We start from the raw sequence: 57,671 nt of genomic DNA, 5'->3' as shown, positions 1-57,671 counted from the left end.
GCATATGATGTGATCAAAGATTTATCAGATACGTATAGTGAAATTATAAAGCTTTTACCGAAAGCATTCACGGTAAATCTTCCGGACCTGAATTCTTTTTCCAAACACATCATGTTGGGAAAACTGGTTCCGGTTAAGCAGCTGGATTTTTCAAGGCACCAATTTTACAATTCATCCGTTTTGGATGATGAAAAAAACTCTGGGAGAGTACAGTTGCTGATCCGCCGTTTTACACAGCAGGTACAGAATTTCAGAAACTTTACGGTTGCTGATAACGGCAGTGCACAGATTGAAATCACTCCGTCGCAGAAATTAAATCCTCTTAGTAATAAAGCGGTTCCTTTCTACTACACAATCAGTGACGAATTCCTGAAAACCTGGAACTTTGATAAAACAGGCAATCGTTCATATAGAGATAATTTAGCCTTCAATAATTGGTTGTCGCCGGATGTGCATATACAGGAACCTTTACTATTTAATATAGATAAAAATTCATTTTATAATATCGAAGGCCATCAGGGAATGCATTATGAAAAGGCTTTCAGGATGCTTAACGAGATCAGGGATGAAAAACAGTTGGGATTTGATGTCATGATGCTGTCTCTGGAAGAACTTGTTGATAATAAAGACATGTTTAAGGCATATTTTAATGAATATGTAGAAAAACATCCCGGACTGGAGCACAGACGCGGAGTGGAAAAAGGCGGTACTTTTATTATTATGTATGAGTCATCAGAAAACCCGGTGGTTTTTGCAGATTTTTCACTCCCTTACATTTGCTGCACCCCGAAAATTGATGTTAAATTAACACTTCCCGCTACGGTTATTTGTGCTAAAGCTGGCTCAATACCATTTACCGTATATCCTATGAACGGAGATGTAAAAGCGGTTGTCACTTCAGGCCTGGACGGAGGTGTTGAACAATTAGCAGGCGGACAATATGTCTTTAATCCTTCTCGGGTGAGCCCGCAATTATATGGAAAAACCATCGCTTTCACGGTTAACGGAAAACCTACCAGCTGCACGATCAAAGTGAACAAGGAATCTGATGTGCATATTGAGGTGGCTTCAGTTGTTTATCCGTCTGGAGATTCCAACGAAACTAAAGTGAAATTTAAGGTTTCGGGAACAGGGTTTACAACCTATGATTACAATTGGGATTTCCTGCAGAATGATAATTTTGTCAATCTGAAACCTGATGGAGAAGGAAATGTAAACTACACTTATTATGATTTGAATCCGGCTGAAATTCCTGTAATAACAGTGAATGTAAATAGCAACGGCTGTACACAGATTGTTAGGATCAGAAATTGGTACAATGGTCCTGTTACAACCATTAATGATATCTCATTCCCTAAAGGAAATTGCTGCGAAGGCGTAATGCCAACTATAAGAGCTGATGCAGGTGATGTCCAGAGATTCCCTTTATCTAAAAATTCTTTTACTCTCACAGGAAATGGATCCGGAGCGGAAATACTATATTATGCTTGGATACAGACACAGGGTCCTGAAGTAACACTTACGGATGTCAATAAACCTTCATTAATAGTGAAAAACCTCATCATCGGCTCATATGAATTTAAGCTTACGGTTATTGATCCTTATAGTGGTGCTTTTGCTACCGATCTTGTGCAGGTAAGTATATTCGAAGGATAAACAATGATCTGTAATAGATCACCTTACTATTTACTGAAGGTACTATTTAAAGTACAGATTTCTGTATAATTTTTTAAGGAGGTGTTTTAATTATTAAGAGTTTTAAACACCTCTTTTTATACTGATAAATAAAAAATATAAATACAATGGCAACAGCAACATGCAATATTTCATTTAATATAAATTATACCTCTTCCGTTCCGATAACGGGTGCCACTGCGTACTACAAAATAAAGGATTCGGCAGATCCATACACGGTGTTCAATATCATTCCGGTACCATCTAATGGAAGTTTGATAACCCTTCCTGGAATTGTAAAATCCGGGGAATACGAATTGGCAGTAGAGTTAACAGCTTCAGGAGTTGTTACCAGAAAAGTAAGTTCTTTCAAAATTGGTAATTGCGGAACGTCCGTCTGTGAAACTCCGGCTATAAAAAATGTAGAGGTGCGCGAAAACGGACAAATTGTAATGGATTATGCGGTAGACGATGTAAACCTCGATACACCGGAATATCAGATCGCTACGGATCCGGACTTTAATGATGTTATTCACTTCAGGGTAGATTTTGATTATACCCCGCTTGAAAATGTTCATATGGATGGCGGAAATATTCCTGAAAATACATCGCTTTATATAAGGGCCAGAAAACATTGCTTGTCTCCGGCAGGAATTTCAGATTGGTCTAATGTATTTCAGTTTGAATCCAAAAGATGGATCGTTAAAAAAGCACCTTATACTTTTGCGGATGCTTTCTGTGTTTCGGCGAAATTTAAAGAGCCTACCAATAGCAACGAGTCCGGCGCAAGTATTTGCTGGAGCGAAGGTGTTTTGAAGAAAACAATCAATCTTACCACCCCTTTTCCGCAGGAAGGAAGCTATATTTACCTGAGCGATGGTATTACACCGGCAATCCCGGCAAACCTGGGAAGCTTTGATACGGGTGGAGCCAGCAGCGGCTTTAAAGACAGCGGAATCAAATGGGTGAGGTTCGGAAGTTATAACGGAAGTAAAATTTATAATGTAGACCCTTCCAGTGGTTTGATAACCAGCATTTCTACATCATACAATTGTACTACATGATAAGAAGCATGATCTGAGTATATCTTAATAAAATCCTCTGTTATGAGGATTTTATTAAGTCAGATCTTTTATCTTCTGTTATTCTTACGTCTTGTACTGATGATGTTGAACAGTTTGGCAACATCCTGAAGATGGATTTCGAAATCATCATAATATTCATTAAGAGAGTGCAGCGTGATAATACCTTTTTCAACATCATGGTTGATAATTCGTTTTACCAGGATGCCCTTTTCTTTATGAACGATCACAAAATCCCATTTATCATAATGCAGCTTACTCATCCAGTAATCTTGTCTTATACTCCTGCATAAAATGATATCCCCTTCCAGATAGCTTTCGTAGGACCCGTCGTCCATGCTGTCTCCTCTTACTTCAAAACACATGTATTCACCGCGGTGCTCAACATCGTCGGTAAAAGGAATTGTGGGAAGGCTTTCTATATATTCTTCATCTGCAAACCTGCTCAGATAGCCGGCTTGTGCATATTGGTTAGCCAGAGGAACGTTCATTATTTTAAGATCTGAAAAAGCAAGCGGCGAGGCACTGTTTTCATTTTGCTTTTTCTCTTGGTCTAACAGGAGATTGGTAATGAAATAAGCCGTAGTTTCCGGGATTTTCCGTTCGCCTTTTTCCCAGTATTGTACGGCTCTGGTGCCGACTCCTATGGATTTTGCGATCTCGGCCTGCTTCATGTTAAGCTTTTTCCTGATTTCTTTAAATTCTAAATAGTTCATTTTGATGTGTTTATGGTCATTGTGTAAAAAAATTACGAAAAATATTCATAATTATTTTTTTAAAAGCGAACATTGTTCGTATATTTGTTTCACAGTTAAGATGGAACACTGCAAATATACAAAATTATATTGATGATTTAATTTTTATTTGAAGTTTAAAAACTTTATTTGAATTAAATATCTATTTATAATCAATGGTTTAAATGCTTTTTCTGTACTTAAGGACTATTAAAAATTAGATTTTTCTCTTTTTTGTTCTGTCTGGCGCTAAACGAACAAAATAATACTTCTGATTTTTATAAATGCAAAAATTGCGCTTTTTACACTTGTTTTTAATGAGTTTGATGCGTGTGGTAGTATGTGAAAGTGAATAAAATGCGGCTGTATTTTTATTCATTGCGGAGACGAAACGGTATTCTCTACTGTTTCCTTATTGCTAATAACAAAAAGCAAGCCGAAATATAAATATTATAACTGTTAACATATAAAATATCGATTAATTGTAGTTATCAGTAAAAGATTGTTATACATGCTCATAAACGTTGTAAACAAACTTATGATCTATAAGATAGAATGTTGCGCTCTTTAAAAATGAATTACTGTCGGTAAACAAAATGCCCCGGCTATTATAAACATTGATTTATAGCAGCAACGGAAGATTACGATGGTAAGTAATTAGCTGAAAGGCTGGATGCTGTTATCTTAAAATTAAAAATGGCGGATCTGCTTTTCTAAAAAATCAAAAACAATAATGTAATGAACACCTTTCAAAGGCTTTAAACAAGTCTTTAGGTTTTCTTATGGACTTATTTAAACAATAAATAAGAAATGCAGAGTTGTCTTTAAAAAAAACTTTTAACATAAAAACTTTAACCAAACATGAAACGTAGCAAAGAATTAGTAGAAAAAAGAAAAGATTTTGTAATTGATTATGTTAAGCGTAATCAGGATAAACAGATGAAAGTGATTGTAACTGAACTTACAGAGATGCTGTTTTTATCAGAAAGAACAATATATAATATTATTCTTCAGGGATAGATCTGCACACGTTCTTATTCACATTTCTATTAAAAACTGATAATAACCATGAATTTAATTGCATTATAACCTTATAATGTAAAACAGGACTTCTTAACTCAACAACCCTAAACCAAACCAGACTCATAAAAGCGTTGTCCCAAAGTCTTTCATAAATTCATCTTACAGGTAATTACTAAGGTAAAAAGGTTTTTGCTTTTAGTGTGTTGTTTTTAAGCTAAGCAATGAGCTTAAAGCAGGAACCTTATGTCCTTAGAAGAATTATTTACAAATTAAAAATCTGTTCAATTTAAAACTTCAGTACCATGAAAAAGAGAAGAAAAAAAATAAAAAAAAATCGGGAAATAACCAAAAATCCAAGAAAAAACATTGATGATCTTATCGATGAATTAGCCTATATGGACGAAAACAAAAACATGCAGAAAAGCAAAAGGTTTTTGGATGATATGTACATCCTGGACCTGGAATAAATGATGCAGCTGAGAGTTGCGCCAAAATCAAATTTGAATCAATATATATAAGAGAAAAGATGAATTTAGACAGTATAAAAGCCCTTTTAATCGGAACGGCCATTGCATTTTCAGGCGGATTATTAAGGGTCTTAATTTCAATACAGAATAAAGAAAAAAAAAAGCCGTGGGAACACCTGATTACCCTGATGATCGTTATCATCGTAGGATTTACCATGAGTTATCTCATGAACAGGGCCGAACTCCATGACAAATGGTATTCTACGGGGATATTATTTGTTCTGGGTTATGGTTATGATAAATATTTAAAAATGATCACCACCAATCTGCCAAACTGGATCGAAAAAGCAGTGAACCTTTTCATTGAAACCCGCTACGGCATTAGGGCAGAAAGACAGGCTGATAAAGAGGAAAAGTCTGTAATGGAATTTCCTGAAGACCAGATAAAAAAGTAAATATGAACTGCAGGTCTTTAGTAAAAGTGAACGTAATCAAAGCAATTGAATCGTAAAAAATGCATTACTGCAACTACAGAATTCATCGTGCGAAAAGCAAGGTATTTTACCAAAAAAATATGATTTTTGAACCATACAATTAAAAAGCCCAGCAAAAAACAGGAGAAAAAAACTTGGAGTGGCCCAATCATTACCTGTTTCTCATACATAGCCGGATGCCACTTCTGATTACTTGCATTCTTTAAAAAAATCACCCGCTCCGGGTCCGATTTTCACATTCAACAGGTATATAAAACGCAATTATTTTCAATTGCGTTTTGTATGTCTTTAACATTCAATTACGAAATTAAAAAACTAAGTCATGAAAGCACCAAAACCTGTAGAAACAGCCAAAAAAGGTCATCATAACCCAACTATAAAACCAAAACCGAAAAATCCGCTCGCAAAGTTTTTTTCCGGAATGAAAGCTGCTGCGATGCAGTCTCAAAAACCGGGAGTTATGGCCGGTACGCAAGGATTGACAAAAGCTGATAAAAACCCGGTCGCATCAAATGGAAAAGTAACGGCCGTTCATGGTTCGCAGACTATTTACGATCAAGGTTCAGAGTTGATGTACGGAAAACTCAGGAAAAGTCTACACGAAACCGGAAGTATCAATCATCCGGAAACCAGGGATGTGGAGAAAGGATATATGACAACCCTGAACGTCAGTCAGGTACAGGATTATCATCAGCTTAAAACCGGAAATTATACTCCAAAAACATTACAGGAGCAGGCTGTTGTTCATCAGATGCTGAAAAAACCTGAAAATAAAGTAAAAGCAACAGAAGAAAAAGAACCCGTAAAAGCAGCTGATCTCACACCTAAAGTACCAAAACCTGTAGTAGATCAGAAACCCAAAGAAAAGCCGGCTGAAATTAAAAAACCTCAGATTAAACCGGTTTTATCTGAGGTCAATGCCACCAGTTCAAAAAAGACCGCAGATAAAACTGAAAATTTCCAATTGGAAAAAAGAAAAGGAAATGATGAGAAAAGATCCGACAATAAAAAATTAAATACAAAAACCAAAGCGGAAAAAGAAACCAAAATTGTTGTTCCTGATAATATTCAGCCTGTTCTTATGCCGAGAATGGATAAAGCTGTTGACAGTGAGCAGGCGGAAGTAGACCCGGATGCGCAAACTACCATTAATATTCTTGGCCTTGTAGCTGCTGCTCAGGAATTCAGAGACCAGGGAGTGGAAGCAAGGACTCAGGTAAAATCTCAGAATGAGGCAGCAAAAGGATTAAAAAATAAAATCAGGGAAGTTGAAAAATCAATTCATCAATCGGACGATGAACTACAAAAATCGGAAGACGGCATTCAGGCAAAGGAAACTTTGGTAAATGAACTGGAAAGAGGCTGGGAAACTTCAGTGAAAAGGCAGCAGAAAGTAGAACAGGAGGTAGGTACATACAAGGAAGAATACCATAAGAACAAGTCGAAATCGGCCGATTTGCATAAAGAAGCAACTGATTTACTCGGCGGATCGCAAAAACACCAGGATCCGGAAAATGATGATTCCGGAAAGCTTACCCAAAAATTAAGAGCGCTCAACAGCAATGCAGCTACAATAGATCAGGCTGTTTCACAGTCGGGAAATACTGTTCAGAAATTAACTCAGGAAGCCCAACAGGCTAAAGCTAAAAATACGGCAATACATAAAGAAGCCTTATCTTCTAAGGAATCCATTCGAAAGTCGAAAGCAAAACTTGCAGCAGATAACAAACGGAATAATGACGCTAAAAAAGAATTGGCAAAACTTAACCCAAAACTAAAAGCAGCTGAATCGGAAAGCAAAAAATTAAACAAAGAAGCGAATGCGTTATTGCTTGATTCTTATAGTATTGAGAATGAGGTTACGAAAACCCAGAATGCTTACTATAAAAACATGGCTACCGTTGAGGGACGAAACAGTTTAACACAAAAAGAAAAAGATAAAATTCAGCAGGCTCCCAAAGAGCTTGATCCTTCAGAACGTTTATTGATTGATTTTTCACAGCTGAAAACACTGGACGAGCAGGTTGCTTTTGTAAGAGGATTAAATCCAAATGAACAAAACCTTTTAAAAGAAAAATTTGAACAGGTAGCAGCCAATTATGACCATGATCAGTCCGAACAGCAAAACTCCATCAGCGAGAATGTAGAAAGTATCAGAAATGCCCAGATAGAAAACTTTAACAATAAACGAAAAGATGCTTTACAGAAACCAATGAATCTGGTGACCAGAAACCTGAATAGGATTACCGGCTTAAAGAGACTCTGGATGTCTATTACCATTGCTTTTTCCGGCATCTGGAATGATATTACTTCAATAAGCTGGACCGATGTGGGCAAACTCATCAACTCTATTATTAATCCTAAAGAGTGGTATCATGCCATTTCAGGTTCAATACAGGGAATTTGGGATGATCTGACGAATTGGAACGGGTTCTCCCAGGATCCTGTAGGAATGATTCTTCAGAAAGCTGCAGGAATAGCCAATAAAGTACTCGTTATTGCCGGAGTAATTACCGGAATATTAGGGGTTTTAACATTAGCGGCAGCGGTAGGATCCATCTTCACCTTAGGAGGCTTGGCTCCGTTAGCGGCCTGGCTGGGAGGCGCAACCATAACGATGGGTACCATCACCTTCTGGATCGGAGCTATTGCACTGGGACTGAATGTACTCAACGGAATAAAAAATATTTACGATATCCATACGGCAAAAACGGCTGAAGTTTTATTTAAAAATTCCGGCGAGCTGAAAAGTGATATTACCAATTCCGGAATGGCAATTATGGCGATAATCGGTGGAAAAGCCTCGCAAAAAGGAGGCGCTTCCATAAAAGATCTGGCCAAAAGGAACCCGAAAACTTTTGGCAAGCGGATGTTTATTAATGTAAAAAACGGTTTAAAAGCAAAAATTGTTTCTATCCCTCGCAAGATAACATCGTTTTTCAAAAAAGAAACCTGGATGAAAGCAGCACAAAATTTCAAAGCGGCTTATAAAAAAGCACAGGAATCAACTATTGCATATTTTAAAACAGAAAAAACTATTCCGGGTTCGGAAAAGAAAAATTTATCACAAAAAACAAAGCAATCTTATAATCCGGAACAGCATGCTGAATTTATTGATACTCCCCGCAATCTGGGAGATCCTGTTTCACTTGTTCTAACGGATGAACAGATAATAAATTTCAAAAAAGCTTTAGAATCAGCTGATCCGAAAGTTTTAAATGAATTAAATAATCAACGTAAATTAACTAACTTTGCGAAGAGCTATAAAGATAATCCGATAACTTTTGCAGAAAGTGTAAAAAATTATGAAAGTTTCTTTGGAAAATACGGATGGTATACATACTGGGAAAGTTTACCTGATTTTAATAAATCATTAGCTACTATTGACTGGTTAAAAAGCGAAAAGAAATTATTACCCACAGGTGAAGCCACACACCATGAACTAGCCACTTTTCACGCTTTTACTGTGGATGGAGGAATAGTAAACACACCGGCACGTTTTAATACTTCTTTTTGGGGTGAATATAATAAGCGGATTTATAAAGATTTAAAAATCGCATTAGACAAACTTAGAAAAGTAGAAGAACGAAATATGAGAGGGAAAACTGTATTTAGCGGGCGTATGATGTCTTTAGATGACTTTGAATTAACCTTTAAAAATGGAAAAGGCAAAGAGGTGGCTTTTGAACGGGGTATGGTATCATCATCATTAGATAGAGAAGTAGCCGAAGGTTTTATAGAACTTTCAGCCAAAAATGTAACGGCAGGAAAAAAAGTAGCACTTATTAGAATAATAGAAACTGAAGCTGGGGTTTATGTAGATGATTTATCCGATTGGGGGACAAATCTCGGGCCGACAAGGCATGCTAATGCTAAACCTGTTTCTACCATGGTACAGAAGGAAGTTGTTATGAATGAAGGATATTTCCGTCAGATAAGTGATCCAAAACTTATAAAAACCGTTGGCGATATAGAGTATTATGAAATTAAGTTTCTAGAATTAGTAAAACCAATAAAATAAAAAATATGATTTTCGCAACAGATTATTTTAACCATATTGAAGATCAACTACCCGATTTTAATTTAAAACTGCTTTTAAATATAGATGATTTAAATAACGATATCTTTGACGAAGTATTTGATGTACTTAATCCGGCACAGCAAGAACAGTACAAGCTTTTCAAAGGTTCTGAAGAGGCTAAAAAGTACAGACAGGAAAGAAATATGAAGCTCCCCTATATTGACTTTAATAAGTTGCCTGAGAAATTGGATAATGCTTTATTACAAAAAGTTATGTTGTACCAAAAAGACGGAGAAATCAGAAGAGCTATATTTGATGCTTTATCGGAAGACCATAAGACCCAGATAAGTCAACTGGAAAATAAAATATACGAAGAAGAGAAAGAAAAAAAACGAGATTTAATGACGGAGGACGAAAAAAGAAAAGAAAAAGAATGGTGGGATAAATACGATGCAGACCCAACACCACGTTTTATGGGAAATTTACTTGAACCTGCTACCGTATATGAGTATATACTAAAATATGGCATAGACCCAAGAAACGGAAATCCTGAAACGGGAGAAAGTTTCCAAAAAAAATATAAGTATAACGCTAATGGGGAAATTATCCCCAGAGAGAAAGAAGATAACTAGTCCTAAAAATCGATACAGATTTATTAGACAAAAATAATTAATTAAACACCACCATCTATTCACAGAACAACTAAAACAAATTATTTAAAGGTCTGGATTTATAATCCGGACCTTTACTTTTATATTCAGTAAAACAATGGATATTAGATTTTCTACAGAATAATCGCTTTAAAACGCAATGGCTTCCAGCTTCATTCATCCTCATTCAAGCCTCAAAGCATTTCCTTACTTACTGCAACTACAGAATCCGCCGCTTAAAAAACAGCATATTCTCATCAAAAAATAAGATTTTTGAACCAGAGAATTTAAAACTCAAAAAAGCACAGGAGATAAAAAAAGGAATGGCTTCATTATTACCTGTTTCTCATTACAAAATCAAAATGCCATTTCCCATTACTTAAATTCTTCAAAAAAATCATCCGCACCGGATCTGATTTTTCACATTCAACAGGTATATAAAACGCAATTCATCTCAATTGCGTTTTGTATGTCTTTTTACCTATCAATTATGAATAAAAAAACGAAGTCATGAAAGCAGCAAAACCTGTAGAAGTAGACAACAAAGCCCACCAGAATCAAAATAAAAAGCAAAAGCAGAAAGTTCCGGTGGTTGTACCTCAGCAAGAGGTAGAAGTGACTACGATACAAACCCAAAAGTCTGATAATCAGGTCAGCAATCCGGGATCCGCAAATCCTGGCAACAACAAGTCCGGCTTAAGTGGTACGGCGGCAGCCGTTCACGGTTCTCAGAACATTTATGATCAGGGCTCAAAGGTCATGTATGGTAAATATCAGGATAGTTTACAAAAAACCGGAGACCTTAACCATCCTGAAACAAAGGATATGGAAAAAGGCTATATGGCAACCCTGAATATTAATCAGATAGAGGATTACAACAATAATAAATCCGGCAACTATGTTCCAAAAACGTTAGAGCAGCAGGCAGAGGTGCATCAGGAAAGCAAAAAAGTTCAGGAAGGAAAAACTGCAAAGCCGGAAAAAAACGGCAAATCTGAAAATAATGCAGAAGAAAAATCTGCAGCGGAAATCAAAGATAAAGCAGAAGAGCAAAGCACTGAAGCCGCTCCTTCTCCGAATGCTCAAAACAATCCCGAATTTACACAATTAAGCAGTAAAATAGCCGCAACAGCACACTCTCAAAAAAGCCATGAACCGGCACAAAAAGCAAGCGAGGCAGCGCAGGCAGCAGCTCCTTCACCAGCCAATGAACGCGAAAGTATGGCGCAGGCAGGCAAGGTAGATCATATGGATGCGCAAAAACCCGGAACATTCAGCAAAGAAGATTTTAAAGCTTTATTAAAGCAGAAGATTGAAGGAATCAGACTTCCCAAAGATGAAGCTGAAGCCGATGATTTCGAGAACAACAACAACATACAGCAGGTCAATAAAAATGCAGTTGCCGATGTTAAGAATGAAAAAAATGCAGCAACCAATGATATTGCTTCAGCCACCGCGGCAAAACCTGATATTGGAGCGCAACCTGTTCGCGCTGTTGCCAAAATGCCGACCCCTAACACCGGCAAAGCTCCGGGTGTTCCCAATGCCGCGAAAGCAATGCCTAACAAAAGAGATTCTGCCAAAGTGGAAAAACCTCTGCAGGAAGAAACCAATACCATTGACAGCGAGATGAAAGCCCATGGCGTAACCGATCAAATGCTCGCAAAATCCAATGAACCTTCATTTACGGAAGCTTTAGACGAAAAAAATAAAGCCAAAACCGAAAGTGCCGCTGCCACACAGAAATTCAGGAAAACAGAAAATACCGAACTGTCTAAAACCCGGGAACAGGCACAGTCACAGGCTGTTCATCATATCGGAGGAATGCACAATGCACGAAAAGGCGGATTGAATCATGCGCACGGCGAACAAAAGAATACCGCAACCAAAGACAGCCAGAAACGAAAAGAAATAGCCGATCATATCAACAGCATCTACAATACTTCAAAAACAGAAGTTGATAATATTTTAAACAATCTCGATAAAAAAGTTGCGGAGATGTTTGATTACGGTAGTAAAATCGCCAAAAAAGCATTTGAAGATCATGTAGAAAAGGGAATGAGAGATTATAAAAAGAAGCGTTACGGAGATGCGTATGCCAAATATGGTGCATTGGCAACTGCCGGATTATGGCTTTGGGATAAAGCTACCGGACTTCCGGATGAGGTCAATAAATATTTTGTAAGTGGTAAAGCATTATATATTGAAACCATGGATCAGCATATTGACAAAATTGCAACCCATGTTACCGAACAGCTTAATGCTGCCAAGGCCAGAATTGCCAAAGGTAAAAAAGACGTACAGACCTATGTCAACAGCTTATCGCCAAGCCTGCGTAAGATAGGCAAGGAAGCCATTGCTGAAATTCAGAATAAGTTTAATGCGCTGGAAGAAAGCGTAAACAGCAAAAAAGATGCGCTTATTGATGTGCTGGCTAAAAAATATGCTGAAAATGTAGCAAGTATTGATGCCAGAATTGAAGAGCTGAAAGCACAGAACAGCGGATTTATAAATAAAGCACTCAATGCATTGAGCGGTGTATTTGCCTTTATCATTGAAATTAAGAATACGCTTACCAATTTATTATCAGGCATTGCAGATGTTGTCATGGCCATTATTGCGGATCCGATAGGCTTCTTTAAAAATCTTATTGCAGGAGTAGGGCAGGGATTTGCCAATTTCGGAGCCAATATCTGGACTCACCTTAAAACAGGTTTCTTCACATGGCTTACCGGCGCAACAAAAGGCATCAGCCTTACCATGCCGGAAGATATATTTTCCCTCAAAGGAATTTTCTCTATTACCACGCAGGTGCTTGGTTTAACCTGGAACGGAATCCGGGCTATTGGTTCAAGAGTTATTGGTGAGCCGGTAATGAAAGTTTTGGAAACCAGTTTTGAAATGGTACAGATTGTACGCAAAGAAGGTGTTGCCGGACTTTGGGAGCATCTTAAAGACCAGTTTGCCGACCTGAAAGCTACCATCATGGATACCATTATGGACATGATCCAGACCCAGGTCATTCAGGCGGGAATTAAATGGGTGATGGGCTTGCTGACTCCGGTAGGGGCATTTATAAAAGCTGCGATGGCGATTATTGATGTGGTAAAATTCTTCATTCAGCGTGCCGCACAGATTATGGAACTGATAAAAGCCTTCATCGACAGTGTGGCAGCTATTGCCAGCGGAAATGTAAGTGCCGTCGCCAAATCCATAGAAAATGCTTTGGGTAAAGCGGTACCTGTTTTAATTGGCTTTTTGGCCTCACTACTTGGAATTGGCGGATTGGCTGATAAGGTTTTGGGTGTTATCCGAAAAATACGCCAGCGTATTGAAAATGCCATTGTGAAGTTCTGGACTTTTGTGAAAGGGAAGGCAGGAAAGCTGTTGAGTAAAATTGGGGTTGGCAATAAGGATAAGAAAGGCAAAGCTAAAAAGGAGAAAGAAACCCGTACGCAGGAAGAAATGAAAAATGACTTGCATAAAGGAATTACGGAGGGGACAAAACTCCTGAAAGATAAAAGCCTCGACAAAAAACAAATTCAAAAACAATTAGATGTATTAGAAGAAACCTATGAATTGAAGGAACTTAAGATTGTTACAACCAAAGTAGATAAAGAAGGAAAGGAAACTTCTCATATCGAAGGAGAAGTAAACCCAAAAGAAAAAGGAGTTGATGTTACAAGGGATTTGGATGATAAAGAACTGAAATATAGTATTCGAAAAATTGTTTTTGTGGAAAACGAAAAATACGATATAAACAAAGGAGAATATCCTGAGAAATTTAGGCAGGATATGCTTAAATTTATTTCAAAAATACCAGAATTGAACAAACAAAATGATAATAAGTTAAGAAAAGATATGATTTCAGATACGGGGGGTATTCGTAAATGGGAAATCCATCAGGGAGCTATCTATTCTCCATTTGTGGGAGAGTATCAAAAGGCATTACAAGAAATGAATAAGGAAATTAAGGGAGAATATATTATTACTACAGAAACAGGTGGAGCCTTTTTGGGAGACGCTGTAACTAAAGGCACTTCTATCAAAAATGAAAAAATACAAAAAATGCCGAGAGATATTGCGACAGGTAAAAATCATAAAACCCAACAACCTGAAGATATTGTGAAACATATTCACGAAAGTATGAAAAAAAATAAAAATGCTGATGTCTCCTTTACAATTGTAGAACCTATTATTTCTGGTAGTTCAGTTCATGGTATCTTAAATGAAATGATTGCACAAGAAATACTAAACATATACCCAAATATAAAAATAAAACTTGTTACCATACAGGAAACATTAGGTGTTAACAGTGACGGAGTAAAAAGAAGTTTAAATAATAAAGTGTTAAATATGAACAAGATAGCAAAAGCTAATAGGGTTCATATTAATTATGCACAAACTAGTTACATTTTAGGTGAAGATATTCCTAACCAAACAAAGTATGATGGAAAGGAAAATGTCATAATATTCAATGCAATGAATGAAACGATGGTAGCATATCAAATTACTCCTATTGAAAACACTAGTACGAGAGATATTGTCATTGCATTAGGTAAAGGTATATTTAACGGAAAATTGGAGGGTATTTTATAAATAGTATATTTGATATCTTAAAAATAATATTATGGGAAAAATTATTATAGATTTAAACAATCCAAAATCAAAATATTTTATTACTCAGAACAAAGAATTAATTGAAAAATATTTGTCTGGTATTCAAGATTTTAATACAGTCAATGAATTAATAAATAAAGTCATAAACGATGAATTAATATTGTATGTGGAAGAAGAATTTATGTATTTTAATTTGTGTGAAACAAATTATAATATCATATCTCAAAACACTTTTGTAGCATTACAAAACAGTACACTATTACCACAATTTCTTCAATATTCTGATAATATGTATGTAAATTTTGATTATGAAAATGATAAATTTACTAATTCTGAATTAAGAGAAAATTATTTAAAAAATAATATTCCGTGTTTAGTTCATTTAGATAAGAATATTGTAATTTTTTATATTTTAGATGAAGATGATGCATCCTTCATTATACCTCAATAATCATATTGATAATGTTATTGAAAAATAATAACTAAAAATAAAAGCGAAATTTCCAATCGGAAATTTCGCTTTTTTATTTCGGGAAATTCGTCTTATATTGGTATTGACAAAAAATGACAATAAACCAATAATCACCAGATAAAATTATCCATCATGAAAAAAATACTATTCTTTTTTTTAATTCTGCTAAATATTTCCATTATAAACGCTCAAACTATAGAATCGGGAAGCCGCAATACGGCAGGTTATATTAAAAGCGACGGCACCATCGAAGACAGAAGCCATGCGACCGTTGGATACATTAAAAACGACGGAACTATTGAAAACAAAAGCCACGGAACCATTGGTTATATCAAAAGTGATGGAACCATTGAAAACAGGAGCCGTTCAACAATAGGATATGTTAAAAAAGACGGGACAATAGAAAACAGCAGCCGTACGACCATAGGCTATATCAAAGATGACGGAACGGTAGAAAACAGCAGCCACAGCACCCTTGGTTATGCTAAAGGAGTAAAAAAAGAATGGGCAGCAGTCGTTTTTTTCTTCTTTAATCTTGATTAGCAGAAGACATTTATAATAACTGAAAAATAGAAGGCTTGGATTTTAATCTGAGCCTTTTGTTTTGATGGTAGAAGTGAGAAGTGAGAAAGTGAGACGTAAGAAGTAACAATAATCTTTACCGGTGGCGGAGCAGGAGCAAGTATAATTACAGCAGACGTTAATGGCTTTACAAATGCTATTAAAACATATAAAAAATAATAAAGCAGATGATTTAACCATTACTGCCAATACAGGTGTCACTTTAGATGGACAAATTCCGGGGACTACAATTATTAAACCAGGAAAGATTTTGACTATAATGTCTACGGGTGCTAATACTTGGGTTACTTTGTATAGTAATTAAAATTTATATGGTGATGATTTAGCAAAAAATCAGAATCACTGCAACTACAGAATCCACCAGACAAAAAGCTTTCAGCAAAACAAAAAAAACATGAATTTTGAACTGTAAAAATAATCAGTAAAGCAAACTAAAATACATGGAAACAAATGAAATAACCACCAGAGAAAAATTAAAAACCTACTTTGAAACCGGTAAATATCCAACCGAAAGCCAGTTTGCAGAATGGATCGATTCTTACTGGCACAAAGAAGATATCACCTCACAGGAAACTCTGGGAACGGTTGTAAGCAGAGACAACCAGATACCGGAGCAGGGAATTAAATTCGTACAAAGTAAATCAACACCCTCCACTAAAATTGAACTAAGAGTCAATAAAACAACATGGTCGCAATGGTTTGGAAACATGAATCCAGATCATACGGGAATTTACAATAGTTCTTTTGGTTTCGGAGCGTTACAGAATGTTACCACAGGAGATGGAAATGTGGCATTTGGAAGTCACGCATTATGGCAACTCACAACCGGTATCAGAAACACGGTGGTTGGATCAAGCTCAATGATTGCTTTGAAAGAAGGATACTGGAATGTTGTTGTAGGGCAGGCCGCATTATATTATTTTGCTACAGGCCATAATAACACAGCAGTAGGCAGAGTGGCCATGTGTAACTTTATAGGGGGATACGGCAATACGGCTTTGGGAAGCCATTCCGGATTTGTTGATGGAGGCGCTATGCATACCCAGGAATATAATTTTAATACTTTTTTAGGATTCAGATCCGGATATACCACAGACCTTCCCAATAACCTGAAAGGAAATAATAATGTTACTATTGGGGCTAATGCTCCCATTGGCGGCAATACCAGTAATAAACTGGTCATCCACTCCTCAGAAACCGTCCTCAACCACAATGTTACACTCCCCCTGATAGGCGGAGATTTTGTGAAAAGAACGCTGGATTTTGATTCTTCATTAAAAGTTCATCGGCTTCCAAAAGCAGATTCTGGATTCACCCAGAACGTTGTTGCAAAATCTGACGGAACATTCGGAGTAGAAGAAAAAACAAATGGAAACTACTATTTTAAAGAAATATTTACCGGCAACTATTTTCAGATTGATAACGAATATAGAAAACCTCTTTATAGATGTGTGATCATGGAAAATATTTCAGAGGCAGAAATTGAAAAAACAATAGAATTATCATCATTAAATATAGATCACATTTTCGTAAGTGGTACTGCGAGAAAAGGTTCTTACAGCTATCATATCGCAAATGCCGAAAATTTATCGGTTCATTTCATTCATGATGATGCCTACCTCAATTTTAGACAAATGAATGGACAGGAAGCCAGCTGGTCACTTCACATTATTCTTGAATATACAAAAGCCAGCGACATTCCGTTAGCAATATAAACATCAGACCTACGAAAGAATAAGTCACTGCAACTACAGAATCCGCACACCAAAAAACTTTCATAAAAACAAAAAAAATATGAATTTTGACCTGTAAATCACAAGCAGCACAGAATACCAAAATACATGGAAACAAACGAAATAACCACCAGAGAAAAACTAAAAACTTATTTTGAAACAGGTAAATATCCCACAGAAAGTCAGTTTGCAGAATTAATTGATTTTTTCAGCCTTAAAGATGATATCGTCACAAATAAAGAACTCGTTACGCTTGCCAACAACCTGGCTGCCCTTGATAACGGGTATATTCTTTACAATACCAGTAATATTGAAAATGAGAAGTTTCAGATCGTCGTAAATTCTAAAGAAGGCGAAGACCAGACTTTTACAATCGGCAAAACCGAAAATAAAGACCAAAAACGCTATTTTCACGGCAGTGCTCCTTACGCAGTCAGAACAAAAGAGTTTGTGATAGACCCATTAGATGGACACAGGTATTACTACCTGAACAGCCAGATTGATGATGGCCCTACAACGAGCAGGCTCTTCGGAAATAATCTGCCTCCTGTTCCCGGGAATTTTGAACTGGGAACAGTAGAAAATAAAAAGTTTTATATAAAGATAAGCAATGAAGAATTTGATCGTAAAATAAACAATTTACATACACGTCTTACTTTTGTTAATAAAACCGATATACTTATTGAATACGCTTTATACGGAAATTACTGGTCTAATAGGTATATTTCTGAAGATATGGTTACGGATCATTATGATCTTGGAGATTTCCTGGCCTGTTTTTACAGAGCGGATCTCACCGAAACCAGCAAACCTATAGAATGCAGGATTTATGATGCAGATAATGATACTCTTTTGATGACGGCTTCTCTGTTGCCTGGACAGAAAAATACCAATGTCTCTGCAGGAGGTGTTCTGGCAGGCGTAAGAAACGCCAGAATCGAATGCCATTATGAAAGCTAAATAAAAAGCTGCTGCAGCTACAGACAAGACAGGGCAAAAAGCTTTTATATTAATAAAATAAGCCTCAGCTTTGCACTGTCAGAATAAAGATAAATGATTTGATTTCATAAAATTAAGAGAGTTACTGCAACTACCGGCAAAACAAGGCGAAAAGCTTTTATTAAAAGAAAAAAAGTCTCAACTTTGCATTATTAAATAACAAATAAAGCATTCGCTTTTATAAGCAATAAGAGTTACTGCAGCTACAGAAGAGACCATGCAGAAAACTTGTACAACAACAAAAAAAGTTTCAATTTTGAACTTCAGCTCTCAGGCAATACAAGCCTTCCGATTAATATAAATTATTTGGATATCGCAGAGCCAGCTAAATATAAGCAATTACAAAATCAATAATAAAAAATAATCCTCAATCGGGTAAGATCCTCAATCGCAGGAAACCTTTTGCTCTTGGAATATCGGAATTTTCTGGTGTTTATATCAGAATCTCACCGGGAATAAAATAACAGGAACCATCATAGAACCTGTTGTCTTTTCAGGAGTAGATTGATTCTTTAATAAGTAGGAACTCCGTTTATTGGGAGACTTTCACAAGCAGCTGCCTCGGCAGTTGGGTAAGGTTCTCAAATTTGGGCCACTTTCCGGTTGGGGGTTATTTCTAATACATACAATACATTTTACAAAAATTCAGAAAAAAACTTTAATGCTGAAGCATATTCATAAGGAAATCCATCAGCTGAAATGACATCATACGAAGGACATAAGGATAAAAAACATTAAGATATTATGGAAGAAATAAATAAATTCACCCAAAGAGAAGAGCTGAAAACCTATTTTGAAACGGGTAAATATCCAACACAAGGTCAGTTTGGCAGGTTTATAGATAATTATGTCCATCTGAATGAGTTTAATTTCGGAATCGAAGTAAAACCGGCAGGAGAGTATGAGACAAAAAACTATCATTTTTATGTGGCCAAGGATCTCAAAAATTCACACAGAGGACACATCAACCTTGAAGACACGGGCAATCCGCCGCAGGATATTGACGGGTACACTCACGTTTTATCTAGAGGTTTCGGCTACAGATACCTAAACGTGAAATTATCAGGCGAATTGGATATTGATAAACACAAGCCGAAAATCATCATCAAACGTTATAAACAGAAAAAAAGGCTTTACAGCGGTTATTTAAAACCACCCGGCTTTTACAAGGAATGTAATGAAGATGCAATAACCTGGGGCAGACAGTCGGAATATCCTGTAACGTCTACTGAAATGAAACTTGATATTAATCCGGTCAACTATTTCAGACCCGGAGCAGACTACAAGGAGTTTTATCCGGCAGGTACTTTCAACAGGCCCGGTTCTTTCAGATATTCCGTCCACCACAGAAAACCTTATTCTCTGATCCAGATGCTTTTGGAAATTGAGGTAAACGGAACAAAATTCAGATCAAATCCTGTCACGATTAAAATTCTTTTGGGACGTGATGAAAGTGACCTGATTAATTACATTATAAATTAATAATAAAAAAAGGATAGCCTCAATGGGGTAAGATTCTCTTTTCCTGGAAACCTTTTACTTTTGAAATACCGGAATTTTCTGATGCACGTCAGAATCTCGCCGGGATGTAGAATAAAAGCTTGCAAAACCTCTTGTTTTCTTTCAGAAGTAAGATTAATTCTTTAAAAAGTAGGAACTCCTGTGGATGAGAAGCTTTTATAAAAACAATTGCTGCGGCACTTGGGTAAGATTCTCTAATGTGAGACGCTTTCCGGTTGAGGCTCCTTTTTACAACTATTATTATTCTCATTAAGAACACCTACATTCAAAATATAAATAAGGTTGAAAATCAGCTTATCAAAGCATATAAAAAAATTGCAGACTGATGAAAACAAAAATTACATAAAAAGCTAATATAAAAACAATGACCATGAAAACTGAGTATTACAACAATTATTCAGACTCTTTTGTGAGCAGCTTTAAGGCTGAGGTTTGGTAACAGATCAGAGAATAACATGCAGCATCCGAGATGTAATGCATGATATTTTAACAACCCTGGTAAGATGCTCCCTGTCAGGAACCCTTTTTTACCCCTGAAATATTGAAATTTTTTGATAAAGACATCAGAATTTATCCATATGCAAAATAAGACTATCAGATCTTTTATTTTCTTTCCGGGGGCAGATCATATAATATCCGTGAAAACGGAAATTTCATTATCAAAAAGTAGGAATTCCGGTATGAGAAGACTTTCAAAAAAACTGTTAACGCAGTTATGGTAAGACTTTCCTTTATGAGTTTATATGATAGACGGTCATGTTTCTTTAAAATTTTTAACATCATAAAGCTTTACTGATTGCATAAGGCAAATTTATTTGAAAGATAAACAGGTAACGGTTTGGATTTCAAAAATAAAAGACTAAAACCAATGAAGGCAGAACAAATACAGAAACTATTTACGCATTTGGAAGAAGTTATAACCTGGCGTATCAACAATTCTTCAGAAAATTTTAATACGGGAGCACCTGACTTTAAATCCGTTGACTACACAGATTTTCCTTTAGGAAACTATATTTCAGAGAAAAATTTTGCGCATCAGGAAGTTATCATTCTTTTAATGGCTTTATTGCCAAGATTAGATCCGGCACTTCTGAAGCGCATTTATTTGGATTTTCCCAGCAGCCCTTTGTTTGATTTTTGTTCGGTTAATGATAATGGGAGACTTTTTTACCCTACGGTTCAGACGGTTCAGTATATTTTGGGTGGTGAAAATATTTCAGAAAGGTTAACCGCTTTGGATTACTTTGCTTCGGATTCTGTGTTGGTTAAAGAAGAGATCATTACGTTCTCCGGCTCAGGAAAGGATTATGGAGCTGAAAATAGTCAGCTAAACGTTCATCAGGAGGCATTTAATATTATCATTTTCGGATCGGAACTATTACCGAAAATGAGCAACGACTTCCCGGCAGAACAAATACACACCCACCGTTCCTGGACAGACCTTATACTTCCTCAGAATACACTGGATGAACTTCAGAGTATTGAATCCTGGTACAACAGCAGCCGGATTCTTATGGAAGACTGGGACATGCAGAAAAAATTAAAACCCGGTTTCAGAGTTCTTTTTTACGGAGATCCGGGAACAGGGAAGACCTTGGCAGCAAGTCTTTTAGGAAAATATACAAAACGTCCCGTTTTCAGAGTGGATGTTTCTATGCTGGTTTCAAAATATATTGGCGAAACAGAAAAACAATTGTCAAAACTATTTGATAAAGCAGAAAATAAAAACTGGATCTTATTTTTTGATGAGGCGGATGCTATTTTCGGAAAAAGGACGAATGTTCGGGATGCTCATGATAAGTATGCCAATCAGGAAGTTTCTTATTTGCTCCAGCGGATCGAAACATTTTCAGGACTCATCATTCTGGCGTCCAATTTTAAAAATAATATGGACAAAGCTTTTACAAGACGTTTCCAGAGTTGCATAAAATTCAGCAATCCAAAATACGAAGAACGTTTGCGTATCTGGCGGCATAATATGCCGGAACAGCTAAAGCTCGAGGAAATTAAGCTGGAAGAAATTGCCGACCGATATGAACTTACCGGCTCTAACATTATGAACATAATACAGGATGTAAGCTTAAAAACAATCGCATTAATGGATCCTGATTTTAGAGTCAGCCCCGATATGCTGCTGGAAAGCATCAGAAAAGAATATGTAAAAGAAGATAAAATTTTTCCTTAACCACCCTCGGATTAAACTCACGTCGGTTCGAGTGTTTTCGTAACGAAGTGGAGAAAATGTATCGAGAACCCGGTACAACTTTGTCCTCCTGGCTTTAAACCAACCAACAGATCATACAATTAACTACTAAAAATAAAGCTGATGAAAGCAAAAATCCTGCTGCTGATGATATTCAGTGGCGTAATACTCGGCGGCTGCAGAAGCAAACAAAAAATAACAACCGTTTCAAGAGAAAATATCCGGGAAACTGAAACAGTGAAAGTGGATTCCCTGAATTTACAAAATTCAGAAACAATTCAGAGTGAATTGAAAGACCTTGCAGTCAAGGAAAAAATCAATGAAATATCCGGAGATTTTTCAATTACGGGGAAATCAGATCTCTCCAGTCCTTTTGTTTTTCACAATGTTGTTGGGAAAGATACTGTTCAGAGTATTTCCATTATGGGAAATGCAGAATATTCCATCCGCAATCATTATGCAAAAGCATCGAACGAAAAGACTGAAAATATAAAAGAAGCATTCAGCAATATTTCCCGTGAGGCAAATAAGAATACTGTTTCCAAAGAAACTGAAAAAGAAAAAGCTTCGGTAGTTTCCCAGGAAACAAAAAGAATAAAAGTAACAGGCTTTGGAATTGCAGCATGGATTTTCATCACCGTTTTCGGAATCACTGTGATCCTCCTGTTTTTCACCTATAAATATTTTAAAAGATGAAAACATCATTTGAACTATCAAGAAAATATAAAACGCTTCTGGATAAAAAAGGAATAAATACTTCCATTAGGCTTGCCCATTTTTTTGCACAATTGGATCATGAGTCAAATTTACTTCCTAAAAGAGAGAGCCTTTATTATACAACTATTGAAAATGCAAGAGCAGTATTTAGGACTCCATTTAAAAACAAAACGGATGCATTTGTAAGTTCATATTTAAAGAGTTCTGTTAAGATGGCAAATTATGTTTATGCCAATAGAATGGGGAATGGAAATGAAGCAAGCGGTGATGGTTATAAATATAGAGGTGGAGGGTATATGCAACATACAGGGTTTGATGAAATGAAAATTTTAAAAGAAAGGACAGGAATAGATTTCGTTTCAAATCCAGATTTGTTAAAAGAAGAAGTAAACGCCTTTATAGCAGCAATTGATTTTTGGAACCGTAAAGGATTAAGTAGTTTTGCTGATAAAGATGATCTTGATGGAATAAGTGATCTTATCAATATGGGCAGACTTACTGTAAAATATGGAGATTCTAATGGATTTAAGAAACGAAAAGAAAGATTAAACTATTATAAAACTATATTTATATAAATAAACATAATTTAAATATGATATTGTAAATGTTTAAAATATTATATTATAAAGCCTTAAAACGATTTAAATTGTAAGAAAAATTAATATTTCAAAAATTAAAAAAAAGTCATTTTTTGTGAAAACATTGTATTTTTGATAGTAAACTGGTAATCATGAGTAAAACTTCATTTGATGCTTCAACTAGAACGGGAATTTGGAAGGCAAACAAAGCTAAATGTTTTTATTGTTATACTGATATTGAATTTAAAGATTTACACATAGATCACATAATTCCTGAAGGTTTATCAGAAGAAAAACTAAAGGAATTGATTTTAGAATATGGTTTAAACGAGTCTTTTACAATAAATAGCTTTGAAAATCTTGTTCCTACACATAGAATTTGCAACCAAAGGAAAACTGATCTTGTTTTCAACAAAGCGTCAATACTTTATTATCTAGGACTAAATGCAAAAAATGTTGAACTTATAAAAAGAGAAATTAATACACTTAAAAGGAATAATAGTTTTAACCAGTTATATTCAAAAATTGTGTCTGCACTAGATCAGAATCATATAAATTTAGATGATTTGACAAATATAATTAATGAAAAGAAGAGTGTTGATTGGCATGAAAAAGAAATAAAATTACCTATTGCTATTGATTTTGCAAATGATTCTTTTAACAAATTTTCTTTTGATATAAATTTAGATAGTCTTTATGATAAAAAAATGATTTTTGGTGGCGTTTTTGAATCTATTGATCTAAGAAATAATGTCAATGATGAAGTTACTATTTCAAATCTGAGGGAATGGATTGATGCAACTAATAAAGGCTTTTATCCTTTGACAAATACAGATATAAAGCTTTCAGAAAATGTTGATTTTTTGGATAATTTACTAAGGGCAATAAAAAATGCTAAACTGCCAAAGGTTTCTTTTTTAGATGATATTTTGATTACTGATTTAGATTATTTATCCCCAAAAATACTTTTTGATCCTGAAAAAAAATTTCATATTAATATTCGGAATAAAGACTCTGTAGGAGATTTATTTAGGAAGAATCTTGTAAATGTAACTGAAGAAAATTTATATAATATCTCAATCGAATTTGATGGATTTAAAACATCTATTAGTGAACAATTTAGAGCAGATCTGAATGATGATGGAATCGAAGATATCCTTGTTAGAAAGTGGAATAGAGCCATTAATGGAAGTTTAGGTTTTGGAGAAACAATTATTTTAACAAGACAATCAACCAAGTCATTAATAGAACCTATATAAATATTATCATCCATAGAATTATATAAACGGACTTTAGGAGTTCTAATTTTAGTTTTAGTAATTCTCTTATGAAAAAATAGTCAGTAATAAAATTAAAACTGCACTTACACAAAACCAGTTTGATGCGCTGGTATCCTATACCTACAATACGGGAGGATCTGATACCTTATTTTCTTTAATCAATAAAAAAGCAAATCCGGAAGCCATCAGAGAATGGTTTACGTCAAGATATATTACCGCCGGAGGTAAAGTTCTGAACGGACTCATCAGGCGCAGGAAAGCGGAAGCCGATCTGTTTTTTTCGAAATAGGAACTGCGCTTTTCCGTCTTTGTATTCCTAAAAAACGAATGAAAGAAAAGTTGAATTCAACGAGTTTGTAAAATCACTTAAAAAGAAAACTAAAGCCAATGAAAAATGTAGACATGAATATAATTAAAAACAAAAAATTTGTGATCAGAGAAGAACTCAAACTTAATTTCGGATAAACATGGCAGTACCATTAACAACAATATTCAGCTGGTTTGAAAAAGGCGATTCTCCTACAGAATATCAATTTAAACAAACCTTTTCTTCATTCCGTCATACAGATGAAAGAATCAGGATGGATGAAGTCACAGGTTTACAGGAAGCAGTTCAGAATATACTTCCTGTCACAATTTTCAACCATCACCTGGAAGATGAAAACGCACACACTGCAGTACTTGCAAAGCTCAACGCGTCCAATCTTACTGCTGCCGATATCAACGCATGGAAAGAAAAATTACAAATTAATCTGTCAGCCACCATTGATGGTGACGGAGATACCGGAAATGTCTATACGAAAGTACAGACAGAGCAGATTTTGAATATACTCCGCGAAAAGAATGATGATCTCCTTGCACGCATTCAGGAAATTACCGGAAGGCTTTCTTCCGATGATGCAAATCTTGATACACTTTACGAAATCGTACAATATATCAAAGAAAACAGGAGGCAGATAGAATTGCTTAACGATCTTTTTTCAGGAGGCAGTTCGGATGATAAGATCAGCCTTGTGGGGAGTTATTCAAACTGGGGAACCATTAGCTATCAAAGCCAGTTTAACAGTTTAGTGTATGACAAAATCCGGCATATTGAAAATACATGGTCTGAAAAAATCAGACATGAAGAGAAGGTGCAGAATGATTCCAGGATAAAGCATGATCTTAATACGTTAAGTTTTGCAATTGACGCCTACGACACCGTTACCCTGTTTTCAATACCAATTAAGGTAAGGAGAATTGATCCCAATACCATCGATGTACTGTTTGATTCAGTACCGCCCAATATGATTCAGTTAACCATTAAAAAATTATAATTATGGATATTAAATATGCTTATTACCACAGTTCTGTTGGATACAAAATTGTAGGAAAAACAGACAACGACATTTTAACAGCCGGAGGCGGAACGCGCTCCATCAGCTCTTTCTGGCATGACGGAAATTTTACTCCGTCAGATTACGTTCCCAAGACAAGAACGTTAACAATTAACGGAACAAGTTATGATCTTTCGGCAAACAGATCATTTACAACGCCGGACACGATTACCCGTGTAAAAGGGGGTACCTCCGGCTCTTTCGTATCCGGAGATATTACGCTTGCTGCGGGTGCCAATATGTCTGTCAGCCAATCCGGAAATACCATTAAATTAGATTCCACAGATACAACTTATGCTGCAGGTAATGGTTTGACCCTTACAGGAACTACATTCTCTTTACCGGTTACAACTTCAGGAACGGGGAACGTGGTTACGGCAATCACGCAGACCGCCAGCGGAATAACGGTTTCTTTAGGATCTGTACCTACCACAACGGATCTTGCCAATTATATCCCATTATCACAAAAAGGTGCAGCAAACGGTGTTGCAATGCTTGATGGCGCCGGATTGGTTCCTGCATCTCAATTGCCTTCTTATGTAGATGATGTTCTGGAAGGATATTATAAAGTTGCCGACGGAAAGTTCTATAAAGAAGCAGCTTATACCAATCTTATCACCGGTGAAACAGGCAAAATTTATGTGTCTCTTGATACCAATAAAACATATCGGTGGACAGGAACAACATTTGTTTATATTACTTCAGGAGCCGTAGATTCTGTAAATGGCTTAACAGGAGTTGTGGTTTTAAACAAATCTCATGTTGGTTTAAGCAACGTTGATAATACTGCTGATGCTGCGAAAAGTGTTCTTTCTGCTACAAAATGGACGAATTCAAGAACCATCACCCTTTCTGGAGTTACTGCAACGGCACAAACGATTGACGGATCCGGAAACGTTGCCATTCCCGTTACTGCTGTTCCAGCAACATTGTTAACAGGGACTGCATCCATCAATACCAGCGGATCGGCTGCTAAATTAACCACCCCAAGAACAATCGCCGCTTCTGGTGACGCAACTTGGAGTGTTTCATTTGACGGTTCGGCAAATGCCACTTCGGCATTAACACTGGCACCTTCCGGGGTAACTGCAGGAACGTACAGCCGGGTTACCGTAAACGCTAAAGGTTTGGTGACGGCCGGAAGCAATGTTTCAAAAACATACACTGCCAATATTACAGGAACTTCAACTTTAGCTCACAACCTAGACACCCTTAACGTTGAGATTACCATGCGTGATACGGTTACTTCTTACAAGGTGTACGGAAGAATAAAACCAATCGATACAACAAGTGTAGCCATAGAATTTGATTCTACACCTCCTAATCCAATTTCAGTAGTGGTAACCAACTTAGATTTATAGAATGGATATTAATTACGCATATTATACTTCTGCGAAAGGCTATAGAGTAGTCAACGGTACTGCAGCTCAGTTTTTAAAAGCTGATGGCTCTGTAGATAATGCCTCATATATTCCTGCAGGCACAGAAATTAATATGGCTGATAAAAATATTAATTTCACAACAGGAAGTCTTTCACGATTTGAAAATAATACACGGGTTTTTAATAAAGTGTACCAAAGACTTTATGCAGGTGCCCAGACAGGAATTTTAAGTTTTAAATTTCCACAGGCCACCTCGCTTGCAACGATGTTCGATGTAACAATCAAAATATTCGGGTGGAATGCCCGGATATTAGGAACCGTAAGGGTATCATTTTATAAGTTTTCCGCAACTGTGCTTAATAGCAATCATAAGGCTATTATTGAATGTTCTGATAATTTTCCTTCATCAGTAATTAATGTCGGACTTGATGCTTCCGGAAATGTGTGTATTAATATCGGGGAATCGAATACGGTCTGGAATACATATCTGAAAGTAGAGGTTGAAAGAGTTGCAGCTTTTCATCAGGGTGCGAACTTCGACTGGTCGAAAGGGTGGACTCAAACCATTGAAACAGATGTTTCAACATACACTCAGCTTCTGTCAATTGCTACGGAAGTTGTGGCAACCAGAACATGGGTAGATCAGAATAATATCGGTTCAGTTCCTAAATCTGCCGCATTACTTTCTACTGCTGATTTAAATACATTTTTGACACCCGGTTTTTACTATCAGCATGCCAGCTCTAATGCTACTCCAGCAAGGAATTACCCAATTAGCCTGGCCGGGAGTTTAAATATTTATAAAACTTCCAGTACCCGGGTTGTACAGGAATACAGTGATTTACAGTATGGCAGAACCTGGAAGCGTATTTATGATGGGGCAAGTTTTAGTGGCTGGCTGAGAATATGGTCCGAAATAGATTTCAATCAGAGTAATATTACCAATTGGAATAACTCCGTACAGCAATCAGCTTTAAGCAATTACTATACGAAAACCGAGGCTTTGAATCAATTCGTAGGTAAAAATGGGGCTGAAACAATTAATGACACAAAAACATTTACAAATAGCCCCATAATTCCTGCCGGTACATCAGATAATCATGCGGTAAATGTATCTCAGCTTACGAATTTAACAGATGGATTCATAAAACTTAACGAACCATTTCCGGGTTGGGAAATTATGCTGTTAAATCTCAGTACGGCTGAGATCGCAGGTTTATTTGATAAAAAAGCCGATCTCCTTATTGCCGCGAAAGAGAAAGACTATGTAAAAGTTGGCTGTAAAACAGGAGGTTACGATGGTGTTGCTATTAATTTAAATAACGGGCATATCGGTTATGGCGGTGTGGAACCAGCGGATTCTCATAATCATTATTTTAACGGAACGATAAGAATTCCTTTCGGTATTTATTCAGAATCCAGCAATAACAATGATGTATATGGCGGAGACGGAAGTTTGTACTATCTGTCCCACGAAATAGCCCGGGAAGATGAATATATCAGGCTCAGGCCGGATGATAAGGAGTTTGCTGGTACTGCAAATAACTACGCCACCAAAAACCGGATTGTAAAATTGACACTTCTTGACGGAGGAACCATAGTAATGGGAGTTATGCATGAATACCAGGAAATTACTGTCATGAACATTAGCGGAAATCAGGCAAAATTTATAGTAAACAATACCAGCGTGAATTTTACCATACCTCCGAAAAGCAGCGCAAGGTATTACATGAATAGCAACGGAAGAATAATTCAGGAAACGATGAATATAGGAAACTGCGTTGCTTCTTAATATTTCTTAGCAAAACTGTAACGTAAAGTGAATCATTGATTTAAAATATTCATGTTCAGAAATAATTAATCAGCGTGTGTGGATATTCCTGTGCGCTGATTTATTTTTAATGATGGTCTATTGTTCAGATAATTTTTATACAGACAGAAATATACCTGTACAGATATTAAACTCCGGATCCTGAATGGAAACTTTACTGCAGCTACGGACCATAAAGGTCAAAAAACTTTCCCGGGAACTGAAAAAATAGGAAATTTGAAAAGTATACCATACCGGTACCGGTTATCATTATATTCAACGGACAGGTTAATAATTCGGGTTGAATTTCATACAGTTTCTTTTGCCCGGTGCAAAACATAATCTTCCAAAACCAATCAGAATCATTTAATGAAATAAGTGCGTTTTTAAAAATGCTTTAATGCCTCACTTATTCTCAATTATATCATTAATTCAACAATCAAATGAATACACCATTACATACAATTTTCAGCTGGTTTCAAAGCGGAGATTTTCCCACTGAAGCACAGTTTAAAGCAACATTTTCATCTTTTTATCACAAGGATTATCCAATTCCGGTTGAGAATATTGAAGGACTTGAAGATCTTTCTCAATTATTTGCCGGTTCAGAAGCGTTTCAGGAACACCTTAGTGACTCTGATGCTCACTCCGCGCACCTTGCTTTGCTGAATGCGAATAATCTTACTTCAGCTCATGTTAGCAACTGGAAAAATAAACTGGGAATTGTAAATGCAGGTATTATTGACAGTACGGATCAGCCGGGTAATGTGTATACTAAAACACAGACAGATGGTTTTGTTGATGAATTGAAAGAGGCAGATACCAATCTGGAGTCAGAAATAGAAAATATCAAAAAGTTACTCTTATCCAACGATCTTTCTCTTGATGAACTTCAGGAAATAGTTGATTTCATAAAGAAAAACCGTATTGATATTGAAGCCTTAAAAGCGATTTCATTAGAAGGAACAAAAGAAGACAAAGTAAAGCTCTTACTGGATTACAGCTGGCTGAAAAGCCCCAAAAACCAGCAGGAATTTAATCAGCAGATTTACGAAAAGGTCTTGGTCATCTCGGAGACTCCAACAAGCGCCTTGGTACAGATCACGGGAAGCACGGTATTTACTAACCCTGTTGAAACGGAACATGTAATCATCCAGGCACGCGATAGTGTTACCGGTAAAAAAATAAATATCGACGATTATGCAACCAACCAGACCATTGAGATTAATATGCTGGGCGCAATCGTTAACCCAATCAATATTCTCATTTTAAAAGTTAAACCATAAAAAAAATAAAATACCATGAATAAAAACGCAGTAATAAGCAACAACGCAAATCAGGATAATTTTTTTGGAGAGCTCCTACGTACACGTTTCCAGTATTTTGATTCACTTCCTGATACGAGCGGAGTTCCCGCAGGCTGGATCATTGATTATAAAAATGAACTGCATCAATGGAATGGGGCGCAATGGATTAACCTTGCTAATAACTATGTTCATCCGGATTATCCTCTTACCAATAATCCGTTCCAGACAGATCAGACCAGCGGACTTCTTTTGCTAAGTCAGATTCTTACCAACAGTTCCGGACATGTTATCAAAGTAGCAGGAAGAAACCTTACCAATGCAGATATTGTTTCCATTTTCCTGAATGATGCCATTCAGTCGGGAACGTTCACATGGTCGTCAAATAAAATTAAAACATATGTTGAAAACCTTTTAGGACAAAGTCTTACAGGTGCATTGATCTATCAGCCGGGAGGATATGTTCCTTCTGCTGTTGAAGGCTCAATGGCCGCTCCGTCACCCATTACATCAGCCGGCATTAAAGTTGGGATGGTGTGGGTCATTACGGCAAATGGCTGGGTGGGAAATAATCCTGTTTCTGTAGGAGACCACCTTATTGCCAATACGGATGGCGGTTCAAATATACCGGCCAATTATCAGATCATTGAAAAAGGAATTCCGGATATCGTAGATGCTACAGATTCTGTGAAAGGACTTATTCAGATTGCTACGGATGTTGAAGCGCTGGCCGGAAACAATACTACTAAAGCAATGACCCCCAGAGCCACCAAAATAGTTTTGGATGAAAAAATAAAATCAAAGACCTGGCAGATCGGTGATGGTTCCTCCGTTACCTTTGCCATTACTCACGGATGGAATACCTGGGATGTTGACTATGCCTGTTATCGTAATACAGATAACAGAAGAATAAACGTAAGCTTCCTGCCTAAATCTCCACATGATGTACAGATAGATGTTTTGGCACCTCTTACACCGAACGAATACAGAATTACTTTAACTGCAAGATTAGATTAATGATCGCACCGGAATATTTTAACAATCACATCGCTGTAGAAGGCGAAATAATCGTGAATGGCGTTCCGAACGATACAGGTTCTGTATTGGTTTGGAACCCCGTAACGAAAAAGATAAGCACAAGGACACATGCGGAAATAGTTTCTGATTTAAGTGTAATGACAACCAATACTGCACAGGACATTGGCGGCAGGAAAATTTTCTATGTTTCCGGAAATTCCAATCCGGAAGATACCACGTTGTGGACTTATGGAGCCGGTGGCGCAAAAGCCGGCATCGTATTTTACAGTGCCGGAATGGATGCGGGAAAGATTAATTTTGACGGTTTATTTCATTTAAAAAATTTTAATGATACAGGCCATAAAGGTATCGTGGCATCTGAATTCAGAAAAGCAAATTCTGATGATAGTAAAGTTCTGTTGGGAGGTGGAGGGGAAAAATCAATTTCAGATTTCTCTGCAAATAGCCACACTCATGATTATCTATTTAAAGACGGGGCATATCTGGCAGATGTTCACGGTTTATTTGAAAATAATAAGTTTAAGTTTATTACACGGGTTGATCAAAGTTCGGCAAATTTATTTCCCAGTAAGCTCAATTCAAACTCAATACTCAGTATCGCATCGCATGATGGAGACTATGGAAACTTGTTAGGGTTTAATAGTGAAAACCAGATGTTTGTAAAGTCGATTAGTGGCGGAAACTGGAGCGGTTGGGAGCAAATAGCGTATAAAAGCTGGGTAGCATCACAATTAAATAATTTAACAGGTAATTATGTGCCTTTTAATGGGGCTTCACAAAATGTTGATCTTAATTCTAAAAATCTCTCAAATGTAGGACACTTTCAAAACTCCGGGTCAATAATTAGCAATAATATCGCTTTATCCGCATTTGCAGGTTGTTATGGAGGATACCAGTCGAATCCTTTAATTAAAATTGGAGCACGGCCCGGAAATATGGTAACTTTTACCGTAAAACTGTATAATTATCCATATTTTTTCTATGAGTTTCAGGTTAATATTTATAATTATTTAGGAGATGTTTATGAGCCTACAATTACCTGGAAAGCAGGTGATTCTGCACACATAGATAGAGTGGAGTTTTATAAAGATCCCGCTACGGGAGTTTTCTATATAAGACCCATTATTGAGGTTGCTTATTCCAGAATAGCAATTACAGATGTACAGGCATATGGCGGAGACGACACATTTTTGTCTTCCAGCTGGGATGTTGTTTGGGGAGGCGATGTTACCCCGCTGCTTCTGCAATATACGATACTAAGTACTAATTTTAATGGAGATTCGAGAGTCGTAAATACTCATAAACAACAGCTTATTAATGCAAGAAAGGACTTTAACGGAGCTACCGGAAATGACTATCTGGGAGCTGCGCTGCAGCTGAGAGGTAATGGTCCCGCAAATACCATATTCCCAACCATTGCTTTTCATCAATATGGTTTGTATGCCGGAACTGTTAGTTACAGAGGTGATGCCCAGGGATTTTATTTTACGGATGTTAATGGCAGCGGATTTGAAAACATTACGGCAAGAGGATTCTATAAATATGGGTCTGATAACGGTAAGGTTCTTTTAGGAGGCGGAGATCATAAGCCTTTATCAGATTTCTGGACTCCGAATAATTTTAATCCTAATAGCTATATCCCAACCTCACATCCTGTTTACGGAATCAGTTCCGGTGAAATCAATGAGTGGAGACACTTTGGAGGCTATTGGGATAACAGGAATATTCAGCCGGCACATCTGGGAACTCAAAGATTACAGATGGGCTTTACAAACTGGTTTAATAACGGTGATCAAGCCAGTCATTATGCAGACTACCTTCATTTCGGGGGATATCAGGATTCTTCGGGTGGCAGCCAAAACCTAATTATGTTTAGCAAAGCAGGACCTGGAATCAGACAATTTCAGGGAAGTCCGCAGGGAGTTTCTCCATATAAGTCATATGTTGATTACTGGCATACCGGAAATTTTACACAATCAGAAATTGACAGATGGAACAGTGTAGCGGCAAATTCCAGCAATTTTGTCAGTCTTCATACAGAACAGACCATAATTTCCAAGAAAACTTTTGCCGGAGGCGATGGTAATGGCTATTCAGGTGCTCCTTTAATGGTGAACGGAAACGGCAATACCGATTTGGTTTATCCAACAATATCATTTCATCAGCCCGGATTGTATGCCGCAACAGTAAGCTACAGAGGTAATGGTTTTTACTTTATGGACATCAATGGAAATAATTTTGATTATGTAAGGGCTGCAGGATATATAAAAGACGGATCTGATAATAATTATGTGCTCCTTGGCGGAGGCGGCCACAAAGCGGTTTCAGATTTTTTAACCTCATCCAGCTTAAATGATTATTTACCAAGGGCTGGCGGTACAATGACCGGCATGATCAATTTTGGAAACAATGTTGGCGGAATTATGGGACAGGTTGGTGATAATGATTATTGGCGGGTGTATGGCAATACTGCAGGATCAAATCAGGGCTATCTGGAAATAGCAACGGGTGATGATGGTAACGAACCGATTTATATACGTCAGTACGGTGGCCTTTTTACAAGTCTCATAAGAACAGCTACCCTTCTTGATGAAAGCGGAAATACAAATTTTCCGGGTACTGTTTATTCTCAAGGATTTATAAAAGCCCATTCCGATAATTCATTAATCTTGTTGGGAGGAGGAGGCCATAAGGCTATTTCGGATTTTGCACTGTCTTCTCAGTTAGGAAGTTATGTTACGTCCAATACTACCCAAACCATTGATGCCACCAAAACGATAGGTTTTCAGAATACCATCTATTCGGGATGGGACAGATCATCGGTAGCCAATCCGCAGATGGGGCCTTTTTCCTTGCTTAATCTTGCATTGCAGGGAGCTTATCCATTATATGGAGATGAAGAATTCAGATATGGAGTAAATGGAATAGGAGTTTATAATAATTATGGCAACGGTACAGTCTCCATGACCAGGGAAGCCGCATCTGATCTGCCAAACAGGTCAGGAATACAGCTGAGATTTAATTATAATGGGAATGGAGCTACGCCGGGGTTGGGTGGATTTATATTAGGGTTTAATGCCAGAGCCAATGCTGTGTTTATCCAGAAGTTTATGGCTAAGCTGCCTATAGGCTATTCATTTAACAATGCCGAAAACTATATGGGCGATCATGCTTCAATTAGCTGGCTGACTCCAAGATCCGGAACGGGAAAATGGGAAACCTATGTAAGAGCTGTTATATGTGGTACAGGAAACAGTTTTGGAAACGGAGGTCATGTATATGTTGATGGCCCGGATACGGCAATGGAATTTACTTTGGCTTTTGCTGAAGTGTATGAAATAAACAGTTCTGTCTTTTCCAGAATAAAAGAAACATTCTATGCTAAAAATGAAACGATTGATTTTAATGAATCTGTTGATCCTTTAATTACTGCAGGAGCCGGTTCATGGACCCAGAGAACCCTTCTAAGAAGAGGGTGGGATGGCTCATATGGTGATTTTATTCAATTAAAAGTTCCGGGTTCAGTTGGTAATTCGGCATCATTAATAATAGATCAGAATGGCGGCCTCAGATCTAATTACGGATATTTTTATAGCGATAATTTAATTGGAGCACAGGTACTCAATCCTCAGAAAGAGACTCTTTATCTTGGTAACCCATCGCTACCGCATATGGTATTACAGACCAATACCAATGTTCATTTTGATTATGAAGGAGCCGGCAGAATTTATACATTTAATATAAAAGGAGTTTATCTGGACAGGAATATCAATTTTAATCTTGATAATTCCGGAATTAATTTTTTTGAAGGAGGTAAGATCTACAAAAAAGCAGGTGGTGGAGTCTATATTAACAGAGGAAGCAACGGCATAGATCCAAGGATAGAAAATGCAGATGGATCTGAATCATGGATGATATTGCATGAAGGAAATTATAATCCTTTTAAGAACTTAAGACATGTACCTGCTTTGGAAGATGTTGTAGAATCAGGAATCTACAGGCAGGAAGGTCCTACTTCCGGATATAGTTTCACAACGACTCTAAACCTAAACTCTTCGGATGGAAGGCAACAGCTAACTATTGAAAGAAGCGGCGGGGGAATGAAGTTCAGAGGTTCTTATTACGGTTCCGGAAATCAGGGATGGAGCGATTGGAAAGACGTTATTCATTCAGGAAATATTAGTTCTTATATGAATAGCTATGGGTTTATAAGCCAGTCAGGTTTAAATTCCCAACTCTCAGGATACGCTACTTTAGCAGGGATACAAACCTTTACCAACACGAATACTTTCACTCAAAGTCCGGTAATTCCTAACGGTACTTTAGGATCTCATGCGGTTAATTTAAATCAGCTGAATGGTAAAGCCAATGCCTTGGAAAATGCAGCAGGAATTGGGTTTTCTTCGGGTAATTATCCATCCGCAGACGGTTCGCAATATCCGTACATTTACTTTAATAATGGAGGAACGCAGGCTTACATTGCATTGGCAACACAGGCCTATTTGCAGAATAATTTTTTAAGTACTCCGGATGGTACATCTGTGATGATTCCCGGTGCGGACTTAAACAGCTACTTTAAAACAGGCTTTTACAGAGGTTCCGGATTGGCCAATGCGCCTATGAATAACAGCGGGTGGTGGTATCTGGCAGTTGAAACCCATGACAGTACCTGGGTAAAGCAAACCGCTACTTCATACGGTTCGGGAAATACTCCTAATATTACCTACCAAAGAACAATGGTGGGAGGAAGATGGACTGCATGGGTGCAGATCTGGACTACAGCAGATTTTACGGTCTCTAATATTCAGCAGTGGAACTATGCTTACCAGTACGGATTAAAGCTGAATGAAGAATTTACAGTTCACCAAAATACAGGTCTGGTACTTGCAGATAATTATTTTGGCGGAGAATCCGGAATTATCGACAATCAGACAACAAGGCTTCTTGCTGCAAAACGTGATGAATACTATTTTTATGGTTCTGCCTATGATAATTTTGACGGCTTAAATTTCGATTGTAAATACAGCCTTTTCGGAATGGGAATGCCGTCTAACGGTACAGATAAACTTATTGTAAACGGATCTGTAAAAGCTTTAAATAATTTTAAATCAGATAAAGAAAGACCGGATACACTGTTTATTCCTAATGGAGAAACCGCCGATTTAAGGGATGAAATTATTAATGATGAATCAGAATACGCCATCAGATTAGATCCTCATGAGTACGAAATTGACCAGTCAGGATATCTGGAATTAAATGATAGAAACAGGCTGATCCATATTATTGGTGAACATTCTAAGGATATAATGGTCGTAAACCTTAGGGAAATCTATCCGAAACAACAAATTGTCATTTATAATTTTGACCATAACGGAAACGGTATGGAAGTAAGAATTCAGGGAAATAAAGTATATAATATTGAATCGCGCTGCTTCCTTAGATTATATGTCACTAATTCATTGAGAGTGATTGCAGAACGCCTGCAGCCTTGTGACATGATCTGGTAAGAATAATATTGATAATCAATTATGTAAACAGTATCTTACAAATTATATAAGTTATTTAAATCCTGCGCCGCTTCGAAGAAGCGGTGCAGGATTATTATGTTCATAAAAATTTATAGTCGCTTTTCCATTTAAATCTTTTCAAGCGTAAACCTGAAAGTACTTCCGGCGCCGTATTCACTCTCAACTTCTATATTGCCACCCTGAGATTCGATAAGTTCTTTGCTGATGCTTAGCCCCAAACCCGTACCTTCTTTTTTACTGCCAGGAATCCTGAAATAACGATCAAATATCCGGCTAACATACTTTGGTTCAATGCCTTGTCCCGTATCTTTTACTGAAAAAACAACAACATCATTCACTTCCTGAACCTTAATAATAATTTCGGAATTCTGATAAGAATATCGTATAGCGTTAGAAATCAAATTATTAAGAACCCATGAGGTTTTTTCACTGTCGGCCTTTACGAGTTCAACTCCTTCGCCGATTTTAATGTCCAGGGTAATATTTTTTTGCTCTGCAGCTGCTTTATTAGCCTCTACAGCGTATTGTACAATATCTGATATTTTGGATGGGCCGATGTTTAATTTCATGGCGCCGCTTTCCACCTGTGCAATGTTCAACAGTTCCCCGGTAATTTTCAGGAGCCTGTTGGTATCTTCATTAATTCCGTTTACGAGATTCTTCTGGTCGTCATTCAGATTGCCTATTTTTTCATTTTCCAGAAGTTGTAAACCCATTTTGATCGATGAAATCGGCGTTTTAAACTCATGTGAAACGGTTCCTATAAAATTGGTTTTTGCAAGATCCAGCTCTTTAAAAGGGGTAATATTGTGAAGCATAATTACCTGGCCGATAAACTGGCTGTCCTGCTCACCGGTAGGGACAATATTAATATCAATAATGTTCTTTTCAAAATAGCTTTCTTTTCCATGGGCATAGATTTTCATCGGTTCAAGGTCCGGGCTTTCATCAGGATAAAGAAGATCCTTGATAATATTTCGAACCAGATCATTATTCACAGCGACATCCTGGATCAATTGTCCTACGAAACTTTCTTTCTGAAGCCCGGTAATGCTTAATGCTTCATTGTTTACAAACAAGACGCGTTTATGCTCATCAATTCCGATTACAGGATCCCGCATATTATCAATAAGGGTTTCGATGCGTTTTTTACCCTTTAAAATTTTATCAAGCCTGCTTTCAGAATATTCCTGAAGCTTTTCAGCCATGGTATTGAAAGAGTTTGCAAGCTCGCTAAATTCACTGCTTCCTTCAAAATGCACTCTTTCCTTGTAATTCTGATTGGCAATTTGCCGGATGCTCGCCGTAAGCTGCCGCACAGGGTCTGCAATATTGGAAGGAAGATTTACCATTAAAATAAACGCCAGTAAAAAACAGATCATCCCCACCACGGAAATAACGGTAATGGCATTTTGGGCCGTATCATCTGCAACACTGCTTTTATGCTGAATCGCAGACATGTTAAGCTGCATCAGTTCCGTAAGGTCTTTCCTGATGGAAGATTGCAGGCTTGTATTTTCCGGATTATTTTTAAGGCTTGCAAAATGGGTGATGATCTTTTCTGTAGTTTCTTTTTCTCCGGGCTCCGTCACATTTTTTTTCTGCTTTTCGAGATGTTTTTCAAAAACCTGGAAAGCCAACGGATCAGAATTGATTTCCTCCAGAGCAAGCAGCATGTTCCGGGAATATTCCAGCGTATTGTAATTCGCAACAAGAATATTATTGGTGTCTTTTTTCAGTTTTGTGATATTCCATACGCTTAATACGGAAAGCACGACAATCATCACAAATAAAACTCCGACACCGATATTGAGTTTTGTTTTAATTTTCATAGGATAATGAAAGGTTTTTAGTAAAAAATGAAACAATAACACTTTTTACATTTTACTTCTAACTTTTTTCATTCAACTTCTTACTTCTTACTTCTTACTTCTTACTTCTTACTTCTAACTTTTAACATCTAACTTAAAATAACCAAATCTATGTTTTCCTGAGAAAGTTTATTAAGCAGCGTATTGAAAGTATCAGTTGCCAGAATAATCTTCCAGAGGTTCAGATGAGGTTTCCCGATGCAGACGGTGGTGATATTTCTTTCTTCACACTGCGTCATGATAGCATGTGCTATTTTCGTATCTTCAACCTTAATAATTTCCGCACCTAATTCTGTAGCTAATTTAAAGTTATTAATCAAATGTCGCTGCTTGTCTAATGCAATTTTGTCGGACCGTTCGCTTGGAACCTGAACATACAGAAGGTACCATTGGCTGTTGTAATAATTCGCCAGCCTTGCTGTTTTTCTGATTACATTCTTTGCCGTTTTTTCATTAGAGCTGATGCAGGCCAGGAATTTTTCCTTTTTTAACGATTTATGAATCGTAACTTCAGATTCTACTTTTCTCGTTACCTGTGAAGCCACCTCTTTTAAGGCAAGTTCCCTCAACTGTAAAATGCTTTCCGCCCTGAAAAAATTATTTAATGCTGCGTTGATTTTCGTTTTGTCATAAATTTTTCCTGCTTTCAGACGGTTGATGAGTTCTTCAGCGGTAAGATCGATATTTACCACCTCATCTGCCTGAGAAAGAATAGAATCAGGAATCCTTTCCTTTACCTCGATGTCGGTGATCTCTTTTACTTCTTCATTAAGGCTTTCAATATGCTGAATGTTGACCGCAGAAATTACGTTGATTCCCGCATCTAAAATTTCCACCACATCCTGCCAGCGCTTTTCATTTTTGCTGCCTTCTATGTTGGTGTGCGCAAGTTCATCTACAATTACTACTTCGGGACGGAGATTTAAAACTGCCTGAACATCCAGCTCTTCAAGCTCTTTACCTTTGTAGAATAATTTTCGTCTGGGAATGACAGGCAATCCTTCCAATAAAGCGTGTGTTTCTTTTCGGTAATGGGTTTCGATATAGCCTATTTTTACATCAATTCCGTTTTCCAGAAGAGCATGAGCTTCCTGCAGCATACGGTAGGTTTTCCCTACACCGGCACTCATTCCGATGTAGATTTTAAATTTTCCCCGTCTTGACTTTTTGATCAGGTCGAGAAAGTCCTGTGCAGAATTTTTATTCATAACGAATTATCTGTCAAATGTAATGATTTTGAGAGTTGTGAGAAGTGAGAAGTAAGAAGTAAGAAGTAAGAAATGAGAAGAAATGATTAGTAATTTTTTCACTTTTCTCCTTATCTGGTTTTTCACCTTTCACCTTTTACCTTTTACTTTTAACTTCTTACCTTTCACTTCTTACTTCTCACTTTTCACCACCTAAAAGCTTACCGCCAGTGACGTAATTGCCGTAAGGCTGTTGGATTTTAAATTATTGTCCCGGTTCAAAAAGATATCATCTTTACTGCTTAAATTCTTAACTTCTGTTCTCCAGACAAGATTAGGGAGAATCCAGTAATCTGCATTGAAAGAATATCCGAATGTTTTTAATCCGTTTTCAGTTCCCGTTGCAATGATCACACCTTTTTCGTCACTGTAATATTCGCCTCTTGCTGAAAAACTTAATTTTTCGGTTGGAGAGTATTTGGCGATCACTACAGGAGAATACCATACATTATACTGCTCGCTTCCTTTAGCTTTCTGCTCTGCACCGATATCAAAACCTGCGATAAGTGCAAATTTCTGATTGATCTGGAAACTTCCGTACAGGTTGTGGAAATATCTCATTTGTCTGATGCTGTCCGGTTTATCGTTTCCGATGAAAGAGCTGCTGTTTAACGTAATCTTTTCATTAGGTTTAAAAGTTAACTGATGTCCGAAAGCAACCGTGGAATTTCCGTCCACACGTTGAATTCTCTGCCATCCGTTCAGAACAAGACCGCTTACAAACCATTTTCCGCTGTCACTGGTGTAAGAGATTTTTGCTCCGCTTTCAAAATACGGGGAGTTGTCTGCAAGCATACTTCTTGTCAATGTAAAGCAGTCTTTGCTGACAGCACTTTCAAATCCGATGTGTGATGGCATTACACCTGCATCAATCCAAAGGTTCTTGTTTTTTGATATTTTTACTCCAACATTGGCCTCATAGATATTTTTTAAGACATCCGGTTCTGCTGCATAATTGGCATTCATATAAGTTCCGACGCCTAAAGCTACATTCGCTCTGAACCTTTCGGCTTCATAGTTGGCCTTTACAAATCCCAAATTAAGGTTAACCTCATTGTTTCTGTTGTGGCTGTACACAAATCCGGGTCTTGTGTTGTTTTCAGGGTTATTGAAATCATACTGGTAATACACTTCTGCATAACCGGAGATTTTTAGAGGGCTTTTAGTTTCTTCCTGAGCGTGCAGTGCAGAAACTGCTCCAAGCATTACAAATGCAAGTAATGATAATTTCTTCATTTTTAAATTTTATTAAAAGAGGTTAGAAGTAAAATGTAAAAAGATATAAAAGAAAAGTAATCAATGAAAAAGTTTTCAAATACTTCTCACTTCTCACTTCTCACTTCTTACTTTTCACTTCTTACTTTTCACTATTTTCATTTATTACCTTAAACCGTCTAATGCGATATTGAGTTTTAAAACATTGATTTTTTCAGTTCCGAACATGCCAAGGAAAGGTGATTCGGTATTTTTTTCTATAAGTTTGTTTACAGTGTTGATATTGATTTTCCTGATGTCGGCAATTCTTTGAGCCTGAACTTTAGCCGCCTGAACAGAGATATTCGGGTCAAGGCCTGCACCGCTGGCGGTAACGATATCCGAAGGGATTTCAGAACGCTTAACTGTTGGGTTGTGTTTCAAAAAGTTTTCGATTCTTCCTTCCACCTCTTTCAGGTAATCAGGATTCGAAGGCCCTTTATTACTTCCTCCCGCTCCCGCAGCATTATAATCTACAGCGGAAGGCCTGGACCAGAAATATTCATCCTTATCAAATTTCTGTCCGACATTGGCGTAATAGTAAGAAGTTTTTGGTGAAATGTTAGAAGCTTTTCCGGACTGCTTACTTTTAACATTTGACTTTTCACTTAAAATAATTTCTCCCTTTCCGTTATTGGGAGCAGCCTGAGCTATTCCGTAGATTATAAAAGTATAAATTCCTGAAAAAAACACAGCACAGAACAGTGTTAATCTGATGGCTGGTAAAATATTCTGTTTCATAGTTTTGAATGTTTGGTTTTAATAGTGAGAGGTAAGAAGTTAGAGGTAAAAAGTAAAATGTTGAAGCACTGTAAACAAATTTGACTTTTCACTTTTTACTTTTCACTTCTCACTTTCACAATAATGTTATAAAATAAAATGGACATGATTAAGAGTAAGAAGTTAGCGGTAAGAAGTAAAATGTTGAAGTGCTGTAAACAAATTTGACTTTTCACTTTTTACTTTTCACTTCTCACTTTCACAATAATGTTATAAAATAAAATGGACATGATTAAGAGTAGGAAGTTAGCGGTAAGAAGTAAAATGTTGAAGTGCTGTAAATAAATTTGACTTTTCACTTTTTACTTTTCACTTCTCACTTTCACAATAATGTTATAAAATAAAATGGACACGATTAAGAGTAAGAAGTTAGCGGTAAGAAGTAAAATGTTGAAGTGCTGTGAACAAATTGACTTTCTACTTCTCACTTCTCACTTCTTACTTTTCACTTCTCACTTTCACAATAATGTTATAAAATAAAATGGACACGATTAAGAGTAAGAAGTTAGCGGTAAGAAGTAAAATATTGAAGTGCTGTAAACAAATTTGACTTTCTACTTCTCACTTCTCACTTCTTACTTTTCACTTCTCACTTCTCACTTTTTAAATAAAAACGGCAACGATTAAATCGATTAATTTAATTCCGATGAATGGGATTAAAACACCCCCCAAACCGTAAATCAAAAGATTTCTTCTCAATAATGCGCTTGCTCCGATCGGTTTGTAAGCAACACCTTTCAAAGCTAACGGAATCAGCATTGGGATTACAATCGCGTTGAAAATTACTGCGGAAAGAATCGCTGATTCAGGAGAGTGAAGTCCCATAATATTAAGACCTTGCAAAGCCGGAATTGAAGCAATAAACAATGCCGGAACGATCGCAAAATATTTGGCAACGTCATTCGCAATACTAAAGGTTGTCAATGTTCCACGGGTCATCAATAACTGTTTTCCGATTTCAACGACTTCAATTAGTTTAGTCGGGTCGTTATCAAGATCCACCATATTACCTGCTTCTTTTGCAGCTTGGGTTCCACTGTTCATGGCTACGCCTACGTCTGCCTGAGCTAAAGCTGGAGCATCGTTGGTTCCGTCACCCATCATGGCTACCAGTCTTCCTTCCGACTGTTCTTTTTTGATGTAATTCATTTTATCTTCAGGTTTTGCTTCTGCAATAAAATCATCGACTCCGGCCTTTTCTGCAATAAATTTTGCAGTCAGCGGATTGTCTCCTGTTACCATGACGGTTTTAATACCCATTTTTCTCAGACGGTCAAAACGTTCTTTGATTCCCGGCTTGATGATATCCTGAAGTTCTATAACCCCAAGAGCTCTTTCATTCTCTGAAACCACGAGCGGTGTTCCTCCGTTCTGCGAGATTTCTCTGACTTTCTGCTCAACCTCTGCCGGAAATAGATTGCCCGAATTTGTAACAATATTTTTAATTGCGTCAGCTGCGCCTTTTCTGATTCGTGTGTTCTCATAATCAATACCGGAGCTTCTTGTTTCGGCTGTGAAATTGATGTATGCAGGTGAGAAGTGAGAAGTTAGAAATGACAGTTCTTCCTTCACAATACCTTTTGTATCTAACTTTTCACTAAGTTCTATGATGGATTTTCCTTCCGGAGTCTCGTCTGCCATAGAGCTTAATACAGCTGCTTTTATTAAAACTTTCTCATCAACTCCATTAGCAGGATAGAAGTTCGTTGCTTTTCTGTTTCCGATTGTGATGGTTCCTGTTTTGTCCAACAAAAGAACGTCAATATCTCCTGCCGTTTCTACCGCTTTACCACTTTTGGTGATCACGTTGGCTCTTAAAGCTCTGTCCATCCCCGCAATACCGATGGCTGATAACAATCCTCCGATGGTTGTTGGGATCAAACAAACGAATAAGGAGATAAATGCTGCAATGGTTATCGGCGTATTGGCATAATCACCGAATGGTTTTAAAGTAACCGTTACAATAATGAAAACCAATGTGAATCCTGCCAACAAAATGGTTAAGGCAATTTCATTCGGTGTTTTCTGTCTGGAAGCACCTTCTACCAAAGCAATCATTTTATCAAGGAAGCTTTCTCCCGGTTCTGTTGTTACCTTTACCTTAATTTTGTCTGAAAGCACTTTTGTTCCTCCGGTTACACTGCTTTTATCTCCGCCAGATTCACGGATTACAGGAGCAGATTCTCCGGTGATGGCGCTTTCGTCAATTGTTGCCAAACCTTCAATGATTTCGCCATCAGACGGAATGATATCTCCAGCTTCACAAACAAAAACATCACCTTTTTTTAATTGGTTAGAAGTTATAAGTGAAAAGTCAGAAGGTTCCAGGGCGAAGAGATTTTTCACATTTAACACCTCACTTATCACCTTTTTAGCGGGCGTTTCTTCTCTTGTTTTTCTTAAAGAATCCGCCTGAGCTTTACCTCTTGCTTCAGCAATGGCCTCTGCAAAGTTGGCAAAAAGAAGGGTTATAAATAAGATCAGTGTTACAATGATATTGTAAACCAGGCCTCCCTGGCTTTGTTCACCCAATGCAATCCAGATACATACTCCGGCCATAACCAAAGTTCCGATGTACACCATAAACATCACCGGATTGCGGAACATTTTTGAAGGGTGCAGTTTTATAAAAGATTGTTTCAATGCCTCGTTGATTAATTCTGCCTGAAACAAATTGTTATTTCCTTTCATTTTTTTATTTGTTAGAAATTATATGTTAGAAGTGAAAAGTTATTGTTAGAAATGGAAAGTGATTGTTATAATGTGAAAATGATTTGGATAGTTCTTATCTTTTTACCTCTCAGCTCTTCTTACTTTTCACTTTTCACTTTTCACTTTTTACTTCTTACTTCTTACTTCTTACTTCTTACTTCTCACTTTTAACTTTTTACTTATATTTATTTTTTTAAAAACATTTTTGATGAAACCTCATAGAAACTTAAAGGCCTGGAACGACAGCATTTTATTACTAAAAGATTTATACCTGATTACTAAATCTTTTCCTAAAGAAGAACTTTTCGGCATTACTTCGCAGATGCGGAGAGCAGCGTTATCAATTCCTCTGAATATTGCTGAAGGAGCTGCAAGAACCAGCAAAAAAGAATTTGTAAGATTTCTTGATATTGCTATTGGTTCGATTGCAGAACTTGACACCTTGTTTATCATTTCAGTAGAGTTAGAATTTTTATCTGATGAAGATTTTAATTTGCTAAATCACAAGCTTGAAACCATTGGTAAACTTGCTTATGGTTTGAAAAGAAAATTGCTTAGTGAGAGGTGAGAGGTAAGATGTTAGTAAGAGGTAAGAGGTGAGAGGTAAGAAGTAAGATGTAAGAAGGATTGGGATGTTTTGTATGGGTTGTATGCCTTTAACAGCTAGCTTTTCACATTTCACTTCTCACTTCTCACTTTTTACTTTTTACTTCCCCATCACATACTAAAATATTCTGCGAGTGGTCCTAAAGCCAGGGCAGGGAAGAATGATAAAGCTGCCACGATAGCAATTACCGCAAATACCATTAAACCGAATGTCGCTGTATCTGTTTTTAAGGTTCCTGCACTTTCAGGAATGTATTTTTTAGCGGCAAGACTTCCTGCAATAGCTACCGGGCCGATAATTGGTAAATATCTTGCCATCAACATCACGATTCCGCAGGCAATATTCCAGAACGGGTTGTTATCTGCCAATCCTTCAAAACCGCTTCCGTTATTGGCACTGGATGAGGTAAATTCATACAGCATCTCACTGAAACCGTGGAACCCAGGATTATTTAGCCAGCTTCCGTACTCATCGGGATTGTGCGCAACCATAAAACTGGAGATGGCAGTACCCACAAGAATTAAGAAAGGGTGGAGCAGCGCAATAATCATGGCAATTTTCATCTCTTTAGCTTCAATTTTCTTTCCTAAAAATTCAGGGGTTCTTCCTACCATCAATCCACTGATGAAAACAGCAAGTATAATGAAAATATAAAAATTTAAGAAACCTACCCCAACACCGCCATAGAAAGCATTCACCATCATTCCGAGCATGGTATTCATTCCGGAAAGCGGAGTCAGAGAATCGTGCATTGCATTCACAGAACCATTACTGGTTACAGTGGTGTTGATGGCCCAGTAGGCCGAAGCAGCCGGTCCGAAACGAACTTCTTTTCCTTCCATACTTCCCAAATTCTGAGCGATTCCCATTTTTTCGATCGCAGGGTTTCCGTTCATTTCATTAATAACCGTTGGTGTTAATAATAACAGGAATCCTGCAGTCATTACCCCGAAAATTGTCCATGCCAGTTTTTTTCTTCTTAAAACATACCCCATTGCAAATACCATGGCAATAGGAATCAGCATAATAGAAACAGTTTCTACGATATTGGTGAAATAACTTGGGTTTTCCAGTGGATGTGCAGAGTTTGGACCGAAAAATCCGCCTCCATTGGTTCCCAGCTGTTTAATAGCCACAAATCCGGCAACCGGACCGCGGCTGACTTCCACCTGATCTCCCTGTAAGGTTGTGATGGTGTCTTTTCCTTCAAAAGTCATCGGAGTTCCGCTGAAAACCAACAGAGAAGCTACCACTACAGCAATAGGAAACAAAACTCTGGTGCAGGTCCTGATAAATAGAAAATAAAAATTCCCCAATTTATCAGTCGTTCTCTCTTTCATCGCAAGGAAAACCACAGCGGCAATTGCAATACCGCAGGCTGCAGAGATAAACTGCCAAAGCATTAAGGTTAATTGTCCCAAATAAGATAATCCGGATTCCCCCGAGTAATGCTGAAGGTTGGTATTGGTAACGAAGCTCACTGCTGTATTGAATGCCAAATCCCCACTCATGGAAGGGTTATAGTCCGGATTGAGCGGTAACCACTCCATATTGGTGAGCACAAACATGGAAATGAGAAACCAAACCGCGTTAATGGTAAGCAAAGCGGTAAGATGCTGTTTCCAGTTCATTTCCTTTTCAGGATTTATCCCGGAAATTTTATAAAATAATTTGTCGATGGGATTAAAAATTCCATCCAGCCAGGTTTTTTCTTTAGTAAAGATCTTTCCCATATATCTTCCCAGCGGAATTGCAAGCAAAACCACGAGCGTATACATAAGAACAATTCCTGTAATTTCTGTATTCATTTTTTTAGATAGTTAGATGTTGTAAATAATAGGTAAGTTGTGATTAGCTGTAATAAAAGCATCAGAGGACGTCTCACTTTTCACCTTTCACTTTTTACCGGTTTTAAAATTTTTCCGGTTTCACCAGGACGTAGCATATGTAGACAAATACGGCGATGGCGATGATAAATAATGCAGTCATATTTTTTCAAAATATTTTACGGTTAGAAAAAAGAGTACAAAAAGTACAATACCCGCGATGGTTAATACAAGTGTCATGTTGTTATTGATTAAAAATTCTGTATGTAATTGCGAAACAGACCAAAAGGCCGTAGAAGATTGCTAATAAATGCCAGGATTGAAGTTTCCTGTACACTCTGATTTTCCATTTTTGCATAACGAAACAATTATTGTTATGCCATAGTATTTTCAAATGCCGGTCCAGTTGAGATTTTAATATGTAAAATATTGATTTTTAGTATATTAAAATTTAATGTAGATTCTAAACAACAGAAAACCCTTTCATTTTGAAAGGGTTAATGCTGTTATTATGAAACGGTTTTATTTGGGTGAGAAGTGGTAATTAAAGTGAGAAGTGAGAGGTGAGAAGTGAGAGGTGAGAAGTGAAAAGTGAAAAGTAAGAGGTGATACGGTGAAATTCGCTACAATATTTATTGCGTCTTCCATTTCATCCCTCACTTCTCACTTCTCACCTCTCACCTCTCACCTCTTACCTCTCACCTCTTACCTCTTACTTCTTCCCCCTACTTAATCTGATATTCTTCTATTTTCCTGTATAATGTGGTAAGCGCGATGCCTAAAAGTTCTGCCGTTTTGGTTTTGTTTCCATTCGCATAGTTCAGCACTTTTTGGATATGAATTTTTTCTGCACCTGCCAGCTCAAAAGCCGAAAGTATTTTACCTTTTACATTGATTTCCTGGTCATATTGAAAATCCTGAGGGAGCGATTCTGCCTGAAGTTCATCTCCATCGGTAAGAATAGTGCTTCTTTCTATGACATTGCGGAGTTCACGGATGTTTCCTTTCCAGGGATGTTTTTTCAGAGCTTCTCCGTACTCTTTTGAAAAGCCGGATATTTTTTTGCCGGTTTTTAAAGAAAAGTTCTTCAAAAAGCTGTACGTAAGATCTTCGATATCATTCACTCTTTCCCGAAGCGGCGGAAGATGCACGGTAAAAATATTGATCCGGTAAAAAAGATCTTCTCTGAAGTTTCCGTTTTCAATTTCCTTTTCGAGATCACGGTTGGTTGCTGCGATAATCCTTACGTTGATTTTCGTGGTTTTGCTGTCTCCTACTTTTAAAAACTCTCCGGATTCCAGAACACGTAATAATTTAGCCTGAAGATCCAGAGGCATTTCACCAATCTCATCCAGGAAAACGGTCCCTTTATCGGCCTCTTCAAAAATTCCTTTTGAATCTTTTACTGCTCCGGTAAAGGCTCCTGCTTTGTGGCCAAAGAGTTCATTCTCCAATAGTTCTTTGCTGAATGCGGAGCAGTTTACGGCAATAAAATTATACTTGGTACGGTTGCTTGCATTATGAATGGCGTTGGCAAAAACTTCTTTTCCGGTTCCTGTTTCACCGGTAAGCAATACCGTCGCATCGGTGGTCGCTACTTTTTTAGCAGATTCTATTGCAGATTTTATTTTTTTTGAATGTCCTACAATCGATTCAAATGAATGTTTGTTACCCAGCTGTTTTTCGAGCTGGGAAATTCTTTTATTGAGAGAAACTTTTTCCAGTGCTTTATAGACCAGAGGAATGATCTTATTATTGTCGTCGCCTTTTGTAATATAATCAAAAGCCCCGTTTTTAATGGCCTGAACACCATCCTGAATATTGCCGTAAGCCGTTAAGAGAATAATTTCCAGCGACGGATATTTTTCTTTTACTTTTTTCACAAAATCCACGCCGCTGCCGTCCGGAAGCTTTACATCACATACGGCAACATCGATCTCACTAAACTCGAGTCTTTTCATTGCATTTTTGAGATCTGAAGCCTGGAACACTTCATATCCTTCTAGGCTCAGAATTTTGGATAGGAGGGTTCTTATTTTTTCTTCATCGTCGATGACCAGTATCTTACTCACTGCTGTTATTTTATTTACAAATTTAAAATTATCTTTTTAATGGTTGAAAGTTAAATACTCTTGATGCTTTAATAACCATATGATAGGCAAAATCAGCAGTTCTCAATTAAAGAACTGCTGTTCAGCAACAATTAAAACATGATTTATATAAAGTAATTATTTCTATATCCTTTTTATCTTAAATTTCTCTATGTGGCACTTAACAAAGATATAGCTACAGATATTCCAGAATTACCGCTGCTATAAAAACACCCGCAATTACAATAATATGGATGAAATATACTTCTCTTTTATGTACTTGGGAAATTTTTCTCCATTGTTCCCAGCTTCCTTTTTTCCTGATTTTCATAGCCTTACTTTTTCATAGCCCTGATTTATAAACCTGCTGTAAGTATCTATTATTGATACCGTCCGAAAGCAGTGAAAAAATTAATTTTCGTTTCTCACTTCCACAGTTGAAAGTTATACTGTCCAGGGCATAGACAAATACATTTTCTATGGCAATTTTAAGAGATGCATCTCCTTTGTCATATAATTCATTCATCTTTTGTAGCGCGTTTGTAAGTACTTTTTGATTTTGATCCTGAATTGTATTTCTGATCTGCCGTGTAAAAGTACTGATTACCACAAAAGAATTATTCGCTTTATACACGGATTTAAATTCTTCTTTACAAGAAGGAAGCGCAAGACTGATCTCTGCAATGGCATCCTGATAATTCATAATTTTTTTTAAAAAGGTATGCCAAGATCTGTTCCTTTTTCTTTTAATTGATTGCAAATGAGAGTTTTGTGTATTTATGTTTTTATTTTTTAACTAAAAAATATATCAAATTGAAAGGGTATTAATAGTATTCTGAAAGAGATATGTTGTTATGAAATAAAAAATATACTGTATCATACAATAAAGATTTTGTTACTGCAATTATTTAAAAATCCCTTACACTGAGTTCATAAGGGATTTAAACACACATAAAATACTATAAAATTATTAGCAATATATTGGAAAATAAGCTTTTACTATATGATTGCCGTCAATTTATCTAATTCATTTAAGAATGATCAATACTGTTAAGATGTTGTGGTTGGATGTTTACACCTATTAAAAAAGCGCGATGAAGCCACCACAAACAGTTCATTGAAAGGCATAAAAAACCATGATATTGAGAATTTTACTCAAAATCGTGGATTATGATGGTAGAGTTTAATATTAGTTTCTTTAAGAATTCGGTGAGTTGATTAAGCATGATAATTGCATTTTTATGCTATATTTATTGTTTAATTTTAAAGAAAAACGATTTACTTATATTTGCCCTGCAAAGCCCATTCAAATGTTCAAAAAAGTTTTTACACTATTTATTATTAGCTTTTATACGGTTTTCTGTTCGGCTCAACAGGTTCGACCTTTAAAATCATCTGAAATCTATCGTGAACTCAAAACACTCAAAAACCTGCCTAAAGTGTTATACCTAGCGGCTCATCCCGATGATGAAAACACAGGGCTGCTGTCATGGCTAGTTAACGATCAAAATTTAGAAACAGGCTATTTGTCTTTAACAAGAGGTGATGGCGGCCAGAATTTATTAGGAACCGAGCAGGGTGCTGCATTAGGCTTAATCAGAACACATGAATTATTAGAGGCAAGAAAATTAGATGGCGCCCAACAGTTTTTTACCCGCGCGATTGATTTTGGCTTTTCCAAAAATACTACCGATACTTTTAAACAATGGGACGAAAACAGCATTATCGCTGATGTAGTGTGGGTAATCCGTAAATTCCGTCCCGATGTGATCATCTGTCGTTTTCCGCCTACGGCTGCAGCGGGCCACGGACAGCATGCGGCTTCGGCGGTAGTTGCGGAAAAAGCTTTTCAACTGGCAGGAGATAAAACGGCTTTCCCGAATCAGCTAAAATATCTTAAAGTATGGCAGCCCAAACGCATATTGTGGAATACGTTCCGGTTTGGTTCTGTGAATACCACTGCTGAAAATCAGCTGAAAATCACGGTCGGGCAATATGATCCACAACTGGGAATGGGCTATGGTGAGCTGGCCGGAATCAGCAGAAGCCTGCACAAAAGCCAGGGCGCCGGAACACAATCTGTAGCCGGAGTTAAAACGGAATATTTTTCCCACGTTGCCGGTGAGCCTGCCAAAGCAAATCTTTTTGACGGAATCAGTAAAACCTGGACTCAAGAAGGAAGCCCGGATATAGACCAATCCTTAGATAAAATTATTTCTGATTTTAATTTCAATCATCCCGAAAACAGTTTGCCTGCTTTGCTTGCATTGAGAAAAAAGGTAATGGCATTAAAGGATTCTGACTTGAAAAAGGATAAAATTAAATCTCTTGATCAGATTATTCTAAGCTGTGCCGGTTTTATGGGCGAGATGATTACCAATCAGCCTGAAGCGGTTGCCGGAAATCAATATAATTTCAGGTTAAATGTAATTTCAAGAGCTGAAAATCCTGTCGTTTTAGAAAACGTAAAATGGCTCAATACATCAGAAAACATTAACAGGAAACTTTCAAAAGATTCATTAATTATCATTCAGCATGATATTCAGATTCCTGAAGATGCAGCTCTTACAGAGCCTTACTGGCTGGCAAAACCGGCTGTGAACGCAGCAACGTTCTCTGTTCCGAATGATACATTAATTGGTTTGCCTGAAACAGAATCACCACTGAATGTTTTGTTGGATTTAAAAATCGGTTCGGAAAAATTTCAGGTGAAGCTGCCTTTATCTTTCAAAAAATTAGATCCGGTTCGTGGTGATGTGGTGGAACCTTTGCGTATTGTTCCGGCATTGGAAGTAAAATTTATACAACCGCTTTACCTGGTTAAAGAGAATGAAGATTTAAAGGTAAGTTTACAGGTTAAAGTAAATTCAGACAGACCGTTCCGCAATGGTAAAGTAAACCTGATGTATAACGGAGAACGCTTAAGCGGCGGTGATCTGCAATCGTTCAATGGAAAATATGTTACTGTAGATTATACAATTGCCAAAACGAAGCTGGCTTCAATACCATCCAATCGACTGCAATTGGATGCTGATTTTGTTGTCGATGGAAGACCTTATAATAAAAAACAGGTGTTAATTCAGTATCCGCATTTACCTTCCCTGCAATATTTTGCACCAGCGTCAGTAACCATAATGAAAGGTGATATTCAGTTGAATGTTAAAAAAGTCGGTTATATTGAAGGTGCGGGAGATTTTATTCCTGAGTTCCTTCGTATGGCAGGCATTCAGGTTGAGGTTTTAAAAGACGAAGATTTTTACGGCAAAGCAGATGAATCCGGAAGCGGTACTCAAAATAAGCTGTCGCAATATGATGCCATTGTAATGGGGGTGCGTGCCAATAACACAGAGAAAAATCTGGGCAGATGGATGCCTTTTTTATGGGCTTATGTGAAAGCCGGAGGCAATCTGGTGATGCAGTATAACACCAATCAGGATGTAACCGTTGATCAGTTGGGAATATATAATTTCCGTATTGCCAATAAGCGCGTTACCGAAGAAAATGCTGACGTTAGCTTTTTAAACCCGAATCATAAATTGCTGAATTTCCCGAATAAAATTACGCAAAATGATTTCAACGGCTGGGTACAGGAACGTGGTGCTTATTTTCCGGATCAATGGGATGCGGCGTATGAACCGCTTTTCGAAATGCACGACACAGGTGAAGAGCCGCTCAAAGGTTCAACATTATATGCAAAGTACGGAAAGGGCAATTTTATTTATACACCGCTGGCGTTTTTCCGACAGCTGCCTGCCGGAAATGTAGGCGCCGCAAGATTATTTTTAAACTTTTTATCTGCACAGAAAAACTGATGAGTAAGCAACTTAAAAATTGGAAGATCTGGTATCTGTTATTAGCATTTGCTTTAGTATTGCAGATCGTATTGTATTATTGGTTTACTAAATTCTGGGCATGAGTACGATCGATTGGACAGTTCTTATATTTACTTTGGTTGCGGTGGTTGTTTACGGCGTTTTTATCGGGCGTGGACAAAAAAGCAATGCATCTTATCTCAAAGCAGATAATAAAATGCCGTGGTACATTGTGCTCATCGGGATTATGGCAACACAGGCAAGTGCGATTACCTTTCTTTCGGCGCCGGGACAGGCGTATACGGATGGAATGCGTTTCGTGCAGTACTACTTCGGGCTGCCTTTGGCGATGATTGTGATCTGCATTACCTTCATCCCGATTTTTCAGCGGTTGAATGTGTATACGGCTTACGAATATCTGGAAAACCGTTTTGATAAAAAAACAAGAGTGCTTACTTCACTGCTTTTCCTTTTTTCCAGAGGGTTGTCTACAGGAATCAGCATTTATGCGCCGAGTATCATCTTATCCAGCGTGTTAAACTGGAATATTTATTTAACCAATGTTTTAACGGGCGGAATTTTATTGATCTACACCTATATTGGCGGAGCAAAAGCGATTGCGCACACCCAGAAATTACAGTTTCTCATTATTTTGGGAACCATGGCTTTTGCAGGGTATCTGCTTATTCAGAATATGCCGAACGGAATCGGTCTAAAAGATGCGCTTTACCTTGCCGGGAAATCAGGAAAGCTGAATGTCATCACCACAGAATTCGACTGGAAAGACAAATACAACATCTGGAGCGGAATCATTGGCGGATTTTTCCTGGCACTTTCTTATTTCGGGACCGACCAGAGTCAGGTGGGAAGGTATATTACGGCGAAAGATAACACCAATGCCAAAATGGGATTACTGCTGAACGGTTTGGTTAAAATCCCGATGCAGTTTGCCATTCTTCTGATCGGGGCTTTGCTTTTCGCTTTCTTTTCCCTGAAACCGGCTCCGATTTATTTTAACGAAAGATCTTATCAGCATTTAAAAGAAAATCAACCTGAAAAAGCTGAGGTATTCGAAAAAGAGCATCAGGATTTGCAGGCAAAATTTAATTCGGAATCGAAGGAAATTCTGAAGCTGAAAGAAACAAATGCTCCACAGCTGGAAGCAAAGATTCAGGATTTTAAAAATACGCAGGCTCAGGTAAAAGCACTGCACGGAAGGGTAGAGGAAGCGATCAACAGCTCAAATTTTAATGCCGAGAAAACGGATACCAATTATATTTTCCTGTATTTCGTGAAAAATACGTTGCCTGTCGGAATGATTGGGTTGCTGTTTGCGGTGATTTTCCTGGCGAGCTGGGGTTCTATTTCGGCAGCGCTGAATTCTCTGGCGGCCTGTTCGGTAAAAGATATTCACCTGATTTTTAAAAAAGAAATTCCGGACGAGAAAACCGAACTGAAGTACAGCCGTCTGCATACATTAGCGTGGGGGATTTTTTCCATCGGGGTTGCCATGTTTGCCACGCAGATGGGTTCGCTCATCGAAGCGGTGAATGTGTTGGGTTCCCTTTTCTACGGTCCGATCCTGGGGATTTTCCTCGTGGCGTTTTACTATAAAAAAATCGACGGGCAGAATGTATTTATTTCAGCCATCTTAGCAGAAATTACGGTCATTGCCGTGTATCAGTTCGATATTATTTCGTTTCTGTGGCTCAATGTGATCGGTGCGGCGGCGGTTATTTTATTTTCAGCAGTCGGGGTATTGTTTTATAAGCCGAAAGCAGTAAATTCGTAAGCGGACAATAAGAGCTTGCTTAAAGTTATAATTTATTTTTACCATTAAGAAGTTAAGCTTCTTTAGCTTAAAAAACTTAATAAAAATCAATGTATTGATTTCTTAATAGAATCAGTTTAACTAACTTAAATTCTTAATGTTAAATTTAAAAATAAGCAAAGTTTATTCAATTTAGAAAATTAAGAAAAAGCTATAAAAGTTTTATTTAGTAATATTTAAACAGACTTTAAGTCTATTTAAGTTTTATATTTAAACGCAATTTACCATTAAGGATTAAGCCTCTTTAGCTTAAAAAGCTTAATAAAAATCAAGGTATTGATTTCTTAATAGAATCAGTTTAATTAACTTAAATTCTTAATGTTAAATTTAAAAATAAGCAAAGTTTATTTAACCACAAACGCAAGTTCGGCGCAGTCAAAGTCACAAAAGATGATCTGAACTTTTATTTAAAATGAGTGATTTTTTATAAGCCGAAAGCAGTAAATTCGTAAGCAGACAATAAGTGCTTGCTTAAAGTTATAATTTATTTTTACCATTAAGAAGTTAAGCTTCTTTAGCTTAAAAAACTTAATAAAAATCAATGTATTGATTTCTTAATAGAATCAGTTTAACTAACTTAAATTCTTAATGTTAAATGTAAAAACAAGCAAAGTTTATTCAATTTAGAAAATTAAGAAAAAGCTATAAAAGTTTATTTAGTAATATTTAAACAGACTTTAAGTCTATTTAAGTTTTATATTTAAACGCAATTTACCATTAAGGATTAAGCCTCTTTAGCTTAAAAAGCTTAATAAAAATCAAGGTATTGATTTCTTAATAGAATCAGTTTAACTAACTTAAATTCTTAATGTTAAATTTAAAAATAAGCAAAGTTTATTTAACCACAAACGCAAGTTCGGCGCAGTCAAAGTCACAAAAGATGAGCTGAACTTTTATTTAAAATGAGTGATTATAAAAGATTGCAATGGCTAAAAAAATCTACGATTTTTATGCTTTTGAGAGCTTACCTATTTTAATCACAGGATGATAATGATCTTTTGTAACTTTTGCGGTTAATGCTGAATTAAGTTTAAACAATTATAATCATAAAATAAACAAACAAATAAAGTGTTATGAAAACAATTTTTAAATCTGCTACCGTTCTTGTTGCTGCGATGACGATTTCTGTCAATGCCTTTGCACAGGAAGCTAAAAAACCGGCAAGTCCTGCAATGACGGCTACAGGAAAAATCAAAGATGCCAACATTACCATCAACTACAGCAGTCCTTCTGTGAAAGACCGCAAAATATGGGGCGACCTGGTTCCTTACGATAAAGTTTGGCGTGCAGGTGCCAATGAAGCGACGACTTTTGAAACAAGCAAAGACATTACCGTTCAGGGTAAAAAACTGCCTGCCGGAAAATACAGCTTTTTCTTAATCCCGAAAGAAAGCGGTTTGTGGACTGCCGTTTTCAACAAAGAGCCCAAACAATGGGGCGCTTACAAATACGAACAGGCGAAAGATGCGTTGCGTGTAGATGTCAATGCGAAAACCTTAAAGACAAAACAGGAAGCGTTGGTCTACAAGATCAACAAAAACGGATTTACCATGGATTGGGATCAGATCTCGGTTCCTGTGGAGGTAAAGTAAGCTTGAATATGAAATTTGAAATCCCGGTTTGGCCGGGATTTTTTATGGTTGTTATGTTATTTAAAATCATCAATTTTCATAACATTACTATTCCCAAACCATTTTCTAACATTATGCAAAGCCATTTCTCCCATTGGAGAAAGTGCTAAAACAACAAGATTTTCTTTTGCTCTTGAACACTCGACATAAAAAAGATTTCGAGTTCTTAATTTTCTTGCGGTATTAATATCGGTATCAGAAAAAAAACCTTCAAAATTGTATCCTTCAACTTCATTAACCCAGTCTTTGTCATCAATAACTGTTAGTACATTTCTATATTCTTCACCTTTTGTTCCATGCTTTGTTGAAAACACAGTATGATTTTGAGTGAATTCAAAGAAGTTAATTATTTCTTTGTATTGCAGCTCCATCAATGAATCATACAAAGTTTTATTATTAGTTAGCTTAGTTTTCTCTGGTCCTTCATCTAATTCATTAAAATCAGAATTAATTTGATCAAAGAATTTTTTTAAAGTATCAGATTTTCGTATTAATTTTTTACTGTCAACAAACTCCATAACTTCTTTCACAGATTTAGTATCTCTAATTATCATTAAATTATTTAAAATGTCAGTTATGATTTTTTTATGTTTATGTTCCAAATAAACATTATCGAATAGCGAGCTATTCCTTTTTAGAAAACGTAATACTTCATTATAATTAGAATCCTTCCAGAATTTTATCAGATGTTCTACTCCTGTTTCTCTTTCCTGTGATGTTTT

At 37.0% G+C, this 57,671-nt stretch carries 41 protein-coding genes (2 of these 41 running past the window's edge); 29 read left to right on the top strand and 12 right to left on the bottom strand.

Annotated elements, in window-relative coordinates; translation table 11 throughout:
• Both BUA76_RS07340 and BUA76_RS07335 read left to right on the top strand, forming a co-directional pair.
• Positions 1–1,656, top strand: the 3' portion of a protein-coding gene (locus BUA76_RS07340; RefSeq protein ID WP_072884156.1) for a PKD domain-containing protein. Its footprint begins 969 nt before the window's first position; 1,656 of the gene's 2,625 nt are visible here — the last part of the coding sequence; its start codon lies beyond the left edge, outside the window; the stop codon is at positions 1,654–1,656.
• Positions 1,657–1,802: 146 nt separating this feature from the next.
• Positions 1,803–2,738, top strand: a complete 936-nt coding sequence (locus BUA76_RS07335; RefSeq protein WP_072884155.1) for a hypothetical protein — start codon at positions 1,803–1,805, stop codon at positions 2,736–2,738.
• 68 nt (positions 2,739–2,806) lie between these two features.
• Here the strand turns inward: BUA76_RS07335 and BUA76_RS07330 are convergent, their stop codons facing one another.
• On the bottom strand, positions 2,807–3,472 hold the full coding sequence (locus BUA76_RS07330) for a S24 family peptidase (protein WP_072884154.1): 666 nt from the start codon (positions 3,470–3,472) through the stop codon (positions 2,807–2,809).
• A gap of 879 nt (positions 3,473–4,351) precedes the next feature.
• On the opposite strand from BUA76_RS07330, the gene BUA76_RS19205 reads away from it, so the two are divergent.
• From BUA76_RS19205 to BUA76_RS07225, 23 genes are all read left to right on the top strand, one after another.
• Positions 4,352–4,510, top strand: a complete 159-nt coding sequence (locus tag BUA76_RS19205) for a hypothetical protein (protein ID WP_169231035.1) — start codon at positions 4,352–4,354, stop codon at positions 4,508–4,510.
• 305 nt (positions 4,511–4,815) lie between these two features.
• Positions 4,816–4,980, top strand: coding sequence for a hypothetical protein (locus BUA76_RS19200; protein ID WP_178337313.1), 165 nt, complete (start codon positions 4,816–4,818; stop codon positions 4,978–4,980).
• Positions 4,981–5,039: 59 nt separating this feature from the next.
• Complete coding sequence (locus tag BUA76_RS07325; protein WP_072884153.1) at positions 5,040–5,435, top strand: hypothetical protein; 396 nt, start codon at positions 5,040–5,042, stop codon at positions 5,433–5,435.
• A 361-nt stretch (positions 5,436–5,796) separates the two neighbouring features.
• The gene (locus tag BUA76_RS07320) at positions 5,797–9,495 is read left to right on the top strand and encodes a hypothetical protein (RefSeq protein WP_072884152.1); all 3,699 of its coding nucleotides are present in this window, start codon (positions 5,797–5,799) and stop codon (positions 9,493–9,495) included.
• A gap of 5 nt (positions 9,496–9,500) precedes the next feature.
• Positions 9,501–10,127 (top strand): hypothetical protein, encoded by a 627-nt coding sequence (locus tag BUA76_RS07315; protein WP_072884151.1) that lies wholly within the window; start codon positions 9,501–9,503, stop codon positions 10,125–10,127.
• Between the two features lie 528 nt (positions 10,128–10,655).
• Positions 10,656–14,744 carry a phage tail protein gene (locus BUA76_RS07310; RefSeq protein WP_072884150.1) on the top strand — a complete coding sequence of 1,363 codons (4,089 nt, stop codon included), beginning with the start codon at positions 10,656–10,658 and terminating at the stop codon, positions 14,742–14,744.
• 31 nt (positions 14,745–14,775) lie between these two features.
• Entirely contained in the window at positions 14,776–15,216 is a 441-nt protein-coding gene (locus BUA76_RS07305) for a hypothetical protein (protein ID WP_072884149.1), read from the top strand.
• Positions 15,217–15,369: 153 nt separating this feature from the next.
• Positions 15,370–15,780 carry a 5-fold beta-flower protein gene (locus tag BUA76_RS07300; RefSeq protein ID WP_072884148.1) on the top strand — a complete coding sequence of 137 codons (411 nt, stop codon included), beginning with the start codon at positions 15,370–15,372 and terminating at the stop codon, positions 15,778–15,780.
• 160 nt (positions 15,781–15,940) lie between these two features.
• Entirely contained in the window at positions 15,941–16,123 is a 183-nt protein-coding gene (locus BUA76_RS19075) for a hypothetical protein (RefSeq protein ID WP_143149875.1), read from the top strand.
• Between the two features lie 136 nt (positions 16,124–16,259).
• A complete protein-coding gene (locus BUA76_RS07295; protein ID WP_072884147.1) occupies positions 16,260–17,534 on the top strand; it encodes a hypothetical protein in 1,275 nt (424 codons plus the stop codon).
• 126 nt (positions 17,535–17,660) lie between these two features.
• Positions 17,661–18,512, top strand: a complete 852-nt coding sequence (locus BUA76_RS07290) for a hypothetical protein (protein ID WP_072884146.1) — start codon at positions 17,661–17,663, stop codon at positions 18,510–18,512.
• 783 nt (positions 18,513–19,295) lie between these two features.
• On the top strand, positions 19,296–20,033 hold the full coding sequence (locus BUA76_RS07285) for a hypothetical protein (protein WP_072884145.1): 738 nt from the start codon (positions 19,296–19,298) through the stop codon (positions 20,031–20,033).
• Between the two features lie 907 nt (positions 20,034–20,940).
• Positions 20,941–22,257 carry an ATP-binding protein gene (locus BUA76_RS07275; protein WP_083573184.1) on the top strand — a complete coding sequence of 439 codons (1,317 nt, stop codon included), beginning with the start codon at positions 20,941–20,943 and terminating at the stop codon, positions 22,255–22,257.
• Positions 22,258–22,398: 141 nt separating this feature from the next.
• Positions 22,399–22,971, top strand: a complete 573-nt coding sequence (locus tag BUA76_RS07270) for a hypothetical protein (protein WP_072884143.1) — start codon at positions 22,399–22,401, stop codon at positions 22,969–22,971.
• On the top strand, positions 22,968–23,567 hold the full coding sequence (locus BUA76_RS07265; protein ID WP_072884141.1) for a glycoside hydrolase family 19 protein: 600 nt from the start codon (positions 22,968–22,970) through the stop codon (positions 23,565–23,567). The genes BUA76_RS07270 and BUA76_RS07265 overlap by 4 nt, the downstream gene beginning before the upstream one ends.
• A 155-nt stretch (positions 23,568–23,722) precedes the next feature.
• The gene (locus tag BUA76_RS07260) at positions 23,723–24,829 is read left to right on the top strand and encodes an HNH endonuclease (protein WP_072884140.1); all 1,107 of its coding nucleotides are present in this window, start codon (positions 23,723–23,725) and stop codon (positions 24,827–24,829) included.
• 76 nt (positions 24,830–24,905) lie between these two features.
• Positions 24,906–25,139, top strand: coding sequence for a lysozyme (locus tag BUA76_RS19540; protein ID WP_072884258.1), 234 nt, complete (start codon positions 24,906–24,908; stop codon positions 25,137–25,139).
• A 178-nt stretch (positions 25,140–25,317) separates the two neighbouring features.
• Entirely contained in the window at positions 25,318–26,166 is an 849-nt protein-coding gene (locus BUA76_RS07250) for a hypothetical protein (protein WP_072884139.1), read from the top strand.
• A gap of 2 nt (positions 26,167–26,168) precedes the next feature.
• Entirely contained in the window at positions 26,169–27,587 is a 1,419-nt protein-coding gene (locus tag BUA76_RS07245) for a phage tail protein (protein ID WP_072884138.1), read from the top strand.
• Position 27,588: 1 nt separating this feature from the next.
• Positions 27,589–29,400 (top strand): pyocin knob domain-containing protein, encoded by a 1,812-nt coding sequence (locus tag BUA76_RS07240; RefSeq protein ID WP_072884137.1) that lies wholly within the window; start codon positions 27,589–27,591, stop codon positions 29,398–29,400.
• A 461-nt stretch (positions 29,401–29,861) separates the two neighbouring features.
• Positions 29,862–30,704, top strand: a complete 843-nt coding sequence (locus tag BUA76_RS07235; protein WP_072884135.1) for a hypothetical protein — start codon at positions 29,862–29,864, stop codon at positions 30,702–30,704.
• Between the two features lie 15 nt (positions 30,705–30,719).
• Complete coding sequence (locus BUA76_RS07230; RefSeq protein ID WP_072884134.1) at positions 30,720–31,739, top strand: hypothetical protein; 1,020 nt, start codon at positions 30,720–30,722, stop codon at positions 31,737–31,739.
• Entirely contained in the window at positions 31,739–37,267 is a 5,529-nt protein-coding gene (locus BUA76_RS07225; protein ID WP_072884132.1) for a pyocin knob domain-containing protein, read from the top strand. Before BUA76_RS07230 ends, BUA76_RS07225 begins: the two co-directional genes overlap by 1 nt.
• A gap of 128 nt (positions 37,268–37,395) precedes the next feature.
• Here the strand turns inward: BUA76_RS07225 and BUA76_RS07220 are convergent, their stop codons facing one another.
• The 5 genes from BUA76_RS07220 to kdpB form a co-directional block, all read right to left on the bottom strand.
• The gene (locus tag BUA76_RS07220) at positions 37,396–39,120 is read right to left on the bottom strand and encodes an ATP-binding protein (RefSeq protein ID WP_072884131.1); all 1,725 of its coding nucleotides are present in this window, start codon (positions 39,118–39,120) and stop codon (positions 37,396–37,398) included.
• Between the two features lie 128 nt (positions 39,121–39,248).
• Positions 39,249–40,367 (bottom strand): histidine kinase, encoded by a 1,119-nt coding sequence (locus BUA76_RS07215; protein ID WP_072884130.1) that lies wholly within the window; start codon positions 40,365–40,367, stop codon positions 39,249–39,251.
• A gap of 192 nt (positions 40,368–40,559) precedes the next feature.
• Positions 40,560–41,642, bottom strand: a complete 1,083-nt coding sequence (locus tag BUA76_RS07210; RefSeq protein WP_072884129.1) for a porin — start codon at positions 41,640–41,642, stop codon at positions 40,560–40,562.
• Between the two features lie 144 nt (positions 41,643–41,786).
• Positions 41,787–42,401, bottom strand: coding sequence for a K(+)-transporting ATPase subunit C (locus tag BUA76_RS07205; RefSeq protein WP_072884127.1), 615 nt, complete (start codon positions 42,399–42,401; stop codon positions 41,787–41,789).
• 642 nt (positions 42,402–43,043) lie between these two features.
• A complete protein-coding gene (kdpB, locus tag BUA76_RS07200; RefSeq protein ID WP_072884126.1) occupies positions 43,044–45,131 on the bottom strand; it encodes a potassium-transporting ATPase subunit KdpB in 2,088 nt (695 codons plus the stop codon).
• A gap of 229 nt (positions 45,132–45,360) precedes the next feature.
• Between kdpB and BUA76_RS07195 the strand changes: the two genes are divergently transcribed.
• The gene (locus tag BUA76_RS07195; RefSeq protein WP_072884125.1) at positions 45,361–45,720 is read left to right on the top strand and encodes a four helix bundle protein; all 360 of its coding nucleotides are present in this window, start codon (positions 45,361–45,363) and stop codon (positions 45,718–45,720) included.
• A 149-nt stretch (positions 45,721–45,869) separates the two neighbouring features.
• Here the strand turns inward: BUA76_RS07195 and kdpA are convergent, their stop codons facing one another.
• From kdpA to BUA76_RS07175, 5 genes are all read right to left on the bottom strand, one after another.
• Complete coding sequence (kdpA, locus tag BUA76_RS07190; protein ID WP_072884124.1) at positions 45,870–47,567, bottom strand: potassium-transporting ATPase subunit KdpA; 1,698 nt, start codon at positions 47,565–47,567, stop codon at positions 45,870–45,872.
• A 103-nt stretch (positions 47,568–47,670) separates the two neighbouring features.
• Positions 47,671–47,748, bottom strand: a complete 78-nt coding sequence (locus tag BUA76_RS07185; protein WP_072884257.1) for a potassium-transporting ATPase subunit F — start codon at positions 47,746–47,748, stop codon at positions 47,671–47,673.
• Between the two features lie 562 nt (positions 47,749–48,310).
• On the bottom strand, positions 48,311–49,657 hold the full coding sequence (locus BUA76_RS07180; protein WP_072884122.1) for a sigma-54-dependent transcriptional regulator: 1,347 nt from the start codon (positions 49,655–49,657) through the stop codon (positions 48,311–48,313).
• Between the two features lie 214 nt (positions 49,658–49,871).
• Positions 49,872–50,006, bottom strand: a complete 135-nt coding sequence (locus tag BUA76_RS19450; protein WP_262484270.1) for a hypothetical protein — start codon at positions 50,004–50,006, stop codon at positions 49,872–49,874.
• A gap of 12 nt (positions 50,007–50,018) precedes the next feature.
• A complete protein-coding gene (locus BUA76_RS07175; protein ID WP_072884121.1) occupies positions 50,019–50,378 on the bottom strand; it encodes a DUF7674 family protein in 360 nt (119 codons plus the stop codon).
• A gap of 607 nt (positions 50,379–50,985) precedes the next feature.
• Here BUA76_RS07175 and BUA76_RS07170 point away from each other — a divergent pair.
• The 3 genes from BUA76_RS07170 to BUA76_RS07160 all read left to right on the top strand — a co-directional run bounded on the left by BUA76_RS07170 (position 50,986) and on the right by BUA76_RS07160 (position 56,910).
• A complete protein-coding gene (locus tag BUA76_RS07170; RefSeq protein WP_072884120.1) occupies positions 50,986–53,487 on the top strand; it encodes a PIG-L family deacetylase in 2,502 nt (833 codons plus the stop codon).
• 100 nt (positions 53,488–53,587) lie between these two features.
• Positions 53,588–55,279 carry a sodium:solute symporter family protein gene (locus BUA76_RS07165; protein WP_072884119.1) on the top strand — a complete coding sequence of 564 codons (1,692 nt, stop codon included), beginning with the start codon at positions 53,588–53,590 and terminating at the stop codon, positions 55,277–55,279.
• A 1,112-nt stretch (positions 55,280–56,391) separates the two neighbouring features.
• Entirely contained in the window at positions 56,392–56,910 is a 519-nt protein-coding gene (locus BUA76_RS07160) for a DUF2911 domain-containing protein (protein WP_072884118.1), read from the top strand.
• 56 nt (positions 56,911–56,966) lie between these two features.
• On the opposite strand, the gene BUA76_RS07155 is transcribed toward BUA76_RS07160, so the two are convergent.
• Positions 56,967–57,671, bottom strand: the 3' portion of a protein-coding gene (locus BUA76_RS07155; RefSeq protein ID WP_072884116.1) for a UvrD-helicase domain-containing protein. It continues 1,179 nt past the right edge of the window; only the last 705 of its 1,884 coding nucleotides appear in the window; its start codon lies beyond the right edge, outside the window — the gene reads right to left on this strand; the stop codon is at positions 56,967–56,969.

It is taken from the genome of Chryseobacterium takakiae, assembly GCF_900129385.1.
Lineage (GTDB): Bacteria > Bacteroidota > Bacteroidia > Flavobacteriales > Weeksellaceae > Chryseobacterium > Chryseobacterium takakiae.
Note: the sequence above shows the minus strand (reverse complement) of the source record. Positions and strands in the feature narration are given on the sequence as shown.

Excerpts from the sequence above, each read along its gene's own strand:
- BUA76_RS07335 (WP_072884155.1), top strand. The coding sequence starts at position 1,803 with ATGGCAACAGCAACATGCAATATTTCATTTAATATAAATTATACCTCT.
- BUA76_RS07330 (WP_072884154.1), bottom strand. The coding sequence starts at position 3,472 with ATGAACTATTTAGAATTTAAAGAAATCAGGAAAAAGCTTAACATGAAG.
- BUA76_RS19205 (WP_169231035.1), top strand. The coding sequence starts at position 4,352 with ATGAAACGTAGCAAAGAATTAGTAGAAAAAAGAAAAGATTTTGTAATT.
- BUA76_RS19200 (WP_178337313.1), top strand. The coding sequence starts at position 4,816 with ATGAAAAAGAGAAGAAAAAAAATAAAAAAAAATCGGGAAATAACCAAA.
- BUA76_RS07325 (WP_072884153.1), top strand. The coding sequence starts at position 5,040 with ATGAATTTAGACAGTATAAAAGCCCTTTTAATCGGAACGGCCATTGCA.
- BUA76_RS07320 (WP_072884152.1), top strand. The coding sequence starts at position 5,797 with ATGAAAGCACCAAAACCTGTAGAAACAGCCAAAAAAGGTCATCATAAC.
- BUA76_RS07315 (WP_072884151.1), top strand. The coding sequence starts at position 9,501 with ATGATTTTCGCAACAGATTATTTTAACCATATTGAAGATCAACTACCC.
- BUA76_RS07310 (WP_072884150.1), top strand. The coding sequence starts at position 10,656 with ATGAAAGCAGCAAAACCTGTAGAAGTAGACAACAAAGCCCACCAGAAT.
- BUA76_RS07305 (WP_072884149.1), top strand. The coding sequence starts at position 14,776 with ATGGGAAAAATTATTATAGATTTAAACAATCCAAAATCAAAATATTTT.
- BUA76_RS07300 (WP_072884148.1), top strand. The coding sequence starts at position 15,370 with ATGAAAAAAATACTATTCTTTTTTTTAATTCTGCTAAATATTTCCATT.
- BUA76_RS19075 (WP_143149875.1), top strand. The coding sequence starts at position 15,941 with ATGGCTTTACAAATGCTATTAAAACATATAAAAAATAATAAAGCAGAT.
- BUA76_RS07295 (WP_072884147.1), top strand. The coding sequence starts at position 16,260 with ATGGAAACAAATGAAATAACCACCAGAGAAAAATTAAAAACCTACTTT.
- BUA76_RS07290 (WP_072884146.1), top strand. The coding sequence starts at position 17,661 with ATGGAAACAAACGAAATAACCACCAGAGAAAAACTAAAAACTTATTTT.
- BUA76_RS07285 (WP_072884145.1), top strand. The coding sequence starts at position 19,296 with ATGGAAGAAATAAATAAATTCACCCAAAGAGAAGAGCTGAAAACCTAT.
- BUA76_RS07275 (WP_083573184.1), top strand. The coding sequence starts at position 20,941 with ATGAAGGCAGAACAAATACAGAAACTATTTACGCATTTGGAAGAAGTT.
- BUA76_RS07270 (WP_072884143.1), top strand. The coding sequence starts at position 22,399 with ATGAAAGCAAAAATCCTGCTGCTGATGATATTCAGTGGCGTAATACTC.
- BUA76_RS07265 (WP_072884141.1), top strand. The coding sequence starts at position 22,968 with ATGAAAACATCATTTGAACTATCAAGAAAATATAAAACGCTTCTGGAT.
- BUA76_RS07260 (WP_072884140.1), top strand. The coding sequence starts at position 23,723 with ATGAGTAAAACTTCATTTGATGCTTCAACTAGAACGGGAATTTGGAAG.
- BUA76_RS07250 (WP_072884139.1), top strand. The coding sequence starts at position 25,318 with ATGGCAGTACCATTAACAACAATATTCAGCTGGTTTGAAAAAGGCGAT.
- BUA76_RS07245 (WP_072884138.1), top strand. The coding sequence starts at position 26,169 with ATGGATATTAAATATGCTTATTACCACAGTTCTGTTGGATACAAAATT.
- BUA76_RS07240 (WP_072884137.1), top strand. The coding sequence starts at position 27,589 with ATGGATATTAATTACGCATATTATACTTCTGCGAAAGGCTATAGAGTA.
- BUA76_RS07235 (WP_072884135.1), top strand. The coding sequence starts at position 29,862 with ATGAATACACCATTACATACAATTTTCAGCTGGTTTCAAAGCGGAGAT.
- BUA76_RS07230 (WP_072884134.1), top strand. The coding sequence starts at position 30,720 with ATGAATAAAAACGCAGTAATAAGCAACAACGCAAATCAGGATAATTTT.
- BUA76_RS07225 (WP_072884132.1), top strand. The coding sequence starts at position 31,739 with ATGATCGCACCGGAATATTTTAACAATCACATCGCTGTAGAAGGCGAA.
- BUA76_RS07220 (WP_072884131.1), bottom strand. The coding sequence starts at position 39,120 with ATGAAAATTAAAACAAAACTCAATATCGGTGTCGGAGTTTTATTTGTG.
- BUA76_RS07215 (WP_072884130.1), bottom strand. The coding sequence starts at position 40,367 with ATGAATAAAAATTCTGCACAGGACTTTCTCGACCTGATCAAAAAGTCA.
- BUA76_RS07210 (WP_072884129.1), bottom strand. The coding sequence starts at position 41,642 with ATGAAGAAATTATCATTACTTGCATTTGTAATGCTTGGAGCAGTTTCT.
- BUA76_RS07205 (WP_072884127.1), bottom strand. The coding sequence starts at position 42,401 with ATGAAACAGAATATTTTACCAGCCATCAGATTAACACTGTTCTGTGCT.
- kdpB (WP_072884126.1), bottom strand. The coding sequence starts at position 45,131 with ATGAAAGGAAATAACAATTTGTTTCAGGCAGAATTAATCAACGAGGCA.
- BUA76_RS07195 (WP_072884125.1), top strand. The coding sequence starts at position 45,361 with ATGAAACCTCATAGAAACTTAAAGGCCTGGAACGACAGCATTTTATTA.
- kdpA (WP_072884124.1), bottom strand. The coding sequence starts at position 47,567 with ATGAATACAGAAATTACAGGAATTGTTCTTATGTATACGCTCGTGGTT.
- BUA76_RS07185 (WP_072884257.1), bottom strand. The coding sequence starts at position 47,748 with ATGACTGCATTATTTATCATCGCCATCGCCGTATTTGTCTACATATGC.
- BUA76_RS19450 (WP_262484270.1), bottom strand. The coding sequence starts at position 50,006 with ATGAAAATCAGGAAAAAAGGAAGCTGGGAACAATGGAGAAAAATTTCC.
- BUA76_RS07175 (WP_072884121.1), bottom strand. The coding sequence starts at position 50,378 with ATGAATTATCAGGATGCCATTGCAGAGATCAGTCTTGCGCTTCCTTCT.
- BUA76_RS07170 (WP_072884120.1), top strand. The coding sequence starts at position 50,986 with ATGTTCAAAAAAGTTTTTACACTATTTATTATTAGCTTTTATACGGTT.
- BUA76_RS07165 (WP_072884119.1), top strand. The coding sequence starts at position 53,588 with ATGAGTACGATCGATTGGACAGTTCTTATATTTACTTTGGTTGCGGTG.
- BUA76_RS07160 (WP_072884118.1), top strand. The coding sequence starts at position 56,392 with ATGAAAACAATTTTTAAATCTGCTACCGTTCTTGTTGCTGCGATGACG.